Source organism: Bradyrhizobium sp. CCBAU 53421, from assembly GCF_015291625.1.
In the GTDB taxonomy this organism is placed as follows: domain Bacteria; phylum Pseudomonadota; class Alphaproteobacteria; order Rhizobiales; family Xanthobacteraceae; genus Bradyrhizobium.
On record NZ_CP030047.1, the window covers coordinates 2,608,871 to 2,666,541 of the forward strand.

A 57,671-nucleotide genomic window follows, 5' to 3' on the forward strand; every position below is an offset into this window, starting at 1 on the left:
TGAACCGCAAACTGGCGCAGATGCCGTTCCAGCTCGCCGAGCCGGTCTGGATCGAGGACGATGATATCGAGCTCGATTATCACGTGCGCACCGTCACCTTGCGGCGGCCAGGCACCATGGCGCAGCTCGAGCAACTGGTTGCGCGATTGCATGCTTCGCTGCTCGACCGCAGTCGTCCGCTGTGGGAGATGTATGTCATCGATGGCCTCGAGAACGGCCAGGTCGCGTTCTACACCAAGGCGCATCACAGCGGCGTCGACGGCAAGGCCGGTGTCGAGCTCGCCAAGGTGCTCTATGATGTCTCGCCCAAGATGCGCGAGGTGCCGCCGCCACGGCGCAAGCGCGCCACCGCGCAATACCAGCTCGGCGTGACCGAGCTGCTGCAGGCGGCGGCCAACAATGCGGCCCAGCAATATCGCAAGCTCGCTGAGCTGCTGCCGACGGCGGCCAAGGCGCTCGGCACCGCCGCGACCGTGATGGCCAGCCAGCGCTCGGAGAAGGGCGAGCGCTCGCTCAGCCTTGGCCTGGCCCCGAAGACGGTGTTCAACGACTCGATCACCAACCAGCGCTCCTACAGCACGATGTCGTTGCCGCTGGCCGACATCAAGGTCCTGGGCAAACGCGTCGGCGGTACCGTCAACACCATCGTCATGGCGATGTGCAGCATCGCGCTGCAACGTTTCCTCGCCGAGCGCGGCCTGCTGCCCAAGGAAGCCCTGATCGCGATGGTGCCGGTCAGCCTGCGTGCCGAAGGCGACAAGGCGATGAACAACCAGGTCTCGGCGGTTCGCGTCGATCTGGCGACCGATATCGACGACCTGCCGACCCGCTTCAAGGCGATCCACGCGTCGTCGGAGGCCGCCAAGGCCGTCGTGCGCGAGCTCAAGCCGGTGCTCGGCGTCGATGTGCCGATCACGGGGTCGCCGTGGCTGATGACCGGCCTTGCCTCGCTGCTTGGCCGCTCCAACCTCGCCAGCCGCATGCCGGCAGCGGGTAACGTGCTGATCTCCAACGTGCCGGGACCGGGGCAGCATCTCTACATGGCCGGCGCACGGATGGTGCATTATTTCCCGGTCTCGATCCCTTATCACGGCAGCGCGCTGAACATCACGGTGCACAGCTATTCGGGCCTGCTCGAGTTCGGCCTGACGGCGTGCCGGCGCGTCCTCACGCAGGACGAGTCCTACGAGATGATCGAGCATCTCCGGGCGGCCTTGCGTGAGATCGAAGCCCTGCCGCCGGTCGAGGCCGAGATCGTCGAGCTGACGCCCCAGGCTGCAGCTCAATCGAAGGCGCCATCCGCGACCGCGCCGGCGGTCACGGTCATCCAGACCGACGAGATGCCGCCGGCTGCCGCCAACGACAAGGCGAGCCGGGCCAGCTAAGCGGTCCGGGCCGTCAGCGCGTCACATCGCCCGAGCCGGGACGCCACTGCGATCGCCCGCTCGGCGTCGGAATCAAAAGAACATTTGGAGGAAACCAGGATGCACCCACCCGCCGCAAAGGGATCTCTGTCGGTACTGGAAAGCCCGGCGCACAAATCCCTGTTCTCGAAGATCGATTGGCGCCTGATCCCGCTGCTGCTGATCGCCTATATGATCGCCTATCTCGATCGCATCAATATCGGCTATGCGCAGCTGCAGATGAAGCAGACGCTGCCGTTCGACGACGCGGTCTACGGTCTTGGCGCGGGCATCTTCTTCGTCGGATACTTCCTGTTCGAGGTGCCGAGCAACCTGCTGCTGGAGCGGATCGGCGCGCGCAAGACCCTGCTGCGCATCATGGTGCTGTGGGGGCTCGCGGCAGCCGCCATGATGTTCGTGTCGACACCGTTCCAGTTCTATCTTGTCCGCTTCCTGCTCGGTGTGTTCGAGGCCGGCTTCTTTCCCGGCGTGATCCTGTACTTCACCTATTGGTATCCGTCGGCGCGGCGCGGGCAGGTGATCGCCACCTTCATGTCGGCGACAACGATCGTTTCCGTGATCGCCGGTCCGCTGTGCGGCTCGATCCTGAAGTATTTCGACGGTGCGGGCGGCCTCCACGGCTGGCAGTGGCTGTTCCTCGTGCAGGGTCTGCCGGCGCTGATTCTCGGCATCCTGGTTTACGCCTTGCTCGAGGACAAGCCCGCGCAGGCCGCGTGGCTCTCGAAGGACGAGAAGGCCCTGCTCGAAGATACTTTCCAGCACGATGAGAAGGACGTCGTGAGCGAGCCCTCGGGAACGTTCGGGCAGATGTTGAAGGATCCCAAGGTGTATGTATTGTCGTTCGTGTATCTGCTGCTGCTCGGTGCGACCTACACGATGGTGTTCTGGATGCCGACCCTGATCCAGAGCTGGGGCGTCAAGGATCTGTTCCTGGTCGGCGTCTATGCCGCGATCCCGAATGCCGCCGGCGTCATCGGCATGATCCTGATAGGCCGTCACTCCGACAAGTGGCACGAGCGCCGCTGGCACTATGCGGCCTGCGTTGCGATCGCCGCCTTCGGCCTGTTCATCACCACGATGCTGCAGGGCAATCTCGTCGGATCAATCCTTGCGCTGTCCTTTGCGGTGATCGGCATTGCGTCGGCGACGCCGCTGTTCTTCGCGCTGACCAGCGAATACCTCTCCACCGGCGCCGCCGCCGGCGGGCTTGCGCTGATCTCCAGTCTCGGAAACCTCGGGCCGGCGATCAGTCCCTCGATCAACGGCCTGATCGTGCGCAGCACCGGCGACAACATCTACAGCATGTACTTCGTGATGGCGCTTTACGTGCTGTCGGGATTGCTGTTGCTGCTGTCGATGCGGCCTGCGCCCAGTGCGCGCCTGGCGATGGCGTGAGGACGATTCGAGCGGCCCGGCCCGCACGGAGCCGGACTGCTCGACGCTCCGCGGGAAAGCTGCCGGTGATCGAGCGAATATTGGGACACATGCGATGAGGATCGTTCTGCTGGGGCCGCCTGGTGCAGGCAAGGGAACGCAGGCAAGGCGCCTGGTCGAGGAGTACGACATACCGCACCTTTCGACCGGCGACATGCTGCGTGCTGCGGTCGATGCGGACACCAGTATTGGGCGGAAAGTCAAGGATACCATGGTGAGGGGTGGGCTCGTTCCCGATCAGCTCGTGATTGCCGCGGTGATCGAACGCATCTCGCAAGCCGATGCCAAGCGTGGCTTTGTGCTCGACGGCTTCCCGCGAACGATTGCCCAGGCGGTCGGGTTCGACGATCTGCTCGATACCGAAGGTCTTGCGATCGACCATGTCGTTGAGCTCAAAGCCGACGAGACGGTGTTGCTGGACCGGATCGAGACGCGGGCCCGCGAAGCGAGAGCGCAAGGTGGCGCGGTGCGCGCCGACGACAATCACGAAACGCTCAAACTGCGGATCGACGCCTATAACGAGCAGACTGCGCCGCTGGTCGACTACTATCGATCGCGGAACATCCTTCGAACCGTGGACGGGCTGCAGCCGGTCGATGCCGTCGCCTTCGACGTCGTCAAGGCGATCGGCCAAGATCGGTCGGTGATGTAATGCCGGCGACGCCAAATCGCGATCCGCGATACCGGCCGTCCGGCTATCTCGACCGGATCGAGGTGCTGGAGCCATTGCGCAAGTCGCTCGGCGAGGTGAAGGAGACAGCCGACCAATTCGAGCAGGCCCAGCTGTTGTTGCGGGCAATCGAACGGTTCTCCCGCACATATGCTGCCGACCGGAGCTGCGCCGGTACACCCGCCGAGCTGGCGCGGCGCGACGAACGTCGCCTGGCGCGGCGGCGGCTTGTGGCACGCGCCGTCCGTGGATTGCGCAAAACCGTTCTGGCAGCGAAGGGAGGCGCCTCATGTCGGTGAGCGGAAATGAAGGTCAATGCGCGCTGGTGACCGGAGCATCGGGCGGCATTGGGCTCGAGCTCGCGCGCGTGCTCGCGGCCAATGGCTTCAGCCTCGTGCTGCTGGCGCGCAGCCGCGACAAGCTGCAGGAACTCGCCCGCGAGCTGAAGGCCAGTCACGGCACCAAGGTGACCATCGTGGCCGCCGACCTGAGCGAGCCGGCGGCGCCGCAGGCGGTGTTCGATTCGCTTGACGACGCCGGCGTGCGGGTCGACCTGCTGGTGAACAATGCCGGCCTGTTGCTCGAAGGACGCGTCAGCTCGATCGGCCTCGAAGACCAGTTGCGGCTGCTGCAGGTCAATGTCGTGGCTATGACGGCATTGACCCGTCTGTTCCTCGCGCCGATGCTCGAGCGCAACAGTGGACGGATCCTGAACGTTGCGTCGGTTGCGGCGTTCATGCCGGTGCCGAACCTTGCGGTCTATGCCGCGTCAAAGGCCTATGTGCTGTCGTTTGGCGAGGCGCTGTCGCAGGAATTGAGCGGCAGCAAGATCACGCTGACGACATTGTGTCCCGGCGTGACGGACACCGGAATGGTCCAGGGCACCAATCTCGGCAACATGCCTAGCATGATGATCATGGATGCGAAGACCGTCGCACAGGAGGGCTACCGCGCCTGCATGGCGGGGAAGCCGGTGCATGTCGCCGGGCTTGCCAACGAGCTGGCGGTCCAATGGATCAAGTATCAGCCGAGCTGGCTGTTGCGGGCCATCGGCGGGGTGTTCGGGAAGGCCGCACCGCCGAACTGACGTCTCGTGCTCGCCGGGCAATGTCCGGTTGCACGAGCTACTCGTGATCATCAACAACGGACGCTACTCATGGGACGTGACGAGCAGACCGTCGAACCACCCTCGCTCGCGCTGCTTGCCGCCGAAGGGCGCGGCTTTCTCGACATCCCGGCGCTGCTTGCCGTGGCGGCGCCGCTTCTGGCGACCGCGCCGCGGGGGCAGCGGCATCCGGTAATGGTTCTGCCCGGGTTGGGCGCGGATGACCGCTCGACCTTGGCCATCCGCTCATTCCTCGAGTTCCTCGGCTATCAGGTTCATGGATGGGGCCGCGGCCGCAATGTGCGCGCGCCGGACGCCGACCTTGCCGCCGTGGTGGCACGAGTCCTCGAACTCGAAAAGCAGGGCGGCTCGAAGGTCAGCCTGGTCGGCTGGAGCCGCGGCGGCATCATTGCGCGCGAGGTCGCGCGGCAAATCCCCGCGGCGGTGCGGATGGTCATCACGCTCGGCAGTCCGTTCGCGGCGCCGGGGGCGAGCAATGTCCGCGCGATCTGGCGGCTTCTGACCGGCCAGAAATACCAGCCGCCGACCGCCGAACGGATCAGCCGCCTCGCGCAACCGATCCCCGTGCCGTCAACATCGATCTATACCCGCACCGATGGTGTGGTGGCGTGGCGCGCCTGCCTGGAGCAGGAGGGCGGCGAGCGCGAGAACGTCGAAGTGAACACGACGCATTTGGGGCTTGGCTTTCACGCGCCGGCGCTGTGGGTGATTGCCGATCGGCTCGCCCAGCCGGCGGGTAGCTGGAAGCCGTTTCGTCCGCCTCCGCAGGTTGCAATCTGGTTTCCGGCAGCGACGCGTCGCGATTGAGATCGCAAGGCGCAGCCTGCCTGAGTCTACCGCGCGCTGCTTCCCGGTGACCGCATTTCCCCGACCATCATCCGCAGCAGCTGCATCGCGGCGGGCGGCAGCGTGCGTCCCTGACGGGAGACCACGTGGGTGCGGCCACGATGCAGCAGCGCGTTCTTCATCGGCAGCGCCACCACCCTGGCGGCATCGGCCTCCGTCATCGCAAGGCGCGATGCCAGCGCATAGCCGAGTCCTGCGGTCACGTAATGGGCGAGCGCATCGAACGAGGCGGTCGTGAACGCGAAATTGAGGCGGACGCCTTCGCTGATCTCGGCGGCCTGGACATGCTGGCGCAGGCCGAAATTCGGATGCATTGCGGCTCCGGGATAGGGTGCGAGGTCGGCGAGCCTGAGCGGCCGGCCGAGCTGGGTCAGCGGATGCCCGCGCGGTACGATGGCCTTGATCGGATGCGGTTGCGAATGATGCGAGCGCAGTCGATCGTCGCGCGGCGGATTGAACAGGACGCCGATATGCGCGCGTTCTTCCACGACCTGCTGGACGATCTCGTCGGTGCTGCCGATGTCGAGGCTGATCGTGATCTTCGGGTGGGTTTGCATGAAGCGGCTCAGGCTGCTCTTGGCCAGCCAGTCGACGTAACCTTCGCCCGTCACGAGATCGATATGACCCGACTCGACCTTGCGGATGCTGTCCATCTGCGCGAGCAGCGCCTGTCGTTCGCCTTGCTGGCGGTGCAGGTAGGCGGCCAGCAGCTGGCCGGCGTCGGTCGGCGCAACGCCGCGCCCGCGCCGTTCGAGCAGGCGCGCGCCATATTCCTTCTCGAGCAGGCCAAGCGCCCGGCTGACCGCCGAGGCATCCATGCCGAGCGCGCCGGCGGCGCCGCGCACCGAGCCGCTATTGAGCACCTCCATGAAATAGTGCAGTCGGCGCGGCTCCAGCTTGGCGTTCATCGGCATGGTCCTGATCGTTGCACACAGAGCAACGAATATTCAATCGCGCGGCTATTTATGCAAGCATGCCGGGTGGGGCCGCGAGAGCGGATCAGCATCAGGCGTTGGATTCGAAGGCGCGCGGGTCGGGTGAAGCGTCACCGATGGACAGCTTGTCCTCGACGATGCAGACAAATTGTCTGTTGCTGCCGGACGTTTCGCTTCCAAGCCATTGAGATTGTTTCTGTGCCGAAGTTGGCGCATTCTTTGCCACCGGGACTTTCGATCTCTGGCGGATCGGAAATCGCCAAGCCGTGCTGAACGAGTAGGTGAAACTCCTGTCAGGCCCCAAGTGCCTTATGTAAGGATGCGCCATGATGACCGGCAGCCGCACTTCCGATTTCTGGCTGGCTTTTTCCGGCCCGGCCTTCGCGCCGACACGACATCTTCTCCACATGGCGCTACAGGCCGTCGGCAAGCTCAAGCTCGCCGAACCGTTTCAGGCGCAATGGGCCGAGGTGCCGTTGTGGCTCAGCGCGCGAGGGCTGACCACCGGCCCGATCCGTCATGCCGGCGGCGTCTACGAGGTCCGCGCGGACTTCATCTCGCACGAGCTGCAGTGGCTCACGAGTTCGGGCGCATCGGGACAATTGCCGCTGGGGCCGACATCCGTTGCCGCGCTCGTGGATGCTCTGCTCGATCAGCTTCGTGGCGCCGGCATTGACGCTTCAATTAATCTCCTGCCACAGGAACTGCCCCGTCCGATCCCCTTCAACGAGGACAAGGAGCAGCGCCCATACGATCGCGACCTGGTCAACGCGTGGTGGCGTATCCTCCTCGGCACGCAACGCGTCCTTCAGACCTTTCAGGGCCGGTTCACGGGCAAGACGCAACCCATCGGCCTGATGTGGGGAACGCTGGATATTCGCGTGGTGTTCTATAACGGCAAGCCCGTCACACCCGCGCAGGATATCGGCTTCATCCGTCGTAATGCCATGAATGCGGAGCTGATCGAGATGGGCTGGTGGTCGGGCGATGCCGCCTATCCAAGGTCCGCGTTCTACTCCTTCACGTACCCGCAGCCGCAAGGCAGCGAGAGCGCCAAAGTCGGTCCGGCCGCCGCCCGATGGGACACGGGCATGGGCGAGTTTCTGCTCGACTACGACGACCTTCGCCAGTCCGGCGACCCGAACGTGACCTGCTGAGCTTCCTCGAATCCACCTATCGCGCCGGCGCAACCGCGGCAGGGTGGGATTCCCGACTGTTGGGCAGCGGCCGTCCGGAGTGAAGCGCCCGCGAACGCAAGCACGTTTCTGCTGCGGTGGCCGTCTTGCGGGCAAACGGTATTCAGCAAGGCATTGATACGCTTGGTGGGCCCGGCAGCACTCGAACCTGCAACCAGACCGCTATGAGCGGCGGGATACGATCGGTTTGGTTGATTTGGCCGCGCTTTCGTTCGAGTTTGATCGCGTTCGCTGCGTTTCGGTGAGCTCGTCTCTGGTGCGGTGATCGGCTGTCGAATTGAAGGAGTTGGACATTTGCCGCGATCGGCATTGCGTCGATTTTGACTTTCGGATTTTCAAACCGCTCGTCCGGGAAGATCGGGCTAGAAGGTCACGGTAACGACGATGGTGTCCGCGTAGGTTCCCGCAGGTGGTGAGGTTTGTGGCAGAACGCGCCCATAGACCGAGACATTCTGGTTCAACGCTGTACCTGTGCCAAGCACGCAGGTATTGGCGCCCGACGTGCAGGTTGTAGCGGATGTCGTACTTGTCCAGGCGCTGGTCCGGGCTGCGTCCGTATAGAGATTGTAATTGATGAAGCTGGAGCTTGCCTGCATGCGCCGCTGGCTGCCGCTTGCGTGTAGTCCGTTGTCGAGACCGATCGAGTACGGGGTCGTATTGGTGCATTTCACTGAAATCGTTCCAACGCCGTCAATATTCGACGTCAACAGTGAAGCGCTACCGAAGTTGAGTGGTGTGGTCGAAACAATGCAATTTCCTGCGATTGTCGCCGTCCAGGGCGAGGAGCCCGCATTTGTCGTCGTCCCCGGGTTCGACGAACAATTCGGGCTGGTCAAAAGATAGGCCGCATAGGCGACGACCGGAGAGGTCGTACTCCAGACGTAGGTCCCGGGTATCGTTGCCTGCTGATTGGCGAGAAAGCGCCCATAGACGGTCAGAGTTTGTTGCGCGGGCCCGCCCAAAAGGGGAAGGCTGAGATTGATGCTGACGCCACCGGAGCCATATGCGGTGGTACCATATCCCCAGGATCCCCAGACCTGCGTGCGCCCGGAATCCGTATAGAGCTCGTGTATTGCCGTATTCGCCCCACTTCCAAGTGATCGAACCGAGCTGCCGCTGTTGGGCGCCCCCTGGTTGAATTGCACACACGCATTGACCGTGCAGCCGAGCGCACAGCCGCTGCATGTGACGCTAAATGTCGAGGTCGTGTCGACGGCGCCACCTGCCAGGATGTCGACAGATCCGTAGTTGCCGGACGCCGAGGTAACGGAGCAGCTTTGGGCGTGGGCTGAAAACGATGCCGCAAATTGCAGGAGCAAGGCAAAGACCAGGGTTCGCTTTGAGCCGATGACCACGATTTCGATCTCGCAATGCGGGTTGGTCAGAACGGATGATCAAGGAAACTGACGCACGAGGGCACTGTTTTACGTGGGAAATGACTGCATCATTGGCACACGACCCCGGGGATCCGGACCTGTTCGCCCGGCCGCGGATTGAACGCAAACGTGGCGCGGCAGCGTGCGTCGGCAAGCTCGATTTCGGCTTCGTTCATTGACGAGAGCCCCCTGATATAGGCCTGTCCGTCGTAGCCTACGACAAACTCTACTCCACCGGTCATGTGGCCGACGGCCCCGGCCGGCAGAACGCGATTGTCAGGCCCGACAAAGGTAACCAGGGCAGCCGTCGTCTCCTTGCGGACGTCAAATCTGACGAGCATTCCGGCGCGATCGGCCGGAGCGACGATGTCATGCGTCGCTGCTGCCTCGTCGTCGACCGGAAGGTTCGTCGGGTCGATCGCAATCTTGTTCTTCTGGTAGGACCGGAGCGTCGGGATCAGCAGCATGCCGCGGGAATCGGTGACACCAGCCCGCCGGTTCTCGCTGAGGACCTCGACATCCGGCACGCCAGTCGCGACCACCGCGAAACTGTCGTCGATCCAGTTCGAAAGGAAAACGCCGCCGCCCATGGTGGTGATCGAACCGCGCAATTCCAGCGATCCCACGCTGCCGGCTCCGGCCTGGCTTGCGCCTGCCTGGATGGTTCCGTAGCTCGACCTGTAGGAAGCCGTGGCCTCCCGGTAACTCGATGCGCCTTCGGAATCGTGCACGCGCCAGCCGTAGCTGCCTGGCTCCGGCCCAAGCGACTTGACGGCATCAACGCTACCGGTGGTGCCGTTCCGTCCGCTCGAAACCCCGGTCGTAACAGAGGCTGCGTCGCCAAAAGGAATGCTCAAACCGGCAAACACGCCGGTGTTCTTTTTGCTACAGAAATCGTGGAAGACGGTGGAAAATATCGACGCATTGTACGGTAACGAACGCGAGTAAGAGGCCGTCACGATATTGGAACGATGGCCTGAGGCATCGCGCAGATCGACAAAGCTTGCACTCAGGTTGGCCCGAGGGTCGAACGGCATCGGGGCGCTGAAAGTGATGCGATCGAGTGCGACCGGCGCACGGGCGCTGCCATAGATGCCCGTCACATAGGCAAACGAGTTCGACAATGAAGCGATACTGCCGGGCAGGTAATTGAATAGACCGTTCAGATTTTGCAGGCCGCCGTTCAACGCCGCGATGTTTTGCAATCTTGCGGTCGCCGAGGCAAGGTCGTCATAGGTGCCGAAGGTGTGTTGCGAACTCGCCGAAATACTCACGCCGAAGAGCCGGGTCTCATAGGACGCGTAGCTCTGCAGACCGCGGTTCGTGCCGCTTCCGCTGCCAGCCAAGGCCACGGCGGCGACACCGATCGTCCCGGTCCTGAAGACACCACCGATGCCACCGTTGATGACGCCGGCTCCGGCTTCGACGTGCGCCTCTGCTGTCAAGCCGTCGTAGATACCTCGTCGCAGGGTTGCAGACCCGACAGGCGAGCCGACATAGACGTCACTGCTTGAGCCGTAGGACAGCCGCGGCAATCCGCCCTCCACGGACCAGCTGCTCAGCCCGGGCGCAAGCAGGCTCGAGGTCGCATAAAACGGCGCCGACGTCTGGATTTCGTGACCTGCCGAGTCCCGCACCACGAGTTGCGTCGTGCCGGCGCCGGAAATCAGCGGTACGTTGTTCACGCTGAAAGGGCCGGACGCGATGTCCTGAGAAAATGTCTTGATGTTGTTGACATAGACATCGACGGTTGACGGCACTGCCGCGCTACCGCCGATCGTCGCGAGCGGCGCGGTGATGAGATCGGGCCGCAGGGCAAAATCGCGTTGAGCCTGAAGGCCGCCGATCCTGATCGGCCGCGACCAGGCCAGTCCGCCGTTGATCGTATCCCCGGCAACGTAGCCGATCATCCGGCCCTGGTCGGAATACTGGAAAGACGAATTCAGCCGTGTCGCCTGCGCAGGCTGCTGCGGACCAGTGCGGACGATCGCCGACTGTTCGGCGGTGCCGTAAGGCGAAAACGCCCGGGCATCGAGCAAAAGCGATGTGTAACCGAGCCCGATCAATCTCGGGGTAGCTGCGTTGCTGGTTGAGCTCAACAGGTCATAATTCAGCACCGCGCCGGGATCGGCCCGCGCCTTTGGCAGGTTCCCGCTGGAGCTGCCTGCGTCAAAGAGCTGCGGCTTGCGTCCGGCTTCGTCGACGGCAATGAATATCCGCTGTGTTCTCTCCTCATATCGATACTTTAGGGTCGGGATATCATCCAGTGCGATGATCTCGCCCGGTCGATGCGGCGGGCCTGGTTGCAGGCCGAGGCTTTCCAGTTCCTCCACCGTTCCGCCGATACGACCGTCATCGAACCGTACGAATGATCCGATCGTTCGGGCGGACATGGAGTTGATCACGACATCGAGCTGCAGATTTGTCTGGTGCTCCGCCGCGCGCGAACGCCCGGCACAGAGGACCATGCCAAGGAGTGCTAAGACGGACACAAGCGTGGAGCCTCTTCTACCGACGAGTCTGCGACTCAATAACCGCATGAGTCTGGCCCTTGTCCGTTTCCGCCGTGACAGAGATGGATCCGCCGGATCCAAAGCCGCGAGGATATTTCAGCGTGGCCCAACTCATGGAGGAATGTCCGAGGACATAGCCGAGGAGGCCGTTGCCAAAGGACAAGGTAGCTCCCGAAGAATCCTTAAGCCGCAAGTTTGCGATGCGTAGCCGTTCGTCGCCGGCATTGCGTGTCACGACGGTCAGTTGGCCGGCTTCGGTGCGGAGCGCCCAGGAAACCTGCGGCCGGCTGATCTCGCGGCCGCGAAAGAACGCGGGGATCGACTGTCGTACCAAAAGATTGACGCTGCGACCTTGGCTGCCGCCTGCTCGCGGCAATTGGTCGACGATGACGCGATAGCTCTCTTCGCCGTTGACCGGCTGTTTCGACACTCGCACAACTCGCACGACGTAGTCTGAATGAGGCGCCATCCTGACGGCCGGAGGCGATGCCACCACGTCGGCTGTCGGTTCAAGCTTCTCCTTGCCGTCGGACTGCGACCAGCGAAGCACGCGGGTCTGGACTTCGACGTCGGCATCTTCGTCATTGCGCAGCGTCAGGGAAGCCGCCGCCGCCGGCGCATTCAGTTCCAGGAGAACCGGTTCAACGCGGAGCGCGGTGGCATGGGCAACCTCCAAGCATGCCAAGCTTGCGGCAAACGCGGCCAACAGCGTCGAGTTTTGATGCATCGCGATGCCCAATCGATTTCAAAATCGTGCGCTAAAAAGGCTTTTCGTCGATACGCAGATGCAACGGAACAGCGGGCCGCTGCTGCGGCCCTTCTTCAATAGGTGATGGTCATGACCACCGTGTCCGTATAGGTGCCGGTGCTCGGTGCGGTGCCGGTAGCGGGAACGGTGCCGTAAATGTTGATGGTCTGCGCCGATCCGTTACCGGTGCCGAGAAAGCAGCCATTCGTGGTCGTGCAGGTGGTGCTGCTGGTTGCCGTGGTCCAGGGGTTGGTATGGGCTGAATCAGTATAGAGATCGTAGTTGATAAAATTCCCGGCATTCGCCATCCGCCGCTGGCTGCCGGACACATTTGCTCCGTTGTCCATGGCGATGGAGTACGGGCTGCCATTGGTGCAGGTGACCGAGACGGTTGTGCTGCCCGACTGCAATGTGGTCGCGAGCGTTGTTCCGGACACGCTCCCGAAATTGAGCGTCGCAGCGTTGATTGTGCAAGACGCCGTGATGGTGATCTGAACGGTCAAATTTGCGGTCGATGTGCCGGCCTGAGCGGACGTTTGATAACCGGATGCCACGGCAACGAAGAGCGCGACCGCTGCCATTCGCGCAGCCTGCCGGATTCGTCGCTTCAGCAAAGGACCGCGGTCGTCGCGGATGCGGATCTTTCGACAAGCATCGAAAACCCTGCAGGCCGCTTTCCTGGTCAGCCGGAAACCTTCTTCGGTATCGTCCAATGAATTCGTTTTCATCGCCAATTGTGCCCGGACACGCAGGCCATCGTCGTCAACAAAAGAATCAAAATTGGGTAAACTTTGAATGAGCAAAAGCTTCGCGAGGCCTGATCGAACTATCGACAACTATGACCCCATCAAAAACTATAATGGTCAGCAAAGTCCGCCGGCGGCTTCGGGGCCACACCGGCTCTGGCTGCGCTTGGGCCTGGCCGCCCTCTGAACTCATTGGTGGGCCCGGCAGGACTCGAACCTGCAACCAGACCGTTATGAGCGGCCGGCTCTAACCATTGAGCTACAGGCCCCGCCGCCTTGCGGGCCGCGGGGGGCGGCCGGCAACGGTGCGGGCTCCGTTTACAGGGTGCGTGGGGTTTCGGCAATGCCACCGCCGGAACCTCGTGCCGCACGCAGCCGCATCGGTCTCCCGAGCCAGCACGGCCCTCAATCCACCGAGACGCCGGCGAACTCCACCACCTTGCGCCATTTCTCGGTCTCGTCGGCGACCAGTTTGCCGAACTCGGCCGGGGTCATCGGCTTCGGGATGCCTCCGACCTCGGCGAGGCGCGCCACCAGCTTGGGGTCCTTCAGGGCCTCGCCAACCGCCTTGTTGAGGGTCTCGATGACTTCCGGCGGCGTGCCCTTCGGCGCGGAGATGCCGTAGAACCCGACCGACTCGAAGCCCGGCACGGTTTCGGCGATCGCGGGCACGTCGGGCACGCCCGGCCAGCGCTGCGGCGAGGTCACGCCGAGCGCGCGGACGCTGCCGCCGCGCGACTGCTCCAGCGCCGACGGCAGATTGTCGAAGATCAGCTGCACCTTGTTGGAGATGATGTCGGGGAAGGCGATCGCGGATCCCCGATACGGCACGTGCTGCATGTCGCACTTGGTCATCGCCTTGAACAGTTCGGCCGACATGTGCACCGAGGTGCCGTTGCCGGACGAGGCATAGGCGATCTTGCCCGGATTGGCCTTGCAGTAGTCGATGAACTCCTGAACGGACTTCACCGGCATCGCGTTCGAGACCACCAGCATGTTGGTGAGCTGCATGATGCTGGCGACCGGGGTGGTGTCGCGCAGGAAGTCGTAGGGCAGCTTCTTGTAGAGCGAGGTCGAGATCGCATTGTTGGGCGCGACGAACAGCAGCGTATAGCCGTCGGCCGGCGAGTTGATCGCGGCAGCAGCTGCGATGTTGCCGCCGGAGCCGGCGCGGTTCTCGACCACGAATTGCTGGCCGAGATGATCCGACAGCCACTGGCTCATGATGCGCGCCACGATGTCGACCGGGCCGCCGGCGGCAAATCCGATCAGCCAGCGCACCGGACGGTTCGGATAGTCGGATGCGGACGAGGGGGCAGCGGAGGCAACACAACAAATCAAACCAAGCAACGCGGCACGTGCGAACCGGAACATCGTCTCTCCCGTCATTTTCTTGTGACTGTTGCGATCATCGTTTCACAAAACGCCGGCTTTGCCTACGACCCCGCCCGTGCGACGATAGTCGCGCTCATCTGCAATGCTTGAGGCTCGGGATGAAATTCGCTGTTATGATCTGCGCCGGCGCGCTGCTGCTCGCGGGCGGCGCGGCGGCGCAAGAGGGGAGCAAGACCATTTCCAAAACCACGATCAGTTTCGCCACGGCGACGCCGGGTGGCGGCTTTCCGCTCTATGGCAATGCCTTCGCCGAGGTGATGAACGCGGCCGATGCGACGCTGTCGATCGAGCCGCGCAACACCAAGGGCTCCGGCGAGAACATCCCGCTGCTCGAAGCCGACAGCGTCGATATCGCGACCGTCGCGGGCGAGCCGTCCTATGAAGCCTTCATGGGCATCGGCCGGCCGAAGGCGACCAAGCTGAAGATCCTCACCGCGATGTATTCGAGCCCGGGCATGTTCGTGGTGCGTGCCGACAGCCCCTACATGACGATCCAGGACCTGGTCGGCCAGCCCGTGGCGTTCGGCGCCAAGGGCTCCGGCCTGCCGATCCTGTCGCGCTACATCCTCGACGGCATCGGGCTGAAGCAGGACGAGGACTTCAAGTCGATCTATCTCGATCGCGCCGGTGACGGCCCAGCAATGGTCGAGGACGGCCGTGCCGCGGCGCTGTGGGGCGCCGGCATCGGCTGGCCCGGGTTCAGCAAGATGGCGGAGAGCGCGAGCGGCGCCCGCTTCATCGCGGCGACCGCGGACGAGATCGCGCGCATCCGCGCCAAGCACACCTTCCTGAAGCCGCTGACGATCCCGGCCGGCAGCTACCCGAAGCAGACTGCGGCGATCTCTTCGGTCGGCTCGTGGAGCTACATCCTGGTCCGCGAGACGTTGCCCGACGATGTCGCCTACCGGCTGGCCAAGACGCTGCACGGCGTCGAGGCTGATTTCTGCAAGAAGCTCGCCCAGGCTTGCGAGACCACGGCAGCGAACACCGTCGCCGCCGCGCCCGATATCAATCTGATCCACCCCGGCGTGCTGAAGTATTTCAGGGAGATCGGGGTGGCGAAATGAAGGCGGCGAATAGGGAGTAGCGAATGGCGAATGGTTGCTCACGTTCGTCACATGCCACCCGCTATTCGCCATTCGCTTACTTCTTGATCATCGGACACGCCGGGTCCGGCGGACCGAACGCGTCCTCGCCGGAGATCTTGGCCAGGATCTTGTAATAGTCCCACGGATATTTCGACTCGGCCGGGGTCTTGACCTGCACGAGCCAGAGATCGTGGACCATCAGATTGTCCTCGCGCAATTTGCCGTTGCGGGCGAAGAAATCCTCCACCGGCTTCTCGCGCATCTTGGCCGCGACCTTGAGCGGATCGTCGGTGCCACTGTCCTTGATCGCGTTCAGATAGGCGGTCACGGACGAATAGACGCCGGCCTGCCACATCGTCGGCATCCGGTTCATCTTCGCGAAATAGCGCTTCGACCATTCCCTCGTCTTGTCGTCCATGTCCCAGTAGAACGAGGTGGTCAGCAACAGGCCCTGCGCGGCCGACAGGCCGATCGACTGGACGTCGGTGATCAAGGCCAGCAGCGCTGCCATCTGCTGCCCGCCGGCGAAGACGCCGAACTCGGCGGCGGTCTTGATCTCGTTGGTGTTGTTCGGCGGTCCGCCGGCGATGCCGATGATCTTGGCCTTCGAGGCCTGCGCTTGCAGGATGAAGGACGACAGATCGGGCGTCGCAAACGGCGGCCGTACCGCGCCGAGCACCTTGCCACCGTTCTTGGTCACGATCGCGGAGGCGTCCTTCTCCAGCGAATGGCCGAACGCATAGTCGTCGGTGATGAAGAACCAGCTGTCGCCGCCGCGCTTCACCACCTCCTGCGCGGTGCCGACCGCGAGCGCGCGGGTGTCGAACACCCACTGCATCGCATAGGGTGAGCAGAACTTGCCATGGAAATCGGTCGCGCCGGTCGAGTGCGTGATGAACAGCTTCTTCTTCTCGTTGGCGATGTTCTGCACCGCGAGCCCGACTGCCGAGACCGGCACGTCGACGATCAGGTCGACCTGATCGACGTCATACCAGCGCCGCGCGATGGTCGCGCCGATGTCCGGCTTGAGCTGGTGATCGCCGACGATCACCGAGATGGGCTTGCCGAGCACCTTGCCGCCGAAATCGTCGACCGCCATCTGCGCGGCGGTGACCGAGCCCTGTCCGGTCGGCGTCGAGGCCGGGCCGTTCATGTCGGTCAGCACGCCGATCTTGACTATGTCGTCGGATACCTGCGCCGATGCGGCCGAGGAGGCCAGCAGCGCGGCTGCGAGCGTCCCGAACATGGCTAGTTTGATGGCGTTCATTCTGTCTCCCTCCTGAATTGGCGCATTGGCCATTATGGTTGTGCCGGGCCTCCGGAACCCGGTCATATTGGTTTCTTTTGCAACTAGTTTGGGGTCCGCGTCAACGCGCCATCGGTCTAATGACGCTGCCCCGGCCCGGCCCACGGCAGTTTCTTTCAGGGCCGATTCAGTCCATAGCGGGCCATGGTCACCACCCAACGCCTTCCGGCTTCGCTCACCCCGCTCGATGCGGCGCTGGCTGCCGTGCTGCGCGACCTCGCGCCGGTCCAGCCGATCGAACTGCCGCCTGTCGACGCCTTGCGCTGCATTGCCGCCGAGATGCCGGCCTTGCGCGCCTATCCGCCGCACGATGTCGCGGTCGGCGACGGCTGGGCGATGCGCGCCAATGACCTGGTGGGCGCGTCCTCCTATGCACCGTTGCCGCTGGCCGGACTTCCGGTCTGGGTCGAGGCCGGCGCGGCGATGCCGGATGGCACCGACTGCGTGGTCGATGCCGACGCTGTCGATGCCTCCGGTCCGCTTCCGCAGGTGCTCGCCGAAGCCGTCCCCGGGCAGGGCGTCCGGCGTGCCGGCAGCGACATTGCCGCCGGGCGCACCGTGATCGCGGCGGGTGAGCCGCTGCTGCCGCGCGGTCTGCTGCTCGCACGCGCCGCCGGGTTGGACCTGGTGCGCGTGCGCCGGCCGCGGCTTCGCATCGTCAACATCTCTAAGGGAGGGCTGGCGGTGCAGCTTATCGCTGATACAGCGCGTCTGGCAGGTGCCGAGGTCGTCCGCCTTAAAGCGGGACCAGACATAGTAACGATTGCGAACTCGCTCGATACGGGTGGCTGCGATCTGATCATCACGATCGGTGGCACCGGCGTCGGTCACACCGATGCGGCGGTCAACGCGCTGGCAAGGCGTGGCGCACTGATCGCGCACGGCATCGCGCTGCAACCCGGGCGCACGACGGCGATCGGCCGGATCTATACAACGCCGGTCATAGCGTTGCCGGGCGCGCCGGATCAGGCCTTCGCGGCGTGGTGGGCGATTGCGCTCCCGGTGCTCGACCGCCTGTCGGGCCGGCGCCCGCGCACAACGCTGGCGCTGCCGCTGGAACGCAAGATCGCCTCCGGCGTCGGTATTGCCGAGGTGGTGCTGCTGACGCGCAAGCAAGACCACTGGGCCGTGCTTGCGATCGGGGACCTGTCGCTCGATGCCATCGCGCGCGCCGAAGCCCTGCTGATCGTGCCCGGGGGCGCCGAAGGCTTCGCTGCGGGCACGCTTGTCGATGCCTATATGTTGCGGGAGTGAGTTCCCGAGATGACACACACGTTCACACCGAAACCCAACCCATCCGTCGAGCAGGACCAGTTCTTGACCATCCTGTCGCGCGAGGAGGCGATCGCGCGCTTCCAGGCGGCGCTGTTCCCGCGGCAATTGCCGTCCGAGACGCGGCTGCTCGCCGACGCGCTCGGCCGCGCGCTGGCGGCGGACGTGGTGGCGCCGATCGACGTGCCGCCATTCGACCGCTCCAATGTCGATGGCTTTGCCGTGCGCTCCGCCGATCTCGCAAGCGCAGGCGAGGGCGCGCCGGTGCAACTCGTGCTGAACGACGAGACCATTTCGTGCGGCACTGCGCCGGCCCTGCCGGTGCTGCCCGGCACCGCGACCGCGATCGCGACCGGCGGTCCGGTGCCGCGCGGCGCGGATGCCATCGTGATGGTCGAGCACACCCAGCCCGCCGGCCACGGCAGCATCGAGGTCCGGCGCGCGGCGTCGCCCGGGCAGTTCGTGTCCTATGCCGGCTCCGACATCGCGCGCGGCGAGGCGCTGCTGCGGGCGGGCACGATCATCGGCTCGCGCGAGATCGGCATGCTCGCGGCCTGCGGCATCGCCGAAGTCGCCGTGACGCGCCGGCCGCGCGTTGCGATCCTCTCGACCGGCGACGAACTGGTGCAGCCGGGCGAGACGCTGCGGCCGGCCGCGATCTACGACACCAACGGCGCGATCGTCACCGCGGCGATTGCCGAGAACGGCGGTGACGCGGCGTTCCTCGGCGCGATCGCGGACAACGAGGCGATGCTCGAAGCCGCGATGCGCAAGGCGCTCGCGGAGAACGACATGCTGGTGCTGTCGGGCGGCACCTCCAAGGGCGCGGGCGATGTCTCGCACCGGATCATTGGAAGGCTCGGCACGCCCGGCATCGTTGCGCATGGCGTCGCGCTGAAACCGGGCAAGCCGCTCTGCCTTGCGGTCTGCGACGGCAAGCCGGTGGTGATCCTGCCGGGCTTTCCGACCTCGGCGATGTTCACCTTCCACGACATGATTGTGCCGATGCTGCGGCGGATGGCCGGCCTGCCGCCGCGCTCCGACGCCAAGGTGGCGGCGAAGGTGCCGGTGCGCATCGCCTCCGAGCTCGGGCGCACCGAGTTCGTGATGGTGTCGCTGGTCGAAGGCGCCGGCGGCCTGATCGCCTATCCGAGCGGCAAGGGCTCGGGCGCGATCACGTCGTTCGCGCAGGCCGACGGCTTCCTGAAGATCGAGGCGCTGGCCGATCAATTGCCGGCTGGCAGCGACGCCGAGGTGACGCTGTTCACGCCGCATGTGCGGGTGCCGGATCTCGTCATCGTCGGTAGCCATTGCACCGGGCTCGATCTCGTCACCGCGCCGCTGGCGCATGCCGGCCTTGTGGTGCGTTCGATCGCGGTCGGCAGTCTCGGCGGCCTTGCGGCCGCCAAGCGTGGCGAATGCGATCTCGCCCCGATCCATCTGTTCGACGACAAGACCGGGACCTACAACACGCCGTATCTCGCCGACGGCCTCGCGCTCGTGCCGGGCTGGCGGCGCATGCAGGGCATCGTGTTCCGCAAGGACGACACGCGCTTTGCCGGCTTGAGCGCGGAGCAGGCGGTGCGCGCCGCGCTCGCCGATCCCGCCTGCATCATGGTCAACCGCAACCAGGGCGCCGGCACCCGTATCCTGATCGATCGCCTGCTGGCGGGCAGCCGGCCCGACGGCTACTGGAACCAGCCGCGTTCGCACAATGCGGTCGCGGCCGCGGTGGCGCAGCATCGCGCCGACTGGGGCATGACCATCGCGCCGGTCGCGGCAGCCTCTGGGCTTGGTTTCATTCCGCTCGCGGAAGAGCATTACGACTTCGCGCTGGTCACGGCGCGCAAGCAGCGGCCCGCGGTGCAGGCCTTTCTCGGCGCGCTGACATCGGATGAGGGGCGGGCGGCGTTGACGGGGGCGGGGTTTCGGCCGGCGTAACGGCGAGCCGCGCCAGATCCACTGCTGTCGTCCTGGCTTTCGCCAGGACGACAGTGAATGTGTGGCATCGGCTGTATCCACAATCGTCGTCCCTGCGAAAGCAGGGACCCAACCACAGAGTTGTGTCGTTGAAGAGGGATGTGGCCCCAGCGTCGTGCAACAATGGAGATTTGGGGTAATGGGTCCCGGCCTGCGCCGGGACGACACTGAATGTGTTGCACGATCCGTGCATCACACTTCCGCATTCTCGCGACATGAATTGCCCGAGCTTTGCTCTTCGTTTCGCCGCTCTGAGAACAGAGGGCGCAGGGAAAGCCGGGTGCCGATCGCACCCATGGGCCCCGAGCAATGGGTAGAAAGCTCGGGGGGGTAGGACCACAGGTGTAACCGGAAACAACCCGGCTTTCCCTGCGCGATGGGTTACGGCTTACTTCGTGCTCTCCCCGGCGAGACTGGGCTTGCTTGTCACCGTCTTCGCAACGCGCATCGCGCAATTGGAAAAGACACCTGCCGCTAGGGCGTCAGGACCACACGACTTCACCGTCCGCTTCATGCGCACTCGTCAGTTGCGCACTCGGCGTCCACCGCATCTCGACCCACGTTCGTGACGACCGCGAAGCGTCCCTCGATCGGGTGAGACGGCGACTTCATAGCATCGAGTTGGTCTTCCGGTAAACCGAAATATTTTTGCACGAGGTGATTGACAGGTTTTGCTGAGTTGCCCGTCGGGTTGTTTTGCCGCCCCTCTTGCGGTCAATCCGACCGTCGCAGGGCATCCGCGGTCTCGGGCTTGGGGTCAGCTGGCACGGCGACGATCTTGTCGGCACCGGTCATCTGGGTGGCGAGGCGCTTCATCCGGTCATAGGCGACCGCGATGCCGAGCACGAAATAGAACGCCCGCGCGATGAGAACCACGATGCCCCAGAGGAAGTCGATCATCTCATTGGCCGGTTGCGGATCTGCAATGTTGCTTTGTCGCGGCTGATCGCGCCCTAGTTCAAGTTCAGCTCAGGCTCATGCGAAGACCGGCCGCACGCGCGCGCTCGCGGCGCCGCCCTGGCTCAACTGCGGATCCGGCTCAGTGCCGCATGGCCGTCTCGACGAACTCCAGCACGGAGCGCGGAACCTCGTCGTATTCGACGAAACGGCGCCGCAGCTCATCGGCAATATCGGTCGTGACGTCGCGCGACCATCCTTCGCTGGTGTTGAAGGCGATGATGCGGACCGGATGGCTGTACTGGTCATCCAGCAGGCGGCGGATCAGCGTTTTCCGGTCGGTGCCTTCTTCGTCGGTCTCGCACCAGGCGCGGCCAAGCCGGCCGAAATCGTTCAGCACCAGATAGGTGTCGTGGTCGATTTGGTGCGGCACGATCGAAGGCGAGCGAGGCATAGGTGGTGCTCCGGTGGACCACAATATCGTGTCCCGGTCATACCGTGCATTGGAAACTTCGAGGTATATCCGCTGGATAGTCGGAGGGCGCGTGACGTGAGAAAGGTGCAATGGTTCTGCTGGCGCTGCGGACCGGCCATCCCCTGGCGAGGCTGGCATGACATTGTTCCAAGGCTGATATAAGCAGCATTGGGCGCTGGATGTCTTCGGAGACGGGTATGAAAGTGATAGGGCTCGCGGGTTGGAGCGGTGCCGGCAAGACCACCCTGCTGTCGCGGGTGATCCCCCATCTGCTTGGCCGGGGCTTGCGCGTTTCCGTGATCAAGCATGCCCATCACGAGTTCGATGTCGACGTACCCGGCAAGGATTCCTGGGTGCACCGGCAGGCCGGCGCGACCGAGGTGCTGGTGTCCTCGACCCGGCGCTGGGCACTGATGCACGAGCTGCGCGGCGCAGGCGAGCCGCGGCTGCCGGAACTGCTCGCCAAGATGGCGCAGGTCGATCTGGTCGTGGTGGAGGGCTTCAAGCGCGAGGCGCTCAACAAGATCGAGGTGTATCGGGCCGCCAACGGCAAGCCGCTGCTGTTCCCCGATGACCCGCTTGTGGTCGGGATCGCCAGCGACGTCGCGGTCGAGACTAGGCTGCCGGTCGCGCATCTCGACGACGTCGAGGACGTCGCCGAATTGATGCTGCGCTCCGCCATTGCGGTCGACGATGTGCTCGCTGCGGCCGCGGCGGAAAGCTGACAGGGCGAGAAGGTGCTGCCGTTGACGATGCACGACGGCTTCGCCATGGTCGCGCCATGACAACGACAAAGCTCGATCTCACCGGCCTGAAATGCCCGCTGCCCGCGCTCAAGACGCGCAAGGCCCTGAAGAGCGTGACGGCGGGAGACTTCCTCGAAGTGCACTGCACCGATCCGCTTTCGGTGATCGATATCCCGGCCCTCGTCCAGGAAACCGGCGACAAGGTCGAGATCACCGAGCGAAGCGATGTCCGGATCGTTTTTCTGATCGAGAAGGCGAATGGGACGATAGATAACTCAAATGCTGCAGCGCCGCGTATGCGCTAGGTCCGGCCTGATATCTACCTTTTGCCAATCGACACCTATTTTCCATTCTGCGCGAATTGATAATCTCCGCCGGGCTGCGGAGATGGAGCTGTGCCCGGATGTGGCGGCATATCCGGTTGTTTGGGGGTTAGCATTTCCGGAATGCGCGTGGTTGGTCCCGGCGCATCGAGGAAATGTGCAGCGCAGCCGCCTGACGGTGGCTGCAAGGGCTGAGACGGGATCGAAGACGCAGATGCGCCTGACGTAACGGCGGCTGCAGGGGAGGTTTCAATGACGACGATGAGCAGCGCCGGACGCGTGTCCGCGACAGGTGCAGGTTTCCTCGACAAGGAACACACGATCGCGACCGCCGGCTTCAACCGCTGGCTGGTGCCGCCGGCCGCGCTGTGCATCCATCTATGCATCGGCATGGCCTATGGCTTCTCGGTGTTCTGGCTGCCGCTGTCGCGCGCGATCGGGCTGACCGCGCCGAAAGCGTGCCCGGACATTTCGCTGGTCCAGGAATTGTTCACCACCACTTGCGACTGGAAGGTCGCGAGCCTCGGGTGGATGTATACGCTGTTCTTCGTGCTGCTCGGCGTCTCAGCCGCGATCTGGGGCGGCTGGCTCGAGAAGGTCGGTCCGCGCAAGGCGGGCTTCGTCGCGGCGCTGTGCTGGGCCGGCGGCCTCGTGATCGGCGCGCTGGGTGTCTACACGCATCAGCTCTGGCTGATGTGGCTTGGATCCGGCGTGATCGGCGGTGTCGGCCTTGGTCTCGGCTACATCTCGCCGGTGTCGACGCTGGTGAAATGGTTCCCGGACCGGCGCGGCATGGCGACCGGCATGGCGATCATGGGATTCGGCGGCGGCGCGATGATCGGCGCCCCGCTAGCCGACAGGCTGATGAACTATTTCAAGACCCCGACCTCGGTCGGCGTCTGGGAAACCTTCCTCGCCATGGGCGCGATCTACTTCGTGTTCATGATGATCGGTGCCTTCCGCTATCGCATTCCGCCGGCCGGCTGGCAGCCTGAGGGCTGGACGCCGCCGGCCAAGGCCAACGCGATGATCTCGACCAAGAACGTCCATCTGAAGGATGCGCACAAGACGCCGCAGTTCTGGCTGATCTGGGGGGTACTCTGCCTCAACGTGTCGGCCGGCATCGGCGTGATCGGCATGGCCTCGCCGATGCTGCAGGAGATTTTTGCGGGCAAGCTGATCGGCCTGCCCAATGTCGGCTTCAACGCGCTCGATGCCGGACAGAAGGCGCAGATCGCGGCGATCGCCGCCGGCTTTGCCGGATTGCTGTCGCTGTTCAACATCGGCGGCCGTTTCTTCTGGGCATCGCTGTCGGACAAGATCGGCCGCAAGAACACCTATTACACGTTCTTCATCCTCGGCATCGCGCTCTACGCGCTGGCGCCGACCTTTGCCGCGATGGGCTCGAAGCTCCTGTTTGTGCTCGGCTTCGGCATCATCCTGTCGATGTATGGCGGCGGCTTCGCCACCGTGCCGGCCTATCTCGCCGACATGTTCGGCACCCAGTTCGTCGGCGCGATCCATGGCCGCCTGCTGACGGCGTGGTCGACCGCCGGCATCATCGGCCCGGTCGTGGTGAACTACATCCGTGAATTCCAGCTTGCCGCCGGCGTGCCGCGCGACCAGCTCTACAACACCACGATGTACATCCTGTGCGCCATGCTGATCGCGGGACTGATCTGCAACTACCTGATCAAGCCGGTCGATTCGAAATGGCACATGAGCGACGCCGAGGTCGCCAAGCTGCAGGATGCGAGTGCCAGCGCCGCTGCGGCCGGACCGCACGGTTCCTACGGGATCGGGTTTGGCGGGCTCGACGCCAAGGCGGCGCTGTTCTGGTTGTTCGTCGGCATTCCGCTGGCCTGGGGCATCTACATGACGCTGCTCAGCGCCGTCAAAATCCTCTGATCGCGACCATCACCGCCGCGGGTTGCCGATTCCTCGGCGCCTGCGGCGTTCGTTTTATTCAATGAACAGAAACGGGATTGGGGGATTTCAATGTTTCGTACCCGGATTTGCCTTGCCGCCGCGCTGCTCGCCGTAGGGCTTCATGCCGCGTCGGCCCAGACCGCGGCGCCGGCAGCACCAGCACCGGCCGCCACCACTACGGCCAAGCCGTCGAAGATCAAGCTGACGATGGAGAAGCTGAAGGCGATGAAGGATCAGTGGCGCGCCAACAAACCCAAGCTCAAGGCCTGCCGCAAAGAGGTGAAGCAGAAGGGCCTGACCGGCGACGACCGCTGGTTCTATATCTCGGATTGCATGGGCAAGAGCTGAGCGGTATCGCTCCGATCGCGTACAATATTGGGTGGAGAGAGCACGCCGAGCGGCACCCCTCTCCCTAACCCTCCCCCGCAAGGGGGGAGGGAACCCCGCGCCTCTGGCTCCCTTACACGCGCGCAACAGAGATCTCCTGAACGAAGTTGGCGTTCATAGCGCTTCGCGTGCGTGACGGATCATGCAGCCATTCGTGAGGTGAGCACGCTGATCAGGCTCCCTCCCCCCTTGCGGGGGAGGGTTGGGGAGAGGGGTGGCTCCGGGCGGGACGATCGATGTGGAGCGTCATCCCAATTGCCTGCCGTCACTCCGCGGCCGCGGGTGTCGCCTTGGCGGGCTCCAGCGCTGCCGTGATCGCCTCGTCGACGCGCTCCAGCCAGATGAACTCCAGCTTGGCGCGGGCGCCGGCGGGGATGTCGTCGTAGTCGCGCTTGTTGCGCGCCGGCAGCATCACCCGCGTCAGGCCCGCGGCCGCTGCGGCGACCACCTTCTCCTTGATGCCGCCGACCGGCAGCACCAGGCCGCGCAGCGAGATCTCGCCGGTCATCGCGGTGTCGCTGCGCACCGTGCGATCGGTCAGCAGCGAGGTGAGGGCGGTGAACATCGCAACGCCCGCGCTCGGGCCGTCCTTCGGCGTCGCACCAGCGGGAACGTGGACGTGGATGTCGCTCCTCTCGAACACAGCGGGATCGATGCCGAGCTGGGAGGCGCGGCTCTTCACCAGGGTCAGCGCGGCCTGCACGCTCTCGCGCATGACGTCGCCGAGTTGTCCGGTGATCATCAATGCGCCGCGGCCCGGCGTGCGCGAGGCCTCGATGAACAGGATGTCGCCGCCGACCGGCGTCCAGGCCAGCCCGGTGGCAACGCCTGGAATGCTGGTACGCTGCGCGATCTCGTTCTCGAAGCGTGGCTGGCCGAGCAGCGCCACGATGTCCTTCGGCGCGATCGTGACGTGGCTGGTGCTGCCGTCGGCGATCTGCACCGCGACGTTGCGCAGCACCTTGCCGATCTCGCGCTCCAGGTTGCGGACGCCGGCCTCGCGGGTGTAGCTCTTGATGATCAGCCGCAGCGCGTCCGGATCGATCTCGACCTGGTCGGCCTTGATCCCGTTGGCCTCGAGCTGGCGGCGCACCAGATAGCGCTTGGCGATCTCAAGCTTCTCGTCCTCGGTGTAGCCGGCGAGGCTGATCAGCTCCATGCGGTCGAGCAGCGGCCCGGGGACGCCGTCGAGCATGTTGGCGGTGGCGATGAAGACGACGCGCGAGAGGTCGAACGGCACGCCGAGATAATTGTCGCGGAAGGTCGAGTTCTGCTCGGGGTCGAGCACCTCCAGCATCGCGGCCGACGGATCGCCCTGGATGCCGCGGCCCATCTTGTCGATCTCGTCCAGCATCATCACGCAGTTGCGCGCGCCGGCCTTCTTGATGGCCTGGATGATGTTGCCGGGCAGCGCGCCGATATAGGTGCGGCGATGGCCGCGGATCTCGGCCTCGTCATGCACGCCGCCAAGGCTCACACGCACGAACGGCCGCGACATCGCCCGCGCGATCGATTGCCCGAGCGAGGTCTTGCCGACGCCGGGTGGCCCGAGGAAGCAGAGGATCGGCGCCTTGCCGCCCGGCGCGAGCTTGCGCACCGCGAGATATTCGATGATGCGGCTCTTGATCTTCTCCAGGCCATAATGGTCCTGGTCGAGGATCTTGCGCGCCTCCGCGATGTCGATCGGCTTTTCATCCGGCAGGCTCCAGGGCAGGTCGATCAGCCAGTCGAGATAGCTGCGCACCATGCCGGACTCGGCCGCCGCCTCCGGCATCCGATCGTAGCGGCGCAATTCCTTCTGCGCCTGGCTCTCGGCCTCCGGCGGCATCTTGGCTTCCGCAATCGCCTTGGTCAGCTCGGCGACCTCGGCGGCCTTGCCGTCGCCTTCGCCGAGCTGGCGCTGGATGGTCGCCATCTGCTCGCGCAGGATCGCCTCGCGCTGCCGCTCGTCGAACACCGCCTTGGTCTTCTGCCCAATCTCCTGGCTCAGCCTCAGCACCTCGATGCGCTCGGCGAGATGCCGCGAGACCTTGTCCATCCGCGCCACCAGATCGATCGTCTCGAGGATGTCCTGCTTCTCCGCCGGCTTGATGTCCATGTAGGAGGTCGCAAGGTCGGCCAGCGTCGCCGGCGAGGTCGTGCCCTGCAGCGCGGCGATCAATTCGGGCGGTGTTTGCGGCAGCAATTGCGCGGCCTCCAGCGCCTGGCGCTGCAAATTGAGGAAGCGCGCCTCGATCTCGGGCGAGGTGGTGGTCGGCTCCGGGATCTGCAGCACGCGGGCGGCAAGGAACGGCGTGCCGGGCAGATAGTCGAGCACGCGCATGCGCTGCACGCCCTGGCAGACCAGGTGATGGGTGTCGTCGGCGCCGGTGATGTAGCGCACGATGTTGGCGATGGTGCCGACCCGGTAGAGGCCGTCGGGGCCGGGATCGTTGGTCTCGGGATCGCGCTGCAGCAGGATGCCGATCGGCCGCTGCTCGCGCACCGCCTGCTGGGCGGCGGCGATCGAGGTCGCGCGCGCGATGGTGATCGGGATGATGACGTCCGGAAACAGCACGGTGTTGCGCACCGGGACGATGATCGTCGCGTCGCTCGGGATCGGCGCCGAGCTCGCCGGATTTGAAATGTCTGAAGCGGCCATGTCGAAATCCCTTTAGCTCGATTTTCCGAGTCGCAGGCCGACGCAGCCATGCGCGGCAAAGCGGCTGATGGTGTAGCGGCCGGTCGGCAGCGTGATGCGGCGCTCGAAGCGGCCCTGCGGCAGCTCGAGGCGCAGGATGCGGGCGTTGCGCAGCTCGGAGGGCAAAGTGCGGCGGCCGGAGATCACCAGCGTGCCGCCGTCAAGGGCGGCCTCGACCTCGTCGGGGTCGACCCCCGGTAGCGCGACCAGGATCAGGATCTCCTCCTCGGTCTCGATCACGTCCATCGGCGGTTCCCAGCTCGGCTCGCTGGTGCCCGCGCTCGGGTGCAAATTGAGGAAGCTCTGGTGCAGCCGCTCGGCGCGCGCGAGCGCCTCGATCGCATCCGTCAGCATCCAGTTGATCTGATCCTTGGGCCGCATGGGCACTCTCCACGTCGCGTTGGCGGGCAACGTTACCGGTCTTGCCGCCCACCGTAAACCGGCCTCGGGCGATGCCGTTCGAGGGAAAAATTGTCCAAATTGTCGGCGATTTGCACTTGGTCGCGCTGCGCCGTTGCGCTCGGCCCGGACCACAATGGCTCGATGTTCGGATCGCCGCCTACAGCCAGCCGGAACGCCTGAACCGCCAGAACAGCGCGCCGCATGCGGCCAGCATCAGGCCCATCACGACGAAATAGCTGTACTCCCATTGCAGCTCCGGTATGTACTTGAAATTCATACCGTAGATACCGGCGACGGCGGTCGGCACGGCGACAATCGCCAGCCACGAGGCGAGCTTCTTGGAGATCGCCGTTTCCTGCGCCTGACCGACCAGCAGGCTCGCTTCAAACGCAAAGGCAAGCACCTCGCGCAGCGAATCGATCCGTTCCTGGATGGTGCGGACATGATCCGTGACGTCGCGGAACAGCGGGCGCATCGCGACGCGCACCATCGGCAGATCGTCGCGCTCCAGCCTGCGGCAGACCTCCACCAGCGGTCCGATCGCATTGCGCAGCCGCAACAGGTCCCGCCGCAGCAGATAGAGCCGCTCGATCTGCGCCCGCGTCATCGCGCTCGCCAGAACCTCCGCCTCCATCGTCTCGACCTCGTCCTGGATGGTCTCGAGCACCGGCGAGTAGTTGTCGACGATGAAATCGAGAATGGCATAGAGGATGTAGTCCTCGCCGCGGGCAAGCGCGCGCGGGCAGCTCTCGCAGCGCTCCCTGACCGGCGTGTAGGACGTCGAGGCGCCGTGCCGGACCGAGACGATGTATCCCTCGCCGACGAACAGATGCGTCTCGCCGAACGCGATGCTTTCACCCTCGAGCTGCGCGGTGCGGGCCACGATGAACAGCGCATCGCCGTATTGCTCAATCTTCGGCCGCTGATGCGCGTGATCGGCATCCTCGATCGCGAGGTCGTGCAGCTGGAATTGCCGCTGCAGGCTGCTCAGCAGCGCCATGTCGGGTTCGTGCAGGCCGATCCACACCACGTGATCCGGCTTGCTGCGCCAGCTCGCGGCCTCATCGATCGCGATATTGGCGACCCGCCGTCCCTCGACGTAGACGCCTGCCGCGATCACGCCATCGCAGGGGACGGGTCCGGCGGTTGCGACAGTTGGCGATACGAGGTTCATGGTCTCCACCCTCGGTTATCGGACCCGCTTGACGCGATTGCTTGCCAAAAGGCTAGCACTGAATGGGCGCCGGTCAACACACGCAAGGGCGCTTGCGTTCCGGCGCGTGGGCATAGTCCGTGCCCATTGCGGGTCGGCCGGTCTTTATGCGGCCCCTATGCCGCACCGCGGCGGGTCCTCTCGAATTCCTACGTCCGTCCCAGCATCTTCTGAGGTGACGCGGTGCGCTGGCGCGCGCCGCCAACGGGAAGGTGGGACATGACCCTGCTGCATTACCACGATGTCCGGCCGCTTGGTTCGGCCGGTGCGATGCCCCTGACACTGCGGCGGACGATCCGGCGGATCGGGCTGGCGCTCAGGACCATCCACCGCGCCATCGCCGCCGCCAAGATCCACCGGCTGCGCAACGAGCTGCTGCTGCATCGCGGCCATGAGGATTGGGCGCGGACCCATCTCGATATTGGCATGCCCGGCGGCGATGCCGGGAAATATCCGCGCCCGCCGGTCGTGCTCGGCGAGAAGTGGGACTACTGAGATGCGCGCAGCTTCATTAATCGCTGCCCTGCCGCGTCGTGCCGCGGAAGGGCTGCTCAAATTCCTCGCCTGGATCGGCGAGGAGCCGATCAGCGGCTACCGGCCCGAGGCGCATTACATGCGCGGCCCGGGTCCGGCCTGGCGGGCCAAGCATCACGGGCATTAGAGCCCGATCACGTCGGCGCTTCACCTCGGCGCGTCAGGTGATCGAGCAGGTTCATCGGCAGCGGGAACACCACCGTCGATGAGCGCTCGCTGGCGATGTCATGCAGCGCCGCGAAGTAGCGGAGCTGCATCGCCTGCGGCTCCTGGGCGAGGATCCGGCCAGCCTCGACCAGCTTCTCGGCGGCCTGCTGCTCGCCCATCGCATTGATCACCTTGGCACGCCGCAGCCGTTCCGCCTCGGCTTGCTTGGCGATCGCGCGCACCATCGTCTCGTTGATGTCGATGTCCTTGATCTCGACCGCGGTGACCTTGATGCCCCAGACGTCGGTCTGCTTGTCGAGGGTCTCCTGGATGTCGGCGTTGAGCCGGTCGCGCTCCGCCAGCATCTCGTCGAGCTCGTGCTTGCCGAGCACCGAGCGTAGCGTGGTCTGGGCCAGCTGGCTGGTCGCGGCCATGTAGTCGCTGACCTTGATGATGGCGCGCTCGGGATCGACGATGCGGAAGTAGAGCACGGCGTTGACCTTGACCGAGACGTTGTCGCGCGAAATCACGTCCTGCGGCGGCACCACCTGCACCACCACCCTGAGATCGACCTTCACCAGCTGCTGCACCACCGGAATCAGGATGATGAGCCCCGGGCCCTTCACCCCGGTGAAGCGGCCGAGCGTGAAGATGACGCCGCGCTCGTATTCGCGCAGCACGCGCACGGCCTGGGTCAGGAAGATGATGACCAGCAGTGCGATCGCCGCATAGGTCAGATAATCAAGCATCATGCTGTACCTCCTTCGCCGGCGGATGCCGGCGCACGCCGCACGACCAGCGTCAAATCGTTGATGTTGGCGACCTCGACCGTTTCTCCCGCCTTGAACGTCTCGGTGCCGCGCGCTTGCCAGCGTTCGCCATTGGTGAAGACGTGACCGGATGTCTCCGACCAGTCGAGCACCTCGGCCGATAGCCCGCGCATGGCTTGCGCGCCGGTCCGCAGCGGGCCGTTGCGCGCGCGGCGCAGCGCCCCGAGCACGACGAGGATGAGACCTGCGAACATCGCCGCGACGATGCCGATGACCGGCCATGACAGGGCGTATCCGGGCGCCTCGATCCGGAACAGCATGGCGGCTCCCAGCACGAAGGCGACGATGCCGCCGAGGCCGATCACGACGGTCGGGTTGAAGGCTTCGATCGCGAGCAGCGCGATCCCGACCAGCATCAGCGCAAAGCCGGCGTAGTTGATCGGCAGCATGTTCAGCGCGTAGAGGCCGAGCAGCAGGCAGATCGTGCCGACCACCCCGGGCGCCACGGCACCGGGCGACATGAATTCGAAGATCAGGCCGTAGATCCCGACCATCAGCAGGACGAACGCGATGTTGGGGTCGGTGATGACCGCAAGCGCGCGCGCGAGCCAGCTGGGATCGATGGCTTCGATCGCGGCATCCCTCGTCGCCAGGCGCTGGGTCTTGCCGCCGGCAAGCTCCACCGTCCGGCCATCGACCTGCCGGAGCAGGTCGGCCGGATCATGCGCGGTGAACTCGATGACATGGGCCTGCAACGCGGCGTTGGTGGAAAGGGTGGCGGCGTCGCGCACCGCCTTCTCAGCCCACTCGGCGTTGCGGCCACGCAGTTCGGCGAGGCTGCGGATGAAGGCGACGGCATCATTCGTCACCTTCGCCGTCATGGCATCCTTGGTCCCGGACGGGTTGCCGCCGTCCTTGTCCTTGCCGTCCTTGTCCGGGGTGCCGCCCGGCAGGCCCGGCAGCGGGCCGCCGATCTGCACCGGTGTCGCGGCGCCGATATTGGTGCCGGGCGCCATCGCCGCGAGGTGGGTCGCGTAGAGGATGTAAGTCCCGGCGCTCGCGGCATGGGCGCCGGAGGGAGCAACGTAGCCGATAACGGGAACGGGCGAGGCCAGCACGTCGGTGATGATCTCGCGCATGCTGCTGCTGAGACCGCCGGGCGTATTCAGGCGTAGAATCACGACCTCGGCGTGACGCTCGGCCGCCTTGGCGAGGCCGTCCTTGACGTAGCTGGCCGCTGCCGGCCCGATCGCGCAGTCGATCGAAATGGTCAGGGCAACACGGTTGTTGTCCGCGGCCGTACCGGGACCAATGGAAACAACCAAGGCGACCAAGGCGGTCGCCGCAACGAGAGCCGCCTTCAAGGTCTGCACGGCAAGCACTCCCTTGCCGTGGATATGGGGCGCCGTTCCGGAACCTCAATACGGCGCGGCGTCATGGACGCCGTGCACTGATTCCATTGTGCATTGCGATGGCGTTGCGGCTTTCAATGCGCTTCCGCCAGATAGTCGTCGGCGATGTCGGTCATCGCCTGCGCGAGCTCGGCCTTCGCCGATGCATTGAGCTGAACGATCGGCAGCCGCGTTGCCGGCTGCATGAACCCCAACAGCGCCAGGGCGAATTTCAGGGCGGCGGGGTGCTCGCGCTCCAGCAGCGTTGCGAGCGGGACCAGACGCTGATGCAACTCGCGCGCCTGATACAGGCGGCCCTCGCGCAGGTGCCGGGCCACCGCCACGCATAGATCGGGCGCGATGTTGGAGACCAGCGAGATGCAGCCGTCACCGCCGACGGCCATATAAGCGAGTGAGGTGGTGTCGTCGCCGGTCAGCATCCGGAATGTCGCCGGCAGGCGTGGACGCAGGCGCCTGAGGCGGGCGACGTCGCTGCTGCCGTCGCGCAATCCGATGAAGCGCGGGCTGTGCGCCAATTCCAGCAGCGTCTCGTCCGCGAGGCCCTTCACCGTCCGCGCCGGAATATCGTGCAGGATCACGGGCAATGTGGTGGCAGCAGCGACGGCGCGGAAATGCGCCGCGATGCCCTGCGGCATCGGTTTGTTGTAATAGGGCACGACCGACATGATCGCGTCGGCGCCGGCGGCTTCCGCCGCGCGCGCAAACGTGACGGCGCGATCCGTCGCGTTGGACCCGGCGCCGGCGATGATGCGGACCCGGTTGCGCGCGACGCGGGCCGCGATGCGAACCAGCTGCGCGCGCTCCGCGGGCTCCAGCGTCGAGCTTTCACCCGCGGTCTCGCCGACCACCAGCGCCGAGGCGCCGGCTGCGATCTGGCGCTCGCACAGCCGGCCGAACGCATCGGTGTCGATTTCGTCCTGGTGGTTGAAGGGGGTCGGAAGATCGGGGATGAAGCCCGACAGCCATTTGGCCGAATCTGGTTTCGCGGTGACTTTCGTAGTCATTGGGGTGGCTCAGGCCACGCGGCTCGCGGGGAGGGGCGCGGTCTTGCCGCTGATATCGAGCTCGAGCTCACGCGACAGCTCGACGATCATTTCGGGGTGATGGCCGTTCTCGAACAGCGCATATTTGACGGCCTGGGCGCGGTTGACGAACAGGCCGCCATAGAGACCGTTCTGCTGCTGGGCGACCCACTGGCCGCGGTGATTGCGGCCGATGAAGACGATGGTCGACGCTGTACTACACGAGGGAGGTTCGACGAGTTTCACGGTGGTAGTCCTTATTCTCTGCTTTTGACGCGTTTTCTTCACGCGAACCGGTGTCCACTTCGCTCGAAAACGCTTTAGTCGAAGTCACGCGATCAATGTCTGATTTGCCGGATATGAAATCGAGCGCGAAGGACGGCCGACTTCATAGGGGTGGCATAGGATTTGAGGGAGCTAGATGTGCTGGACGATGCCGGTGCCGAGCGCACACAGCGCGACATAGGCGGTCATCTCGTCCCAGTGATTGAGGCTTGCGGCAAACGGCATTTCGCGTTTGGCAATCCCGGCGAAGGCGCAGATCACGGCCGACATCCAGAGCAGCGTGACGAGGCCCCTGCCGAAGCTCGCACCGGCGAACATGGCAAAGCCGACCATGATGGCAAGCCGGAAACCGAACCGGACCATGACCTGCACCGACCGCAGCTGCTGCGGCAGTTGCTTGACGTTCACGATCGCGCCGCCGTCAGCCGATATTGTCGACGAACAGCGGCTCGTAGAGCGAGCGCGTCTCGCGACGGACGCTGGGCACGCTGGTGCGGTTCTCGGGCGTGGAGATCCGCTGCGCCTCGACGAAGCCGCTGAGGATCGCGAGCGCGAGATCCGCATGGCGGGTCTCGACCGACTGGTCTAGCCAGTCGGGCAGCTCGCGTTCGCGCGACAGCGCGCAATGCCACTCGCCCTCGTCATAGACCAGGCGACGGATCTGCCATTGCGGCAGCTCGAGATCGAGCAGCGCGATCGCTGCATCGGTCCACGCGCCGGACTGGATCAGGCGTTCGACGCGGGACGTCTTGCCGCTCTGTCCGACCGAGGGAAAGCGCCGGCAGGTCTGGCTGATGATGTCGGCCATGAACTCGGCCGACACTGCGTAGGCGTCGCGCAACCGTTTGCCGAGGTCGGTGGAGGTGGGGTGGGGTAGTGCTGACATGGCATCATCTCGTCGAATGCGCGGCCCAAGGTATTGGCCGCAGACCCAAAATGGCCGGATAGCCATTTGAAAACGAGATGAGGCAAGGGGCGGAGATATAGGGATTCCATAAAGATGGAACGGGTGCGCCTTCACCCTCCCCTGGAGGGGGAGGGTCGCTTCACATCGCGTCAGCGATGCGAAGCGGGGCGGGGTGACGGTCCCTCCGCGTCCGACAGCGCCCGTGCTGAGAGATCACCCCACCCCGTTTCGCATTCCGCTTCGCTCCATGCGAACCGACCCTCCCCCTCCAGGGGAGGATGAAGCAGTAGGCACCTTTGGGTCGATGTGGTGCAGGACGACGGCGGAGAACGTGGCCGGCACTTAGGCCACTTATAGGATTCCTATAACGTCCATATTCACCACCTCTCGAAAACCTATGCCCCGGATGGCACCTCACGGTCATCCGGCGCGAGACGCTTATGCGGTCGTCCGCGCCGCTCGGATGCATAGGAGTCTCTCATGATGGACATTCTCATGGCGGCGCTCGCGATCGGCTTCTTCGCGGCTGGCATCGGTTACGCCTACGCCTGCGAACGGCTGTAACGGAGGCGGCGATGATCTTCGATTACTCGCTTGCCGGCCTCGTCTCGCTCGGCCTCTTGTTTTACCTCACCTACGCGCTGCTGCGGCCCGAACGCTTCTAGGCCTGCAATGTCAGCACTCTGCACAATTCTGTTGGCCGACGCGGCGCTGACCGGGCTTTTGCTCGGTCTGTTCGCGTCGCTGCTGCGCTTCGCACCCATTCGAAAGGCTTGACGCAATGACCGTCATCGGCTGGATTCAAATTATTCTGTTTTGCGCGATCGTGGTCGCGCTGGTCAAGCCGCTCGGCTGGTACATGACCCGCGTGTTCAACGGCGAGCGCACCTTGCTCTCGCCCGTGCTGCGCCCGATCGAGCGCGGCATCTACTGGGTCGGCGGCGTCGACGAACGGCGCGAGCAGCACTGGCTGACCTACACCGTCGCCATGCTGCTGTTCCATGTCGGTGGCTTCGCGCTCATTTATGGCCTGATGCGGCTGCAGGCGGTGCTGCCGTTCAACCCGGCCGGCCAGAGCGCGGTTGCGGAGGACCTCTCCTTCAACACCGCGATCTCCTTCATCACCAACACCAACTGGCAGAATTACGGCGGCGAGAGCACGCTGTCCTATCTGGTCCAGATGCTGGGTCTGACCCACCAGAACTTCCTGTCGGCGGCGACAGGCATCGCGCTGGCGATGGCCTTGATCCGCGGCTTCACCCGCTCGTCGATGCGTACGGTCGGCAATTTTTGGGTCGATGTCACCCGCTGCACGCTCTATGTGTTGCTGCCGATCTGCATCGTCTATGCGCTGTTCCTGGTCTGGCAGGGCATGCCGCAGACGCTCGGTGCCTATGTCGACGCCACCACGCTGGAAGGCGGCAAGCAGACCATCGCGCTCGGACCGGTCGCCTCGCAGGTTGCGATCAAGATGCTCGGCACCAATGGCGGCGGCTTCTTCAACGCCAACGCCGCGCATCCGTTCGAGAATCCGACGGCGCTGTCGAACCTCGTGCAGATGATCTCGATCTTCGCGCTGGGCGCCGCGATGACCAACGTGTTCGGCCGCATGGTCGGCAACGAGCGCCAGGGCTGGGCGATCTTCGCCGTGATGGGCATCCTGTTCGTCGCCGGCGTCACCGTCACCTATTGGGCGGAAGCCAACGGCACCTCGGTGCTGCAGGCGTTCGGTCTTTCCGGCGGCAACATGGAGGGCAAGGAGGTCCGCTTCGGCATCGTCGCGTCCTCGCTGTTCGCCGTCGTCACCACTGCCGCGTCCTGCGGTGCGGTCAACGCCATGCATGACAGTTTCACCGCGCTCGGCGGCATGATTCCGCTGATCAACATGCAGCTCGGCGAGGTCATCATCGGCGGCGTCGGCGCCGGCTTCTACGGCATGCTGCTGTTCGTCGTGCTGGCGATCTTCGTCGCCGGCCTGATGGTCGGCCGCACGCCGGAATATGTCGGCAAGAAGATCGAGGCGCGCGAGGTCAAGATGGCGATGCTTGCGATCCTGGTGCTGCCGCTGATGTATCTCGGCTGGACCGCGGTCGGCGTGGTGCTGCCGTCGGCGGTGGCCTCGATGGCCAATGCCGGCCCGCACGGCTTCACCGAGGTGCTCTATGCCTTTACCTCGGCGACCGGCAATAACGGCTCGGCGTTCGCGGGCCTCACCGGCAACACCCTGTTCTACAATCTGACGCTCGCCTCCGCGATGTTCGTCGGCCGTTTCTTCATGATCGTGCCGGCGATGGCGATCGCGGGATCGCTGGTCGAGAAGAAGTCGATCCCGGCCTCGGCCGGCACCTTCCCGACCACCGGCGGGCTGTTCGTCGGCCTCGTCATCGGCGTGATCCTGATCATCGGCGGTCTGACCTTCTTCCCGGCGCTGGCGCTCGGGCCGATCGTCGAGCACCTCGCCATTAACGCCAACACCCTGTTCTGATCGAATTGTCTGGAGTGATATCCATGGAAACCATGAAACTGCAGAAGCAGGTGACGGCGTCGACCATGCTCGACCCGAAGATCCTGGTGCCGGCGATCAAATCGGCCTTCGTCAAGCTCGATCCACGGCTGATGGCGAAGAACCCCGTGATGTTCGTAGTCGAGGTGGTGGCCGCATTGACCACGGTCATTTTCGTACGCGACCTCGTCACCGGGAATGCCAATCTCGGCTTCACCTTCCAGATCATCCTTTGGCTCTGGTTTACGGTGCTGTTCGCCAACTTCGCCGAAGCCGTCGCCGAGGGCCGCGGCAAGGCGCAGGCGGAGTCCCTGAAGAAGACCCGCACCGAGAGCCAGGCCAAGCTCTTGACCGGCGCCGACCGGACCTACCGCATGGTGCCCGGTACCTCGCTCAAGGTCGGCGACATCGTGCTGGTCGAGGCCGGCGATAACATCCCGTCCGACGGTGAGGTGATCGAAGGCGTCGCTTCGGTCAACGAAGCCGCGATCACGGGTGAGTCCGCGCCTGTCATCCGCGAGTCCGGCGGCGACCGTTCGGCGGTCACCGGCGGCACCCAGGTGCTGTCGGACTGGATCCGCGTCCGCATCACCGCGGCGCAGGGCTCGACCTTCATCGACCGCATGATCAAGCTGGTGGAGGGTGCCGAGCGGCAGAAGACGCCGAACGAGATCGCGCTCAACATCCTGCTTGCGGGCCTCACCATCATCTTCGTGTTCGCGACGGTGACGATCCCGAGCTATGCGGCCTATGCCGGCGGCTCGATCTCGGTCGTGGTGCTGGTCGCGCTGTTCGTCACGCTGATCCCGACCACGATCGGCGCGCTGCTGTCGGCGATCGGTATCGCCGGCATGGACCGTTTGGTGCGCTTCAACGTGCTGGCGATGTCGGGTCGCGCGGTGGAAGCCGCCGGCGACGTTGACACGCTGTTGCTGGACAAGACCGGCACCATCACCCTCGGTAACCGCCAGGCGACCGCGTTCCGTCCGATCCGCGGCGTCTCCGAGCAGGACCTTGCGGATGCGGCACAGCTTGCCTCGCTGGCCGACGAAACGCCGGAGGGCCGCTCGATCGTGGTGCTCGCCAAGGAGAAGTACGGCATACGCGGCCGCGACATGCATGAGCTCGCCGCGACCTTCGTGCCGTTCACGGCGCAGACCCGCATGAGCGGCATCGATGCCGGCGCGATGTCGGTCCGCAAGGGCGCGGTCGACGCCATCCTCGCCTATGTCGACGGAGGATCGTCGCGCGCGCTTGCCTCGGGCAATACGGTCCGCGCGGTCGCGGCGACGATGAGCGCGGAAGCGCGCGAGATCCAGGCCATTGCCGACGAGATCGCCAAGGCCGGCGGCACGCCGCTGGCGGTCGCCAAGGACGGCAAGCTGCTCGGCGTCGTGCATCTGAAGGATATCGTCAAGGGCGGCATACGCGAGCGGTTTGCCGAGCTACGCCGCATGGGCATCCGCACCGTGATGATCACCGGCGACAACCCGATGACCGCGGCCGCGATCGCGGCCGAGGCCGGCGTCGACGACTTCCTGGCGCAGGCAACCCCCGAGGACAAGCTCAAGCTGATCCGCGACGAGCAGTCCAAGGGCAAGCTGGTCGCGATGTGCGGCGACGGCACCAACGACGCGCCGGCACTCGCGCAGGCCGACGTCGGCGTCGCCATGAACACCGGCACCCAGGCCGCCCGCGAGGCCGGCAACATGGTCGACCTCGATTCCAACCCGACCAAGCTGATCGAGGTGGTCGAGATCGGCAAGCAGCTGCTGATGACCCGCGGCGCGCTGACCACGTTCTCGATCGCCAACGACGTCGCAAAGTACTTTGCGATCATCCCGGCGATGTTCCTCGCGTTCTATCCGCAGCTTCAGGTGCTGAACATCATGCACCTGGCGAGCCCGCAGAGCGCGATCCTGTCGGCGATCATCTTCAACGCGTTGATAATCATCGCGCTGATTCCGCTGGCGTTGAAGGGCGTCAAATATCGCGCGGTCGGCGCCGGCGCGCTGCTCAGCCGCAACCTGATGATCTACGGCTTAGGTGGCATCGTTATCCCGTTCATCGGCATCAAGGCGATCGACCTCATCGTCGCCGCCCTGGGCCTGGCTTAAGGAGCCGCAATCATGTTGAGAGAAATCCGCCCCGCCATCCTCGTGCTGGTCCTGCTGACCGCGATCACGGGCCTTGCCTATCCGCTCGCCATCACCGGGATCGCCGGCGTGATCTTTCCGCGGCAGGCGCAAGGCAGCTTGATCGAGCAGGACGGTAAGGTGATCGGTTCCGCCCTGATCGGGCAGGAATTCAAGGAGGACAAATACTTCCACGGCCGGCCGTCGGCGACGGTCGCGCCCGATCCGAACGATTCCACCAAGACCGTGCCGGCCCCCTACAATGCCGCCAATTCCGGCGGCTCCAACCTCGGCCCGACCAGCAAGGCGCTGAACGATCGGGTCAAGGAGGATGTCGAGAAGCTGAAGGCGGAGAACCCGTCGGCCAGTGTGCCGGTCGATCTCGTCACCACCTCGGCCAGCGGTCTCGATCCCGACATCTCGCCGGACGCAGCGCTGTTCCAGGTGCCGCGGGTCGCCAAGGCGCGCGGCATGTCCGAAGACGCGGTGCGCGAGTTGGTGACGCAGAACACGCAGGGCCGTTTCGCCGGCGTGATCGGCGAGCCCCGCGTTAACGTTCTTGCGCTCAACCTGGCGCTCGACGCGGCGAAGGTGAAATAGGGGAGTAGGCCCGCTCTCGCAGGATGACTATATTGCGGTATGGCCAATCAGCGCGACCTCGATAAACGACCCTCGCCGGATGCGCTGCTGGAGGCGGCGCGCCGCGAGACCGATCGGTCGGGGCGGCTGAAGATCTTCATCGGCGCCGCCCCCGGCGTTGGCAAGACCTACGAGATGCTCTTGAGCGCCCACGCCCGCCTCAAGGCAGGCGTCGACGTCGTGGTCGGCGTCGTCGAAACCCACGGACGGGCGGAGACCGAGGCGCTGCTCAGGGGTCTCGAAGTGATACCGCGCAAGCGGCTGGCTTATCGCGACCAGACGCTCGAGGAGATGGACCTCGACGCCTTGATCGCGCGGCGGCCGCAACTCGCGCTGGTCGACGAGCTCGCCCATACCAACGCGCCGGGTAGCCGGCATCCCAAGCGCTATCTCGATGTCGAGGAATTGCTGTCGCACGGCATCGACGTCTACACCGCGATCAACATCCAGCACATCGAGAGCCTCAACGACGTCGTCGCGCAGATTACCCATGTGCGGGTGCGCGAGACGGTGCCCGACTCGGTGGTCGATCGTGCCGATGCGATCGAGCTGATCGACCTCACGCCCGACGATCTGATCCAGCGCCTGAAGGAGGGCAAGGTCTATGTGCCGAAGCAGGCCGAGCGGGCGCTGGAACACTATTTCTCACCCGGCAATCTGACCGCGCTGCGCGAGCTGGCGCTGCGGCGTACTGCTGAGCGAGTCGACGAGCAATTGCTCACCCACATGCAGGCCAATGCGATCCAGGGGCCTTGGGCCGCCGGCGAGCGCATCCTGGTCTGCCTGAGCGAGGATCCGCGCGCGGCCGGCCTCGTCCGCTACACCAAGCGCCTGGCCGACCGGCTGCATGCGCAATGGACCGCGGTCAGCATCGAGACCCGGCGCAGCCTGCAACTGACCGACGAGCAGCGCGACCGGCTGGCCGATACGATGCGGCTCGCGGAATCGCTCGGCGGCGAGGCGCTGACGCTTCCCGGCGTCGGCCGCCGCATCGCCGACGACGTCATCAATTTCGCCCAGGCCAACAACGTCACCCAGATCATCATCGGCAAGTCGACGCGCTCGCGCTGGTTCGAGCTGACCCACGGCTCTGTCGTGCACGATCTGGTGCGCCGCGCCGGCAATATCAGCGTCAACGTGATCGCCGGCGACGAGCTGCCGGTCGGCAAGGCGGCGGTGCAGACCGCGCAGCGGCAGGAGCCGTTCAACCCGCGGCCCTATCTGATGGCGCTGCTGCTGACGGCCATCGGGCTCGGCGCGGCCAAGCTGATCCAGCCGTTCTTCGGCATCGAGAATGTCGACCTCGTCTTCATCACTGCCGTGGTCGGCGCGGCGGCGCGCTACGGCCTGTGGCCGTCGCTCCTGGCGAGCGTCGCCGCCTCGCTGTGCTACAACTTCTTCTTCCTGCCGCCGGTCTATACCTTCACCATCACCGACCCGACCAACGTCGCGGCGTTCTTCTTCTTCATGCTGATCGCGCTTCTGGTCTCCAACGTCGCGGCGCGGGTGCGCGTCCAGGCCGACACCGCGATCGGCCGTGTCCGCACCACCGAATCGCTCTATGCGTTCAGCCGCAAGCTTGCCGGCACCGCGACGCTCGACGACGTGTTGTGGGCGACCGCCTACCAGATCGCGCTGATGCTCAAGGTCCGCGTCGTGCTGCTGCTGCCGGAGGGCGGCATGCTGACCGTCAAGAGCGGCTATCCGCCCGAGGACCAGCTCGATCAGGCCGATCTCGCCGCCGCCAACTGGGCTTGGGGCAACGATCGCCCGGCCGGCAGGGGCTCCGACACGCTGCCGGGCGGCAAACGGTTGTTCCTGCCGATGCGGACCGGCCGCGGTCCGATCGGCGTGATCGGCATCGACGACGACCGCACCGGGCCGCTGCTGACGCCGGACCAGCGTCGCCTGCTCGACGCGCTGGTCGACCAGGGCGCGCTCGCGATCGAACGCGTGCTGCTGGTCGAGGACATGGATCGCGTCAAGCGCACGGTCGAGTCCGACCGGTTGCGCGGCGCGCTCCTGACCTCGATCTCACACGACCTGAAGACGCCGCTGGCCTCGGTGCTCGGCTCGGCCTCGGCGCTGCGCGATCTCGGCGCCAGCCTGAGTGACGCGCAGAAGCATGACCTGCTCGCGACCGTGATCGACGAGTCGGAGCGGCTGAACCGGTTCATCGCCAATCTGCTCGACATGACCAAGCTGGAATCCGGCGCGATCGTGCCGAACACCGCGCGGCACGATGTCGGCGAGATCGTCGGCAGCGCGCTGCGGCGTGCCGCCAAGATCCTGGTGCATCACCGGGTCTCGCTGCAGCTCGCCGCCGACCTGCCGATGCTGGAGCTCGATGCCGTGCTGTTCGAGCAGGTGCTGTTCAATCTGCTCGACAACGCTGCCAAATACGCCCCCTCGGACACTACGATCTCGATCCGCGGCACGCGCGATCGCGACGCCGTGACGCTGCAGATCCTGGACGAGGGTAATGGCATTCCGGCCGCCGAGCTCGAAAGCGTGTTCGACAAGTTCTATCGCGCCGAGAAGGGCGACCATGTCCGCCCCGGCACCGGCCTCGGGCTTGCGATCTCGCGCGGCTTCGTCGAGGCGATGCGCGGCACCATCGCGGCGGCCAACCGCTGCGACCGGAGCGGCGCCGTCATCTCCATCCGCCTGCCTGTTACGGCCGACGCCAACGCGCTGGACACTGCTGCATGAATGCGACGCCGATCAAAGTCCTGGTCATCGACGACGAGCCACCGATCCGCAAGCTCTTGCGGATGGGGTTGAGCACGCAGGGCTACGACATCCTCGAAGCCTCCAACGGCAGAAACGCGCTCGAGATGCTGGGGGAGGGGCCGGCGCTGATCATTCTCGATCTCGGTCTGCCCGACATCCAGGGTCACGACCTCTTGCGCATGATCCGCGGCCGCAACGAGAGCGTCCCGATCGTGGTGCTGTCGAGCCGCGGCGACGAGGCCGGCAAGGTGCAGGCGCTCGATCTTGGCGCCGACGATTACCTGACCAAGCCGTTCGGCATGGACGAATTGCTGGCGCGACTGCGTGCGGCGCTGCGCCACCAGCTGCAGGTGCAGGGCGAGCGGCCCGTGTTCCGCTCCGGCGATCTCTCGGTCGATCTGGTGCGCCGGATCGTCAAGGTCGGCGACAAGGAGATCAAGCTGTCGCCGAAGGAGTACGACCTGCTACGCGTGCTGGTGCAGCATGCCGGCAAGGTGCTGACCCACCGTTTCCTCTTGAAGGAGTTGTGGGACGAATTGACCGACGCGCAATATCTACGCGTCTATGTGCGCCAGCTCCGCCAGAAGATCGAGGCCGATCCCGAGCGTCCGCAATTCGTGCTGACCGAGACCGGCATCGGCTATCGGCTGCGTGCGGCGGATTAGCCTCGGAACTTTCACTCTCATCGAGGCTTGTTTTCCGTTAGCGGGAGAGAAGCCATGGCAAGAAAATACTCGCGAAAGGCATCAAGCGATGTCGAGCGTGTGATGAAGAAGCGCAAGGCCGGGACGCTGCGCAGCGGCCGCTCCAAGAAGAAGGTGAAGAGCCGCAAGCAGGCGATCGCGATCGGACTGTCGGAAGCGCGCGCCAAGGGGCGGAAGGTGCCGAAGAAGGCGTCGAAGAAGACGGCGAAGCGCAAGACGGCGAAGAAGCGGAAGACTGCGAAGAAGAAGTAGCCTTCGCATATCCGTCCTCGTCGTTGCGAGGAGCGAAGCAACGAAGCAATCCATCTCTCCACGCCGGGAGAGATGGATTGCTTCGCGGAGCCTGTCATCCGGCGGCGCTACGCGCCGACCGGGTGGCTCGCCATGACGTGGAGAGGCCTTACCCCGCCTTGCGCGATCGCGCGCTCGACCGGTGCGCCTTCTTGGCGGTACGGCGATGTGCGGCCGGGCGCCGCGCGGTGGAGCCTGAGCGCCTTGCGCTACCCTTGCGGTCCTTCAGGCTCTGCTTCAGCGCGTCCATCAGGTTCACCACATTGCTCGGCTTCTCCTCGCGCGCGGCGGCCTTGATCGGCTTGCCGGCGGCCTTGCGGCGGACCAGGGCCTTCAGCGCGGTCTCGTACTCGTCCTTGAATTTCGACGGATCGAAATGCGCGGCCTTGCTGTCAAGGATGTGGCCGGCGAGCTCGATCATGTCCTTGGTCACCTTTGGGGTCTTGATGTCGTCGAAATAATCGTCGGCATCGCGGACCTCATAGGGGTAGCGCAGGGTGGTGCCGAGCATGCCCTTGTCGAGCGGCTCGATCGCGATCACGTGCTCGCGGTTGGTCAGCACGATCCGCGCCAGCGCGACGCGGTCCTGATCCTTCATGGCGTCGCGGATCACGGCGAAGGCGTCGACGCCGGCCTTGCCGTCGGGCCTGATGTAATAGGGGTGGTCGAGATAGCGCTTGTCGATCTCGCCCTCGGGCACGAAACTGTCGATGTCGATGGTGTGGTTGCTTTCGATCTGAACCGCCTCGAGTTCGTCCTTCTCGATCTCGACATATTTGCCTTTGCTGACCTCGTAGCCACGGCCCTTCTGGTCGCCGTCGACGACGTCGCCGGTCTCGGTATCGACCATCTGCTGCTTCAGCCGGTTGCCGGTCTCCCGGTTGATCATGTGGAAGCGGGTCTTCTCGACCGTGGTCGAGGCCGGATAGAGCGCCACGGGGCACGAGACCAGCGAGAGTTTGAGCGTGCCTTTCCAGTAGGCGCGGGGAGCGGCCATGATCGTCTCCAAACAGCTTGAGTTTGGAACTTGAACGGATACCGTAGGTTTTGGTTCCTGATGGCCGCGCAGAGGCGGCGGCCGCCGTTTGCGCCGAGGCCTGCACGTGCCGCTGAGAAACCTCACCACCTATCGCAAGAAGCGCGACTTCGAGAAGACCAATGAGCCGTCGGGCGAGGTCAAGGTCGCACCCGGCAAGCAGCGGCGCTTCGTGATCCAGAAGCACGACGCGACGCGGCTGCACTATGATTTCAGGCTGGAGTTCGACGGCGTCTTCAAGTCCTGGGCGGTGACGCGCGGGCCCTCGCTCGATCCCCATGACAAGCGGCTCGCGGTCGAGGTCGAGGATCATCCGCTCGACTATGGCGATTTCGAAGGCACCATTCCGGAAGGCCAGTATGGCGGCGGCACGGTGCAGCTGTGGGATCGCGGCACCTGGGTATCTGATGATCCCGAGCGCGGCTTCAGGAAGGGCGACTTGAAGTTCACGCTGCATGGCGACAAGCTGCACGGCAGCTGGGTGCTGGTGCGGATGAAGAACGACCGCTTCGGCGGCAAGCGCACCAACTGGCTTCTGATCAAGCACCGCGACGAATATGCCGTTGAGGGCAACGGCGAGGCGATCCTCGACGAGGACCGCTCGGTCGCCTCCGGCCGTTCGATGGCAGAAATCGCGGCCGGCAAGGGCCGCGCGCCGAAGCCGTTCATGCTGGCGAAGGGGAACGGGAAGGGCAACGGCAAGGCCAAAGCGGATGCGGTCTGGCAGTCCAATCACGGCATGGCCGCCGACGCGCGCGCCAGGACCAAGGCGCCGGCGCCCAAAGCGCAATTGAAGGCGAGGCCGAAGGCGCAACCGAAGCAGGTGGCGGAGATGCCGGACTTCGTTTCGCCGCAGCTCTGCGCCGCGGTGGAGAGTCCGCCCAACGGCGCGGGCTGGTGTCACGAGATCAAGTTCGACGGCTATCGCGTGCAGCTCCGCATCGAGGACGGCGAGGCCGTGGTGAAGACCCGCAAGGGGCTCGACTGGTCCGACAAGTTCGGCGCCATCGTGAAGGAGGCCGGCAAGCTGCCGGATGCCCTGATCGACGGCGAGATCGTGGCGCTCGACAAGAACGGCACGCCGCATTTCTCGACGCTGCAGGCGGCGCTGTCCGACGGCAAGACCGACCAGCTGATCTTCTACGCGTTCGACCTGCTGTTTGCCGGCACCGAGGATCTTCGCCCGCTGCCGCTCACCGAGCGCAAGGCGCGGCTGCAGGCGCTGCTGGCGGCGCGCAAGGGCAAGAATCCCCTGATCCGCTATGTCGAGCATTTCGAGGAGCGCGGCGACGCCGTGCTGGATTCCGCGCGCAAGCTCGGGCTGGAGGGCATCGTCTCCAAGCGGCTCGACGGCGCTTACCGTTCCGGCCGCTCCGATGACTGGACGAAAGCAAAGATCCGCGCCGGCCATGAGGTGGTGCTCGGCGGCTGGAAGGACACCAACGGCAAATTCCGCTCGCTGATGGCGGGCGTCTATCGCGGCGATCATCTGGCCTTTGTCGGCATCGTCGGCACCGGATTCGGACAGGACACCGTCCGCCGCATCATGCCGGCGCTGAAGGCCGCGGCATCCGACACGAACCCGTTCGGCGGCAAGGATGCGCCGAAGAAAGCCCGCGACGTGCACTGGCTGAAGCCGGAGCTGGTCGCCGAGATCGAGTTCGCCGGCTGGACCGATGCCGGCAATATCCGCCAGGCGGCGTTCAAGGGCCTGCGCCAGGACAAGCCGGCGCATGAGGTCGAGGCCGAGCGGCCGGTCGCAACCAAAGTGGTGAAGCCGATGGCCAAAGGGAGATCATCAGGGAAATCAACCGGCGAGGTGATGGGTGTCACCATCTCCCATCCGGACAAGGCCTTGTGGCCCGACGCCGGCGACGGGGCGCCGGTGACCAAGCTCGATCTCGCCAACTATTTCGAGACAGTCGGCGAATGGATGATCTCCTATCTCAAGGGCCGGCCGTGCTCCATCGTGCGTGCCCCTGATGGCATCAAGGGCGAGACGTTCTTCCAGCGTCATGCGATGGCCGGCACGTCGAAGCTCCTCAAGCTCGCCAAGGTTTCCGGCGACCGCAAGCCGTATCTGCAGATCGACCAGGTCGAGGGCCTGGCAGCGGTCGCGCAGCTCGGCGGTCTCGAACTGCATCCCTGGAATTGCGCGCCCGATGCCTATGACACGCCGGGCCGCCTGGTGTTCGATCTCGATCCCGCACCCGACGTCGCGTTCTCCGACGTGATCGACGCCGCCAAGGACATGCGCCAGCGGCTGACCGCGGTCGGCCTAGAGAGCTTCTGCAAGACCACCGGCGGCAAAGGGCTTCATGTCGTGGCGCCGCTGCTCGCAGGCGCCAGGGACAAGGTGACCTGGAAGGAGGCCAAGGCATTCGTGCAGGCGATCTGCCAGTGGATGGCGCAGGACGATCCCGAGCGCTATCTGATCAACATGTCGAAAGCCAAGCGCACCGGAAAGATCTTCCTCGACTATCTGCGCAACGACCGGCTCTCGACCGCGGTCGCGGTGCTGTCGCCGCGGGCACGGCCGGGCGCGACGGTGTCGATGCCGCTGACCTGGAGCCAGGTGCGCGGCGACCTCGATCCGAAGAAATATACGGTGCGGTCGGTGCCGGCGCTGCTCGCCAAGAGCAAGGCGTGGGCCGGCTACGAGGATGCGGCCTCGTCGATCAAGGCGGCGATGAAGAAGCTGGAGGGGCGTTAAGACCTAACATCCCCTCCGCTCGTCATACCCCGCGAAAGCGGGGTATCCAGTACGCCGCGGCCCATCGGCTCAGTAATGGCTTCCTCTGGAATACTGGATCGCCCGGTCGAGCCGGGCGATGACAGTCGTTGATGTGGATCGGGTTACAGTGCCGCCTCGCGCTACAATCGTCCGAGCAGCAACAGGATCAGCAGGATCACGATCACGAGGCCGAGACCGCCGCCGCCATAGTAGCCGGTGCCGTAGAACGGTCCGCCGCCGATGCCGCTGAAGCCGCCAAGCAGCGCAATGACCAGAATGATAAGAATGATCGTTCCAAGTGACATCTCAGTTCTCCTCAGCCCCGCGGGCCTCTCGTCTCTGCCCTTCGGGGGAGGAAACAACCCGCAACTATGAAGGTTCCGGGTAGAGCGGTGCGATAAAGCTGTGTGATCTTCCATTTGCGGTGGAACAGAATTACATGAGCGGAATCCAGGGAGGAGTGCACCGCGATGTCGGCTCCGTTGATTGTCTCGATCCCCCACAGCCTCGGCCGCGACGAGGCGATGCGGCGCCTGAAGACGGGCCTGTCGCGCGCCGCGGCGAATGTGCCCGTCATGAGCGTCGACGAAGAACGTTGGGAGGATAACCGCATGAGCTTCCGCGTCCGCGCGCTGGGGCAGGTCGCGGCCGGACATCTTGATGTCGAGGATACCCATGTGCGCCTGGAGGTAACGCTGCCGTGGCTGCTGCAGCGCTTCGCCGAGGTCGCGCAGGTCGCCATCCAGAAAAGCGGGCAGTTGCTGCTGACCAAGCGCTGACGCGCGACGCTAGCCTTGCGCGCCTGCGCGTTTCGGGGCGCGCTTCGTTCCGGCTGCGACCTTCGCTTTCACAACTGCGACCGGCTGTTTTGCGAACAGCGTCGAGAGCTGAGTTTTGCCGTCGCCGCCCGGGAGCGCATATCCGGCCAGGTCGATCTGGCCTTCAAAGGCTTCGGGGCGTGGCCAGCTGCGTCCGCCCTGCGTGAACGGGGCAAATGATTTCGCCACCGCGACGATGACCGCCTCGCGGCCATGGCGCCGCGCGAAGGCGATGACATGATCGCGATGCGGGCCGCTGACCGTGAGCGGCTGGTAGTCGCCGCTGGTGAAGACGTCAGGCAGCTCGTTGCGCAGCCGCAGCAGGTGCCGCGTCCATGCGAACTTCAGCCGGCCGTCGCGCCAGCTTTCCGCCAGCGCATCCCAATCCGGCGCCTCCAGCGCCGCGAGCATGTCCGCGCGTGCGGCAAAGTCGACCGGACGGCGGTTGTCGGGGTCGACAAGCGAAAGATCCCAGCTTTCGGTGCCCTGGTAGAAATCCGGCACGCCCGGCATCGTCGCCTTCAGCGCGATCTGGCTCAGCGAGTTCAGCGCGCCGATCAGCGCGGTGCGCTGTGCCAGCGTGTCGAGGGCATCGAGGAATTCAGTCGAAGCGTTGCGATCGAGGATCCGATCGATAAAGGTCTTCACACCCGCTTCATAAGGCTCGTGCGGATTGAGCCAGCTGGTCTCCTGCTTGCCCTCGCGCGCGGCCTTCAGGGCATAGGCCTGGATGCGCGCGGTCAGCGAGGTGTCGCCAGGATCCCAGGCGCCGATCAGGGCCTGATACAGCATGTATTCGAACGTGGCCGAAGGGGCGCGCATCTCGCCGTCGAGCACCAGATGCGGCGCGTTCAGCACCTTCCAGCGCGCCACCGCGCTGGTCCATTCGCCGGGGATTTCCGCAAGCGCCATGATCCGGGCGCGGGCATCCTCGCCGCGCTTGGTGTCGTGGGTCGCGGTCGACGTCATGCCGTGCGGCCATTCGCGGACGCGGGCCTGCATCATGGCGTGGAAGGTCTCAGGCGCGATCGCGCTGGCTGCCGGATCGCCGCCGACCTCGTTGAGCGCGAGCAGGCGGTGGTAGCGATAGAACGTCGTGTCCTCCAGCGATTTCGCCATCATCGGCCCGGTGAACTGCTGCACCTTCAGCGCGAAGCGCCGCACCCGCGGCGCGCTGTGCGGCGGCCGGCCGGGCTTCAGGAGGTCCATGGTCAGGGCATCGCGCAGGAAGTCGAAGATGCCTTCGTCGGCGGCGAACCAGTCGGCGCGGGCGCGCGCGATGGTCTCGCTGATCAGCGCGCGATCATGCGCGGCTGGTCCCGAGGCGGTGAGATAGGTGCGATAGACCGGGAAGTGCAGCACATACAGCTCGAGTGCCTGCCGCAGGCTGTCGGCGGAGAAGTCGCGGGTCGAATAGTGCCCGCTGGCAATGCGCGCGACGAGCCGCGCCAGCACGGTGAATTCGCTGGTCAGCAAGGTCTCCAGCACGCGACGCTTGGCTGCGCGCAGCACCGGCGTCAGGTTCGGCGACTGGTTGCTGATCTGGCGCCAGATCTCGTTGAGCGGCTCGAGGCCGCGACCTTCGACCAGCACCTGGCTGATCGTGTTCATCCATTCATAGCCGGTGGTGCCATGGACGCCGCTGAACTTCGTCAGCTTCTCGTCCTCGCCGAGGATCTTCTCGATCACCATGTAGAACGGCTTTGCCTTGGCGCCCTGCGCCGAGCGGATCAGGCGGCGCAGCCGCTGGAAATATTGCGCGGGATCGCGCAGGCCGTCGATATGGTCGAGCCGCAGGCCCTGCAGCCGGTTTTCCGCGATCAGCCGCTTGACGAGGCTGTGGCTCGCCTCGAACGTCGCGGCGTCCTCGACCCGGAGACCGGCCAGCGTGTTGACGTCGAAGAAGCGGCGATAGTTGATGTCGCTGGAAGCAAGCCGCCAGTGGCCAAGCTTGTAATGCTGGCGCTCCAGGAGATGATGCAGCGCCAGCGTCGGGGTGGGCCGGTCCTCGCCGGCGCGATAGGCGTCGAGCCCGCGCGCGATGATCTCGGAGCTTCCTTCGATCGCCTGGATCGCGGCCTTCAGGGCCGGCGCTTCCTTGCGGTTCGGGTGACGCAGCCCGCGATACCGTGCGGCGAGCTCGAGCAATGCGCGCCCTGCTGTGCTGTCTTCGGCGCCGGCCTCGCGAACGATGGTCCGCAGCACCTCACCATAGCGCTCCGGCGCGATCGGCAGGCGATGCTCGAAATACCAGGCGGAGAAGCTGCCTTCGTCTGCGTCGTAGCGCAACTCGATGTCACCGCGCTCCAGCGCCTTGCCGTAGGACGAGCCGAGGATTGGCAGCAGCACGCCGCCGCGTGCACGATAGGGCAGCTGGTCCCAGTCGATGTCGAACGAGACCGCGTGCGGCGACACCGGGCCCCATTCCAGGACGTCGAGCCACCACGGATTGTCGGCAAAGTGCACGCCGACATGGTTCGGCACGAAATCCAGGATCAGCCCGAGGTCGCTCTGCTTCAGCGCGTCGCTGAACCGCGCAAAGCCGTCTTCGCCGCCGAGTTCCGGATTGAATTTGGTGTGATCGACGACATCGTAGCCGTGGGTCGATCCCTTGCGCGCCTTCATGAAGGGCGAGGCATAGACATGGCTGATGCCGAGCGCCTTCAGATACGGCGCCACCGCGGCGGCGGCATCGAAGTCGAAATCGGCAGTGAGTTGCAGTCGGTAGGTCGCGATCGGGATCGCCGGAGGCATTGTGCTATCCGATGTGCCAGCGCACCGCCCAGCCGGGGAGGTCGCTCGGCAACGCGCCGCCCCAGATCGCAGTTCCCTTCGGTTCCGCTGCGCCGCTGATAGCCCGATCCGACAGATTGGCCGTGAGCCGCAGCGTGCGGCCATCGCCCATCCGCCAATGCGCGGCCAACAGATCGCCGATGACGCGGTCGCCGCCGAAGCGCGCCCCGGTGAGCCGCGGCGTGATCTCGCGCCGGCGCACCGCGAGCAGGTCGCGTACGAGCGCGAGCCGCGTGCGCGCTGGATCGTCGCCAAGCGCCGCCCAGTCGAGCACGGCCGATCGCACCGTCGCCTCGGCAAGCGGGTCGGGAATGTCGTCGCCATATTTGGCATAGGCCCAGGCGAATTCCTTGCGCCGGCCGGCGCGGACGGCGTTGGCGAGGTCGCCCTTGAAATCGCAGAAGAACGGGAAGGGCGTCGTTGCGCCCCATTCCTCGCCCATGAACAGCATCGGCGTGGTCGGCGCGATCAGCGTGACCGCCAGCGCCGCCTCGATCGCCTTCGGGTTTGCGATGCTTTCGAGCCGATCGCCGAGCGGCCGGTTGCCGATCTGGTCGTGGTTCTGCAGGAAGTTTATGAAGCAGGTCGGCGACAACTCACCGCTCGGTTCGCCGCGGGCCTTGCCGCCCCAGAACTCCGAGACTTCGCCCTGGTAGATGTAGCCGGAGGACAATGCGCGCGCGAGGTCCTGCTTCGGAGCCCGGTAGTCGCCGTAGTAGCCCTGGGTTTCTCCGGTCAGCAGCACATGCCAGGCGTGATGATAATCGTCGTTCCACTGGCCGCGGAACTTGCCGTGCGGCGGGTCCTCGGCGGCATCGAGCAGGCTTGCGATGTTGTCGCCGTTTTCGAGCACGAGGTTGATGTGCCGGCCGGTCTCGGTCGCCAACTTTCCGGCGGCTTTGCTGAAGTCATGCAGGATGGAGACTTCGCCGGCTTCGACGATGGTGTTGACCGCGTCGAAGCGCAGCCCGTCGAAGCGATAGTCGCGCAGCCAGCTGACGACGCTGCCGATCGCAAACGCGCGCACCTCGGGCACGCGGTAGTCGATCGCGCTACCCCACGGCGTATGCGCATCGCTGAAGAAGGAGGGCGCATAGCGGCCGAGGTAATTCCCCTCGGGGCCGAAATGGTTGTAGACCACGTCGAGCATCACCATCAGCCCGCGCAGATGCGCTTCGTCGATCAGGGTCTTGAGGTCCTCGGGACGGCCGTAGGTGCTGTCGGGGGCGTACCACAGCACGCCGTCATAACCCCAGTTGCGCCCGCCTGCGAAATCCGCCAGCGGCATCAGCTCGAGCGCGGTGATGCCGGTCGCCACCAGATGATCGAGCTTGTCGATCATGGCGCGGTAGGTGCCTTCCACCGTGAAGGTCCCGACATGGGCCTCGAGAATGACGGCCTCATGCCAGGGACGTCCGCGCCATCCGGTCGCGCGCCATTCGAAAGCTGCGTGATCGATCACCTCGCTCGGGCCGAACACGTCGTCCGGCTGGAATGCGGAGGCCGGGTCGGGCACGTCGACGTCATCATCGACGCGAAATTTATATCGCGTGCCCGCGCGCGCACCCGGAATCTCGGCGACGTACCAGCCGGCGGCGTCGCGCGTGAGCGCATGCGCATCGCGGCTTCGCGTATGCGGCTTGTCGAGCAGCAGGTCGACGCGCTTTGCCGCCGGCGCCCAGAGCCGGAAGCGCGTGCCATCCGGTGTCACCTCAGGGCCGAAATGCTGTGCACTCATGCGGAGCCTGCGAATGCCAGCACCGAGAGGGGCGGCGCCGTCATGTCGGCGCCCGATGCGAATTGCTCGGCCGTTTGCTCCGCCTTGGTCGTGTTCAGGACCTGCTGCCAACTCCTGTATTCCGCCATCCTCGGCATCCTGAACACGATCTCCTGCGGCGCGGCATTGAGCACGATAAAGATCGGCGCCTGCCCTTGTTCCATCGGACCCAGCACGTAGGCGAGAAACCGGCTTTCCGGGAATTTCCAGTCGGATTCCTTCATCTCCTCCGCGGCCGGCGTCAGCCACAGTACGCCGTAAGAGCCGTCGGTGCGGCGGCCGTCGAGCCAGCGCTGGCAACGGATCTGGCCGAAGCGCTGGCGGAGCGCGGTGAGGTGGCCGATGAAGGCGATGGCGTCGTCGTCGGTGCCGAGGTTGTCCCAGCCGATCCAGCCGGTCTCATTGTCCTGGCAATAGGCGTTGTTGTTGCCGGCTTGCGTGTTGGCGACCTCGTCGCCGGCGAGGATCAGCGGCGTGCCCTGCGCCAGCAGCAGGCAGGCCAGCGCGTTCTTCCTGAGCTGGCGGCGCAGCGCGATGATCGCGGGATCATCGGTCGGTCCTTCATGGCCGCAATTGTTGCTGTGGTTGTCGTTGGAGCCGTCGCGATTGTCCTCGCCATTGGCCTCATTGTGCTTCTCGTTGTAGCTGAAGAGGTCGGCGAGCGTGAAGCCGTCGTGCACCGTGATGTGGTTGATGCTGGCGCGGGTCGCGCGGTTATCGTGGTGAAACAGGTCCGAGGACGCCGTCATGCGGCCCGAGATGTCGCCGATCAGGCTGCCTTCGCCGCTCCAGTAGCGCCGCATCGCGCTGCGATAGCGGTCGTTCCACTCCGACCATTGCGACGGGAACGCGCCGACCTGGTAGCCGCCGAGACCGAGGTCCCAGGGCTCGGCGACCATCTTGGCGGTCGCCAGCACCGGGTCCTGGCGGATCGCGGCGAGGAAGGGATGGTTGCGATCGAACCCGTTCGGCCCGCGCGCCAGGGTGGTGGCGAGATCGAAGCGGAAGCCGTCGACATGGCAGACCTCGACCCAGTAGCGCAGCGAGTCCATCACCATCTGCAGCACGCGCGGATGGGTGAGGTTGACCGAGCTGCCGCAGCCGGTGAAGTCGTCGTAGAAGCGCGGGTTCTCGCGGTTCAGCCAGTAGTAGGAGGCGTTGTCGATGCCGCGGAAGCACAGCGTCGGGCCCATATGGTTGCCCTCGGCGGTGTGGTTGTAGACGACGTCGAGCAGCACCTCGATGCCGGCATCGTGCAGCCGCGCCACCGTGGTGCGGAAGGAGTCCAGCGCATTGTCCTGGGCGTAGCGTGCTTCCGGCGCGAAGAACGCGATGGTGTTGTAGCCCCAGTAGTTGGCGAGCTTCTTCTCGACCAGGACGCGGTCGTCGATCAGGCCGTGGATCGGCAGCAGCTCGATGGTGGTGACCCCGAGCCGCTTGAGGTGGTCGATCATCGCCGGCGACGACAGGCCGCCATAGGTGCCGCGCAGATTCGGCGGCACGTCCTCGCGCTTCTGTGTCAGGCCCTTGACGTGGGCCTCGTAGATGACGGTGTCTTCCCAGGGAATGTGCGGCCGGATCTCGCGCCTGCCCCAGTTGAAGGTCTCGTCGACCACCACGGCCTTCGGCATGCCGCGGGCATTGTCGCGCCGGTCGAAGGAAAGGTCCTCGCGCGCGCTGCCGGTGCGATAGGCGAAATGCGCATCGCTCCACACCAGCCGGCCGGCGAGCCGCTTGGCGTAGGGATCGAGCAGCAGCTTGTTGGCGTTGAAGCGGTGGCCGCGTTCCGGCGCATAGGGCCCGTAGACCCGATAGCCGTAGAGCTGGCCGGGTGAGACGTCGTTGAGATAGCAGTGCCAGACGTCCTCGGTGCGCTCCGGCATCTCGATCCGCTCGAGCTCGCGGCGGCCCTGGCCGTCGAACAGGCACAGCTCCACCTTCTCCGCGTTGGCCGAGAACAGCGCAAAATTGGTGCCTCGGCCGTCCCAGCTTGCACCGAGCCGTGCGGACGTACCCCCGGTCAGTCGCATCAATCAGCTTTCCGGTACGAGGAAGATCGCAGCCAGCGGCGGAATGGTCAGGTTCAGCTCGGGCGTGGCACCTTCCGAAGCACGGACCTCGCCGATATTGCCGACATTGGTGCCGCCGTAATGGGAGGAATCCGAGTTGAATACCTCGTGCCACTTGCCGGCGAACGGCACGCGGACGCGATAGTTGCGATAGACGTTGGGCGAGAAGTTCAGCACCACGAGGCAGCGGGCGCGCGCATCGTTTCCTTTGCGGATCCAGCCAAACACGTTGTTGTTGGCGTCGTCGGTGATGACCCATTCGAAGCCGGCCTGGTCGCAGTCGAGCTCATGCAGCGCCGGCAGCGCGCGATACAGCCGGTTGAGGTCGCGGACCAGGTTCTGGATGCCGCTATGCCTCGGCTGTTGCAGCAGATGCCAATCGATCGAGTAGTCGTGATTCCACTCGCGCTCCTGGCCGAACTCGCAGCCCATGAACATCAGCTTCTTGCCGGGATGCCCGAACATGAAGCTGTAATAGGCGCGCAAATTCGCAAAGCGCTGCCAGTCGTCGCCGGGCATGCGGCCGAGGATCGAGCGCTTGCCGTGCACGACCTCGTCGTGGGACAGCGGCAGGATGAAGTTCTCCGAGAAGGCGTAATGCAGGCCGAACAGGATGTCGCCGTGATGGAATTTACGGTGGATCGGATCCTTGCCGATATATTTCAGCGTGTCGTGCATCCAGCCCATGTTCCACTTGTAGCCGAAGCCGAGCCCGCCATATTCGACCGGCCGCGACACCTGCGGCCACGCGGTGGATTCCTCCGCCGCCGTCGTCGCCTGCGGGAAATGCGCGAACAGTTCGGTGTTGAAGCGGCGCAGGAAATCGATCGCCTCGATGTTCTCGCGCCCGCCATATTTGTTCGGGATCCAGCCGCCGGCGGGGCGGCTGTAGTCGAGATAGAGCATGGAGGCGACGGCATCGACGCGCAGCCCGTCGATGCCGTAGCGGTCGAGCCAGAACAGCGCGTTCGACACCAGGAAGTTGGTGACCTCGGTGCGTCCGTAATTATAGATCAGCGTGCCCCAATCGAGGTGCCGGCCCTGCAGCGGGTTGGCGTGCTCGTAGAGCGCGGTGCCGTCGAAATTGCCGAGGCCATGCGGATCGTCGGGGAAATGCCCGGGCACCCAGTCGAGCATCACGGCGAGGCCGGCGCCGTGGCAGGCGTCGATCAGCGCGGCGAAATCGTCTGGCGAGCCGAACCGGCTGGTCGGGGCGAACATGCCGGTCGGCTGGTAGCCCCAGGAGCCGTCGAACGGATGCTCTGATATGGGCAGGAATTCGACATGGGTGAAGCCCATGTCGCTGGCATAGGCCGGCAGCTGCTCCGCCATCTCGCGATAGGTCAGCCACTCGTTCCGGCCCTTGCGCCGCCACGAGCCGAGATGGACCTCGTAGATCGACATCGGCGAGCTCAGTGCGTTGACGCGATCGGGCGCCGGGCGCGGGTGCGGAATCTTGCGCTCGTCGATCACGATCGAGGCGGTCTTCGGGCGCACCTCGGCGGCGAACGCCAGCGGATCGGACTTCAGCGGCAGGTGCTGGCCGTTGCGCCCGATGATCTCGAACTTGTAGTGGTCGCCGACGCGGGCGCGCGGGATGAACAGCTCCCAATAGCCCGGGCCGCGCACCCGCATCGGGTGCCGCCTCCCGTCCCAGAAATTGAAGTCACCGACCACGCTGACCCGCCGCGCGTTCGGCGCCAGCACCACGAAGCCGATGCCGTCGACGCCGTCGAGCGTCATCGGATGCGCGCCGAGCGTGTCGTAGACGCGCTGATGCGTGCCTTCGCCGAGCAGATAGAGATCGAAATCGCTCAAGATCGGCGGAAAGCGGTAGGCGTCCTCCAATTCGACGACGTTGTCGCCGAACCGGGCGCGGAGCTGGTAGCGCGTCGAGCCGTTCGGCAGGGGACCTGCAAACAAGCCGGCGTCATGGATCCGCGCCAGCGGTGCCGTCTCGCCATGCTCGCCGATCGCCTCGACATTGGTCGCATCAGGCAGGAAGGCGCGCACGACCTTGCGATCCCCCTCGGCGTGGAGGCCGAGATAGTGGAACGGATCGGAATGGCGGCCCTCGATAATGGCATAGGCTTCGGCGGGCAGTTTGGTCATGCAACCTCATGCGGCTGTTGCGCCAGGATCCTCAGCAGGCCGGTGAGCGGCACCCGCAGCCAATCCGGCCGGTTGGCCAGCTCATACTCGATCTCGTAGAAGGCTTTCTCAAGCAGGAAAAAGTTGAGCAGGCGGTCGGCCGCCCTGGCCTCAGTGGGCCACAGCCGCTGCCCGGCCACGGTCTCGCGATAGGCGGCCAGCAGGGCGTCCGCGGCTTGGTCGCGCCATTCGCCCAAGGCGAGGCTCAGCCTGCCGCTCTCGTCGGGGGCGACCTTGAGCGCGCGTTCCAGCGCAGCGGTCGCGGCATAGTCGATCGAGCGGATCAGGCCGGCGACGTCGCGCGCCGGCGGTGCCTTGCGGCGCCGCTCGGCGATGGTGCGGCCCGGCCCGCCGTCGAAATCGATGATGAAGACGTCGTCCTTGACCACCAGCAGCTGGCCGAGATGCAGGTCGCCATGGTGACGGATGTTCAGCCCGTCGGTCTCGCGCGGCAGCAGCGCCTTCAGCCGCCCCGGCAGCATATCGTGCTGGGCCTGCAACTGATCGGCCAGCACCCGGTCGGCCTCCTTCAGGGAGCCGCGCCGCTGCTTCAGGGTGTCGAACACGCGCTCGGCGCGCGCCATGATCTCGTCGTTCCAGCGCTGCAGATCCTCGGGCTTGGTCGGCTCGGGCGCGAAGTCGGGCAGGTCGCGATTGCTGGCGAGCGCGATGTGCAGCTCGGCGAGACGCTTTCCGCTGTGCGACATGTGGCGCAGCCAGGTCGCATGATCGCCGCCGTCCTCTGCCGGGCCCTCACTTGCGGCAAGCAGGCGTTGCCGTTCGACCAGTCGGTCGAGGTGCGAGGCCGCGACCGTCCAGAGGTCGCCCTGGTTGACGACCATCGCATGCAGCACGGCGATGGCGCTGCGCTTGTCGCCTTCGACCAATTCAGAGGTGCCGAGCAGGGCCGGGGTGTTCGGAAAGTCGACCACTTCGGTGAGGAAGCGGCCCATCTCGATCTCCGGATTGATGCCGACCTCGAGCTTCCGGTAGATCTTGGTGACATACTCGTTGTCGACCAGCGCGGTCGAATGCGGCTGATCGTTCTCGAATACGCGGATCCGCTCCGGCTGCCGGACCGGGCGGTCGGAGAAGCGGCTGGTC

At 65.1% G+C, this 57,671-nt stretch carries 51 protein-coding genes and 1 tRNA gene (2 of these 52 running past the window's edge); 25 read left to right on the forward strand and 27 right to left on the reverse strand.

The window, feature by feature from the left end; genetic code table 11:
* The 6 genes from XH92_RS12325 to XH92_RS12350 form a co-directional block, all read left to right on the forward strand.
* Positions 1-1,385 carry the 3' portion of a wax ester/triacylglycerol synthase family O-acyltransferase gene (locus XH92_RS12325; RefSeq protein ID WP_194459444.1) on the forward strand. 169 nt of this gene lie to the left of the window's left edge, so the window shows 1,385 of its 1,554 coding nt (coding positions 170-1,554); its start codon lies off the left edge, out of view; it ends in the stop codon at positions 1,383-1,385.
* 99 nt (positions 1,386-1,484) lie between these two features.
* The gene (locus tag XH92_RS12330) at positions 1,485-2,819 is read left to right on the forward strand and encodes an MFS transporter (protein WP_194459445.1); all 1,335 of its coding nucleotides are present in this window, start codon (positions 1,485-1,487) and stop codon (positions 2,817-2,819) included.
* Between the two features lie 94 nt (positions 2,820-2,913).
* The gene (locus XH92_RS12335) at positions 2,914-3,510 is read left to right on the forward strand and encodes an adenylate kinase (protein ID WP_194459446.1); all 597 of its coding nucleotides are present in this window, start codon (positions 2,914-2,916) and stop codon (positions 3,508-3,510) included.
* Positions 3,510-3,827: a hypothetical protein gene (locus XH92_RS12340; protein WP_194459447.1), complete on the forward strand. Its 318-nt coding sequence runs from the start codon at positions 3,510-3,512 to the stop codon at positions 3,825-3,827. The genes XH92_RS12335 and XH92_RS12340 overlap by 1 nt, the downstream gene beginning before the upstream one ends.
* The gene (locus XH92_RS12345; RefSeq protein WP_194459448.1) at positions 3,818-4,615 is read left to right on the forward strand and encodes an SDR family oxidoreductase; all 798 of its coding nucleotides are present in this window, start codon (positions 3,818-3,820) and stop codon (positions 4,613-4,615) included. Before XH92_RS12340 ends, XH92_RS12345 begins: the two co-directional genes overlap by 10 nt.
* Before the next feature lie 69 nt (positions 4,616-4,684).
* The gene (locus tag XH92_RS12350; RefSeq protein ID WP_194459449.1) at positions 4,685-5,461 is read left to right on the forward strand and encodes a triacylglycerol lipase; all 777 of its coding nucleotides are present in this window, start codon (positions 4,685-4,687) and stop codon (positions 5,459-5,461) included.
* A 26-nt stretch (positions 5,462-5,487) separates the two neighbouring features.
* Here the strand turns inward: XH92_RS12350 and XH92_RS12355 are convergent, their stop codons facing one another.
* Positions 5,488-6,408: a LysR family transcriptional regulator gene (locus tag XH92_RS12355; protein ID WP_194459450.1), complete on the reverse strand. Its 921-nt coding sequence runs from the start codon at positions 6,406-6,408 to the stop codon at positions 5,488-5,490.
* Positions 6,409-6,505: 97 nt separating this feature from the next.
* Positions 6,506-6,661 carry a hypothetical protein gene (locus XH92_RS12360; protein WP_194459451.1) on the reverse strand — a complete coding sequence of 52 codons (156 nt, stop codon included), beginning with the start codon at positions 6,659-6,661 and terminating at the stop codon, positions 6,506-6,508.
* A 100-nt stretch (positions 6,662-6,761) separates the two neighbouring features.
* On the opposite strand from XH92_RS12360, the gene XH92_RS12365 reads away from it, so the two are divergent.
* The gene (locus XH92_RS12365) at positions 6,762-7,592 is read left to right on the forward strand and encodes a DUF5996 family protein (RefSeq protein ID WP_194459452.1); all 831 of its coding nucleotides are present in this window, start codon (positions 6,762-6,764) and stop codon (positions 7,590-7,592) included.
* 401 nt (positions 7,593-7,993) lie between these two features.
* On the opposite strand, the gene XH92_RS12370 is transcribed toward XH92_RS12365, so the two are convergent.
* The 6 genes from XH92_RS12370 to XH92_RS12395 all read right to left on the reverse strand — a co-directional run bounded on the left by XH92_RS12370 (position 7,994) and on the right by XH92_RS12395 (position 14,388).
* Entirely contained in the window at positions 7,994-8,986 is a 993-nt protein-coding gene (locus XH92_RS12370; protein ID WP_194459453.1) for a spore coat U domain-containing protein, read from the reverse strand.
* An 89-nt stretch (positions 8,987-9,075) separates the two neighbouring features.
* A complete protein-coding gene (locus XH92_RS12375; RefSeq protein ID WP_194459454.1) occupies positions 9,076-11,475 on the reverse strand; it encodes a fimbria/pilus outer membrane usher protein in 2,400 nt (799 codons plus the stop codon).
* A gap of 40 nt (positions 11,476-11,515) precedes the next feature.
* Positions 11,516-12,259 (reverse strand): molecular chaperone, encoded by a 744-nt coding sequence (locus XH92_RS12380; protein ID WP_194459455.1) that lies wholly within the window; start codon positions 12,257-12,259, stop codon positions 11,516-11,518.
* A gap of 83 nt (positions 12,260-12,342) precedes the next feature.
* Complete coding sequence (locus XH92_RS12385) at positions 12,343-13,104, reverse strand: spore coat U domain-containing protein (RefSeq protein ID WP_194459456.1); 762 nt, start codon at positions 13,102-13,104, stop codon at positions 12,343-12,345.
* Between the two features lie 103 nt (positions 13,105-13,207).
* Positions 13,208-13,283: transfer RNA gene (locus tag XH92_RS12390), tRNA-Ile, on the reverse strand.
* 136 nt (positions 13,284-13,419) lie between these two features.
* Positions 13,420-14,388 carry a tripartite tricarboxylate transporter substrate binding protein gene (locus tag XH92_RS12395; RefSeq protein WP_194459457.1) on the reverse strand — a complete coding sequence of 323 codons (969 nt, stop codon included), beginning with the start codon at positions 14,386-14,388 and terminating at the stop codon, positions 13,420-13,422.
* 119 nt (positions 14,389-14,507) lie between these two features.
* Between XH92_RS12395 and XH92_RS12400 the strand changes: the two genes are divergently transcribed.
* Positions 14,508-15,476: a TAXI family TRAP transporter solute-binding subunit gene (locus XH92_RS12400; protein WP_194459458.1), complete on the forward strand. Its 969-nt coding sequence runs from the start codon at positions 14,508-14,510 to the stop codon at positions 15,474-15,476.
* Between the two features lie 76 nt (positions 15,477-15,552).
* Here the strand turns inward: XH92_RS12400 and XH92_RS12405 are convergent, their stop codons facing one another.
* A complete protein-coding gene (locus XH92_RS12405; RefSeq protein WP_246788384.1) occupies positions 15,553-16,764 on the reverse strand; it encodes an ABC transporter substrate-binding protein in 1,212 nt (403 codons plus the stop codon).
* Positions 16,765-16,947: 183 nt separating this feature from the next.
* On the opposite strand from XH92_RS12405, the gene XH92_RS12410 reads away from it, so the two are divergent.
* Positions 16,948-18,057, forward strand: coding sequence for a molybdopterin-binding protein (locus XH92_RS12410; protein ID WP_194459459.1), 1,110 nt, complete (start codon positions 16,948-16,950; stop codon positions 18,055-18,057).
* Positions 18,058-18,066: 9 nt separating this feature from the next.
* Positions 18,067-20,016: a molybdopterin biosynthesis protein gene (locus XH92_RS12415; RefSeq protein ID WP_194459460.1), complete on the forward strand. Its 1,950-nt coding sequence runs from the start codon at positions 18,067-18,069 to the stop codon at positions 20,014-20,016.
* A gap of 753 nt (positions 20,017-20,769) precedes the next feature.
* On the opposite strand, the gene XH92_RS12420 is transcribed toward XH92_RS12415, so the two are convergent.
* Entirely contained in the window at positions 20,770-20,955 is a 186-nt protein-coding gene (locus XH92_RS12420; RefSeq protein ID WP_194459461.1) for a hypothetical protein, read from the reverse strand.
* Positions 20,956-21,094: 139 nt separating this feature from the next.
* Positions 21,095-21,406 (reverse strand): hypothetical protein, encoded by a 312-nt coding sequence (locus XH92_RS12425; RefSeq protein ID WP_194459462.1) that lies wholly within the window; start codon positions 21,404-21,406, stop codon positions 21,095-21,097.
* Between the two features lie 218 nt (positions 21,407-21,624).
* Here XH92_RS12425 and mobB point away from each other — a divergent pair, with 218 nt between their 5' ends.
* The 4 genes from mobB (at position 21,625) to XH92_RS12445 (ending at position 24,773) form a co-directional block, all read left to right on the forward strand.
* On the forward strand, positions 21,625-22,152 hold the full coding sequence (gene mobB, locus XH92_RS12430; RefSeq protein WP_194459463.1) for a molybdopterin-guanine dinucleotide biosynthesis protein B: 528 nt from the start codon (positions 21,625-21,627) through the stop codon (positions 22,150-22,152).
* A gap of 56 nt (positions 22,153-22,208) precedes the next feature.
* Positions 22,209-22,478 (forward strand): sulfurtransferase TusA family protein, encoded by a 270-nt coding sequence (locus XH92_RS12435; RefSeq protein ID WP_194459464.1) that lies wholly within the window; start codon positions 22,209-22,211, stop codon positions 22,476-22,478.
* Positions 22,479-22,748: 270 nt separating this feature from the next.
* Positions 22,749-24,404, forward strand: a complete 1,656-nt coding sequence (locus XH92_RS12440) for an OFA family MFS transporter (RefSeq protein WP_194459465.1) — start codon at positions 22,749-22,751, stop codon at positions 24,402-24,404.
* Positions 24,405-24,494: 90 nt separating this feature from the next.
* Positions 24,495-24,773, forward strand: a complete 279-nt coding sequence (locus XH92_RS12445) for a hypothetical protein (RefSeq protein ID WP_194459466.1) — start codon at positions 24,495-24,497, stop codon at positions 24,771-24,773.
* Positions 24,774-25,077: 304 nt separating this feature from the next.
* On the opposite strand, the gene lon is transcribed toward XH92_RS12445, so the two are convergent.
* The 3 genes from lon to corA form a co-directional block, all read right to left on the reverse strand.
* A complete protein-coding gene (lon, locus tag XH92_RS12450; RefSeq protein WP_194459467.1) occupies positions 25,078-27,453 on the reverse strand; it encodes an endopeptidase La in 2,376 nt (791 codons plus the stop codon).
* Positions 27,454-27,465: 12 nt separating this feature from the next.
* A complete protein-coding gene (locus XH92_RS12455) occupies positions 27,466-27,873 on the reverse strand; it encodes an Hsp20/alpha crystallin family protein (protein ID WP_194459468.1) in 408 nt (135 codons plus the stop codon).
* A gap of 178 nt (positions 27,874-28,051) precedes the next feature.
* Entirely contained in the window at positions 28,052-29,068 is a 1,017-nt protein-coding gene (gene corA / locus XH92_RS12460) for a magnesium/cobalt transporter CorA (protein WP_194459469.1), read from the reverse strand.
* A gap of 258 nt (positions 29,069-29,326) precedes the next feature.
* Here corA and XH92_RS12465 point away from each other — a divergent pair, with 258 nt between their 5' ends.
* Entirely contained in the window at positions 29,327-29,602 is a 276-nt protein-coding gene (locus XH92_RS12465; protein ID WP_194459470.1) for a hypothetical protein, read from the forward strand.
* Between the two features lies 1 nt (position 29,603).
* Positions 29,604-29,768, forward strand: coding sequence for a hypothetical protein (locus XH92_RS12470; RefSeq protein ID WP_194459471.1), 165 nt, complete (start codon positions 29,604-29,606; stop codon positions 29,766-29,768).
* Between the two features lie 7 nt (positions 29,769-29,775).
* On the opposite strand, the gene XH92_RS12475 is transcribed toward XH92_RS12470, so the two are convergent.
* From XH92_RS12475 to XH92_RS12500, 6 genes are all read right to left on the reverse strand, one after another.
* Complete coding sequence (locus XH92_RS12475; protein ID WP_194459472.1) at positions 29,776-30,540, reverse strand: slipin family protein; 765 nt, start codon at positions 30,538-30,540, stop codon at positions 29,776-29,778.
* Positions 30,537-31,931 (reverse strand): nodulation protein NfeD, encoded by a 1,395-nt coding sequence (locus tag XH92_RS12480; RefSeq protein WP_194459473.1) that lies wholly within the window; start codon positions 31,929-31,931, stop codon positions 30,537-30,539. The genes XH92_RS12475 and XH92_RS12480 overlap by 4 nt, the downstream gene beginning before the upstream one ends.
* A gap of 113 nt (positions 31,932-32,044) precedes the next feature.
* Positions 32,045-32,974, reverse strand: a complete 930-nt coding sequence (dapA, locus tag XH92_RS12485; RefSeq protein ID WP_194459474.1) for a 4-hydroxy-tetrahydrodipicolinate synthase — start codon at positions 32,972-32,974, stop codon at positions 32,045-32,047.
* A 9-nt stretch (positions 32,975-32,983) separates the two neighbouring features.
* Complete coding sequence (locus XH92_RS12490; protein WP_194459475.1) at positions 32,984-33,238, reverse strand: hypothetical protein; 255 nt, start codon at positions 33,236-33,238, stop codon at positions 32,984-32,986.
* Between the two features lie 171 nt (positions 33,239-33,409).
* Positions 33,410-33,685, reverse strand: a complete 276-nt coding sequence (locus tag XH92_RS12495) for a hypothetical protein (RefSeq protein WP_194459476.1) — start codon at positions 33,683-33,685, stop codon at positions 33,410-33,412.
* Positions 33,686-33,698: 13 nt separating this feature from the next.
* Entirely contained in the window at positions 33,699-34,163 is a 465-nt protein-coding gene (locus tag XH92_RS12500) for a hypothetical protein (RefSeq protein ID WP_194459477.1), read from the reverse strand.
* A gap of 596 nt (positions 34,164-34,759) precedes the next feature.
* Here XH92_RS12500 and XH92_RS12505 point away from each other — a divergent pair.
* From XH92_RS12505 to XH92_RS12535, 7 genes are all read left to right on the forward strand, one after another.
* Positions 34,760-34,849, forward strand: coding sequence for a K(+)-transporting ATPase subunit F (locus XH92_RS12505; protein WP_016846764.1), 90 nt, complete (start codon positions 34,760-34,762; stop codon positions 34,847-34,849).
* Between the two features lie 116 nt (positions 34,850-34,965).
* A complete protein-coding gene (kdpA, locus tag XH92_RS12510) occupies positions 34,966-36,669 on the forward strand; it encodes a potassium-transporting ATPase subunit KdpA (protein WP_194459478.1) in 1,704 nt (567 codons plus the stop codon).
* Positions 36,670-36,692: 23 nt separating this feature from the next.
* Complete coding sequence (gene kdpB, locus XH92_RS12515) at positions 36,693-38,804, forward strand: potassium-transporting ATPase subunit KdpB (protein ID WP_194459479.1); 2,112 nt, start codon at positions 36,693-36,695, stop codon at positions 38,802-38,804.
* A gap of 12 nt (positions 38,805-38,816) precedes the next feature.
* The gene (locus XH92_RS12520) at positions 38,817-39,422 is read left to right on the forward strand and encodes a K(+)-transporting ATPase subunit C (protein ID WP_194459480.1); all 606 of its coding nucleotides are present in this window, start codon (positions 38,817-38,819) and stop codon (positions 39,420-39,422) included.
* Between the two features lie 39 nt (positions 39,423-39,461).
* Complete coding sequence (locus XH92_RS12525) at positions 39,462-42,173, forward strand: sensor histidine kinase KdpD (RefSeq protein ID WP_194459481.1); 2,712 nt, start codon at positions 39,462-39,464, stop codon at positions 42,171-42,173.
* Positions 42,170-42,859, forward strand: a complete 690-nt coding sequence (locus tag XH92_RS12530) for a response regulator (protein ID WP_194459482.1) — start codon at positions 42,170-42,172, stop codon at positions 42,857-42,859. The genes XH92_RS12525 and XH92_RS12530 overlap by 4 nt, the downstream gene beginning before the upstream one ends.
* 54 nt (positions 42,860-42,913) lie before the next feature.
* Complete coding sequence (locus tag XH92_RS12535) at positions 42,914-43,150, forward strand: DUF6496 domain-containing protein (protein ID WP_194459483.1); 237 nt, start codon at positions 42,914-42,916, stop codon at positions 43,148-43,150.
* A 148-nt stretch (positions 43,151-43,298) separates the two neighbouring features.
* Here XH92_RS12535 and XH92_RS12540 read toward each other — a convergent pair whose 3' ends face one another.
* Entirely contained in the window at positions 43,299-44,186 is an 888-nt protein-coding gene (locus XH92_RS12540) for a Ku protein (RefSeq protein WP_194459484.1), read from the reverse strand.
* Positions 44,187-44,292: 106 nt separating this feature from the next.
* Between XH92_RS12540 and ligD the strand changes: the two genes are divergently transcribed.
* Positions 44,293-46,938, forward strand: coding sequence for a DNA ligase D (ligD, locus tag XH92_RS12545; RefSeq protein WP_194459485.1), 2,646 nt, complete (start codon positions 44,293-44,295; stop codon positions 46,936-46,938).
* Between the two features lie 161 nt (positions 46,939-47,099).
* Here ligD and XH92_RS12550 read toward each other — a convergent pair whose 3' ends face one another.
* Complete coding sequence (locus XH92_RS12550) at positions 47,100-47,264, reverse strand: DUF3309 family protein (RefSeq protein WP_076865768.1); 165 nt, start codon at positions 47,262-47,264, stop codon at positions 47,100-47,102.
* A 165-nt stretch (positions 47,265-47,429) separates the two neighbouring features.
* On the opposite strand from XH92_RS12550, the gene XH92_RS12555 reads away from it, so the two are divergent.
* On the forward strand, positions 47,430-47,738 hold the full coding sequence (locus XH92_RS12555; RefSeq protein ID WP_194459486.1) for a polyhydroxyalkanoic acid system family protein: 309 nt from the start codon (positions 47,430-47,432) through the stop codon (positions 47,736-47,738).
* 9 nt (positions 47,739-47,747) lie between these two features.
* On the opposite strand, the gene treY is transcribed toward XH92_RS12555, so the two are convergent.
* The 5 genes in view from treY to treS are tightly spaced (at most 4 nt apart) and all read right to left on the reverse strand, a layout consistent with a single transcriptional unit that may run on beyond the window.
* Positions 47,748-50,531, reverse strand: a complete 2,784-nt coding sequence (treY, locus tag XH92_RS12560) for a malto-oligosyltrehalose synthase (RefSeq protein ID WP_194459487.1) — start codon at positions 50,529-50,531, stop codon at positions 47,748-47,750.
* A gap of 4 nt (positions 50,532-50,535) precedes the next feature.
* On the reverse strand, positions 50,536-52,308 hold the full coding sequence (gene treZ, locus XH92_RS12565) for a malto-oligosyltrehalose trehalohydrolase (RefSeq protein WP_194459488.1): 1,773 nt from the start codon (positions 52,306-52,308) through the stop codon (positions 50,536-50,538).
* On the reverse strand, positions 52,305-54,377 hold the full coding sequence (gene glgX / locus XH92_RS12570; protein WP_194459489.1) for a glycogen debranching protein GlgX: 2,073 nt from the start codon (positions 54,375-54,377) through the stop codon (positions 52,305-52,307). Before glgX ends, treZ begins: the two co-directional genes overlap by 4 nt.
* A gap of 3 nt (positions 54,378-54,380) precedes the next feature.
* Positions 54,381-56,528 (reverse strand): 1,4-alpha-glucan branching protein GlgB, encoded by a 2,148-nt coding sequence (gene glgB / locus XH92_RS12575; RefSeq protein ID WP_194459490.1) that lies wholly within the window; start codon positions 56,526-56,528, stop codon positions 54,381-54,383.
* On the reverse strand, positions 56,525-57,671 hold the 3' portion of the coding sequence (gene treS, locus XH92_RS12580; protein ID WP_194459491.1) for a maltose alpha-D-glucosyltransferase. Its footprint extends 2,162 nt past the window's final position; the window shows 1,147 of its 3,309 coding nt (coding positions 2,163-3,309); its start codon lies off the right edge, out of view — the gene reads right to left on this strand; it ends in the stop codon at positions 56,525-56,527. Before treS ends, glgB begins: the two co-directional genes overlap by 4 nt.

Bases quoted from the DNA above. Each gene is read 5' to 3' on its own strand.
- XH92_RS12340 (WP_194459447.1), top strand. From the start codon at position 3,510: ATGCCGGCGACGCCAAATCGCGATCCGCGATACCGGCCGTCCGGCTAT.
- treY (WP_194459487.1), bottom strand. From the start codon at position 50,531: ATGCCTCCGGCGATCCCGATCGCGACCTACCGACTGCAACTCACTGCC.
- XH92_RS12535 (WP_194459483.1), top strand. From the start codon at position 42,914: ATGGCAAGAAAATACTCGCGAAAGGCATCAAGCGATGTCGAGCGTGTG.
- XH92_RS12410 (WP_194459459.1), top strand. From the start codon at position 16,948: ATGGTCACCACCCAACGCCTTCCGGCTTCGCTCACCCCGCTCGATGCG.
- XH92_RS12425 (WP_194459462.1), bottom strand. From the start codon at position 21,406: ATGCCTCGCTCGCCTTCGATCGTGCCGCACCAAATCGACCACGACACC.
- XH92_RS12350 (WP_194459449.1), top strand. From the start codon at position 4,685: ATGGGACGTGACGAGCAGACCGTCGAACCACCCTCGCTCGCGCTGCTT.
- XH92_RS12540 (WP_194459484.1), bottom strand. From the start codon at position 44,186: ATGGCCGCTCCCCGCGCCTACTGGAAAGGCACGCTCAAACTCTCGCTG.
- XH92_RS12550 (WP_076865768.1), bottom strand. From the start codon at position 47,264: ATGTCACTTGGAACGATCATTCTTATCATTCTGGTCATTGCGCTGCTT.
- glgX (WP_194459489.1), bottom strand. From the start codon at position 54,377: ATGCGACTGACCGGGGGTACGTCCGCACGGCTCGGTGCAAGCTGGGAC.
- XH92_RS12475 (WP_194459472.1), bottom strand. From the start codon at position 30,540: ATGATGCTTGATTATCTGACCTATGCGGCGATCGCACTGCTGGTCATC.
- XH92_RS12520 (WP_194459480.1), top strand. From the start codon at position 38,817: ATGTTGAGAGAAATCCGCCCCGCCATCCTCGTGCTGGTCCTGCTGACC.
- kdpA (WP_194459478.1), top strand. From the start codon at position 34,966: ATGACCGTCATCGGCTGGATTCAAATTATTCTGTTTTGCGCGATCGTG.
- XH92_RS12400 (WP_194459458.1), top strand. From the start codon at position 14,508: ATGAAATTCGCTGTTATGATCTGCGCCGGCGCGCTGCTGCTCGCGGGC.
- XH92_RS12420 (WP_194459461.1), bottom strand. From the start codon at position 20,955: ATGATCGACTTCCTCTGGGGCATCGTGGTTCTCATCGCGCGGGCGTTC.
- XH92_RS12355 (WP_194459450.1), bottom strand. From the start codon at position 6,408: ATGAACGCCAAGCTGGAGCCGCGCCGACTGCACTATTTCATGGAGGTG.
- XH92_RS12345 (WP_194459448.1), top strand. From the start codon at position 3,818: ATGTCGGTGAGCGGAAATGAAGGTCAATGCGCGCTGGTGACCGGAGCA.
- XH92_RS12455 (WP_194459468.1), bottom strand. From the start codon at position 27,873: ATGCGGCCCAAGGATCAGATCAACTGGATGCTGACGGATGCGATCGAG.
- XH92_RS12525 (WP_194459481.1), top strand. From the start codon at position 39,462: ATGGCCAATCAGCGCGACCTCGATAAACGACCCTCGCCGGATGCGCTG.
- XH92_RS12365 (WP_194459452.1), top strand. From the start codon at position 6,762: ATGATGACCGGCAGCCGCACTTCCGATTTCTGGCTGGCTTTTTCCGGC.
- XH92_RS12505 (WP_016846764.1), top strand. From the start codon at position 34,760: ATGATCTTCGATTACTCGCTTGCCGGCCTCGTCTCGCTCGGCCTCTTG.
- XH92_RS12500 (WP_194459477.1), bottom strand. From the start codon at position 34,163: ATGTCAGCACTACCCCACCCCACCTCCACCGACCTCGGCAAACGGTTG.
- XH92_RS12555 (WP_194459486.1), top strand. From the start codon at position 47,430: ATGTCGGCTCCGTTGATTGTCTCGATCCCCCACAGCCTCGGCCGCGAC.
- XH92_RS12405 (WP_246788384.1), bottom strand. From the start codon at position 16,764: ATGAACGCCATCAAACTAGCCATGTTCGGGACGCTCGCAGCCGCGCTG.
- XH92_RS12375 (WP_194459454.1), bottom strand. From the start codon at position 11,475: ATGGTCCTCTGTGCCGGGCGTTCGCGCGCGGCGGAGCACCAGACAAAT.
- XH92_RS12415 (WP_194459460.1), top strand. From the start codon at position 18,067: ATGACACACACGTTCACACCGAAACCCAACCCATCCGTCGAGCAGGAC.
- corA (WP_194459469.1), bottom strand. From the start codon at position 29,068: ATGAACCTCGTATCGCCAACTGTCGCAACCGCCGGACCCGTCCCCTGC.
- XH92_RS12440 (WP_194459465.1), top strand. From the start codon at position 22,749: ATGACGACGATGAGCAGCGCCGGACGCGTGTCCGCGACAGGTGCAGGT.
- XH92_RS12470 (WP_194459471.1), top strand. From the start codon at position 29,604: ATGCGCGCAGCTTCATTAATCGCTGCCCTGCCGCGTCGTGCCGCGGAA.
- XH92_RS12435 (WP_194459464.1), top strand. From the start codon at position 22,209: ATGACAACGACAAAGCTCGATCTCACCGGCCTGAAATGCCCGCTGCCC.
- XH92_RS12395 (WP_194459457.1), bottom strand. From the start codon at position 14,388: ATGTTCCGGTTCGCACGTGCCGCGTTGCTTGGTTTGATTTGTTGTGTT.
- treZ (WP_194459488.1), bottom strand. From the start codon at position 52,308: ATGAGTGCACAGCATTTCGGCCCTGAGGTGACACCGGATGGCACGCGC.
- lon (WP_194459467.1), bottom strand. From the start codon at position 27,453: ATGGCCGCTTCAGACATTTCAAATCCGGCGAGCTCGGCGCCGATCCCG.
- glgB (WP_194459490.1), bottom strand. From the start codon at position 56,528: ATGACCAAACTGCCCGCCGAAGCCTATGCCATTATCGAGGGCCGCCAT.
- XH92_RS12445 (WP_194459466.1), top strand. From the start codon at position 24,495: ATGTTTCGTACCCGGATTTGCCTTGCCGCCGCGCTGCTCGCCGTAGGG.
- kdpB (WP_194459479.1), top strand. From the start codon at position 36,693: ATGGAAACCATGAAACTGCAGAAGCAGGTGACGGCGTCGACCATGCTC.
- mobB (WP_194459463.1), top strand. From the start codon at position 21,625: ATGAAAGTGATAGGGCTCGCGGGTTGGAGCGGTGCCGGCAAGACCACC.
- XH92_RS12330 (WP_194459445.1), top strand. From the start codon at position 1,485: ATGCACCCACCCGCCGCAAAGGGATCTCTGTCGGTACTGGAAAGCCCG.
- dapA (WP_194459474.1), bottom strand. From the start codon at position 32,974: ATGACTACGAAAGTCACCGCGAAACCAGATTCGGCCAAATGGCTGTCG.
- XH92_RS12335 (WP_194459446.1), top strand. From the start codon at position 2,914: ATGAGGATCGTTCTGCTGGGGCCGCCTGGTGCAGGCAAGGGAACGCAG.
- XH92_RS12465 (WP_194459470.1), top strand. From the start codon at position 29,327: ATGACCCTGCTGCATTACCACGATGTCCGGCCGCTTGGTTCGGCCGGT.
- XH92_RS12530 (WP_194459482.1), top strand. From the start codon at position 42,170: ATGAATGCGACGCCGATCAAAGTCCTGGTCATCGACGACGAGCCACCG.